46 protein-coding genes (1 of these 46 running past the window's edge) are annotated in these 57,671 nt (G+C 68.2%); 27 read left to right on the top strand and 19 right to left on the bottom strand.

Translation table 11 applies throughout. From position 1 onward, the window contains the following. Positions 1-184: 184 nt before the first annotated feature. Together recC and ACPT9U_RS03615 are read left to right on the top strand one after the other, a co-directional pair. Positions 185-3,712, top strand: coding sequence for an exodeoxyribonuclease V subunit gamma (recC, locus tag ACPT9U_RS03610; protein WP_435749912.1), 3,528 nt, complete (start codon positions 185-187; stop codon positions 3,710-3,712). Positions 3,713-3,720: 8 nt separating this feature from the next. Next, the gene (locus ACPT9U_RS03615) at positions 3,721-4,347 is read left to right on the top strand and encodes an IMPACT family protein (RefSeq protein WP_435749913.1); all 627 of its coding nucleotides are present in this window, start codon (positions 3,721-3,723) and stop codon (positions 4,345-4,347) included. Here the strand turns inward: ACPT9U_RS03615 and ACPT9U_RS03620 are convergent. Genes ACPT9U_RS03620 through ACPT9U_RS03635 form a run of 4 tightly spaced genes read right to left on the bottom strand, consistent with a single transcriptional unit; the run spans position 4,321 to position 7,494 of the window. Further along, complete coding sequence (locus ACPT9U_RS03620) at positions 4,321-5,100, bottom strand: LamB/YcsF family protein (RefSeq protein WP_435749914.1); 780 nt, start codon at positions 5,098-5,100, stop codon at positions 4,321-4,323. The genes ACPT9U_RS03615 and ACPT9U_RS03620 overlap by 27 nt on opposite strands. Positions 5,101-5,148: 48 nt before the next feature. After that, positions 5,149-6,204, bottom strand: coding sequence for a biotin-dependent carboxyltransferase family protein (locus ACPT9U_RS03625; protein WP_418363957.1), 1,056 nt, complete (start codon positions 6,202-6,204; stop codon positions 5,149-5,151). After that, positions 6,201-6,962, bottom strand: coding sequence for a 5-oxoprolinase subunit PxpB (gene pxpB / locus ACPT9U_RS03630; RefSeq protein ID WP_435749915.1), 762 nt, complete (start codon positions 6,960-6,962; stop codon positions 6,201-6,203). Before pxpB ends, ACPT9U_RS03625 begins: the two co-directional genes overlap by 4 nt. A 16-nt stretch (positions 6,963-6,978) precedes the next feature. Continuing rightward, on the bottom strand, positions 6,979-7,494 hold the full coding sequence (locus ACPT9U_RS03635) for a winged helix DNA-binding protein (RefSeq protein WP_418363955.1): 516 nt from the start codon (positions 7,492-7,494) through the stop codon (positions 6,979-6,981). 182 nt (positions 7,495-7,676) lie between these two features. On the opposite strand from ACPT9U_RS03635, the gene ACPT9U_RS03640 reads away from it, so the two are divergent. From ACPT9U_RS03640 to ACPT9U_RS03710, 15 genes are all read left to right on the top strand, one after another. Then, on the top strand, positions 7,677-8,666 hold the full coding sequence (locus ACPT9U_RS03640) for a TRAP transporter substrate-binding protein (RefSeq protein ID WP_418363954.1): 990 nt from the start codon (positions 7,677-7,679) through the stop codon (positions 8,664-8,666). A gap of 57 nt (positions 8,667-8,723) precedes the next feature. Beyond that, positions 8,724-9,245, top strand: a complete 522-nt coding sequence (locus ACPT9U_RS03645; protein WP_435749916.1) for a TRAP transporter small permease — start codon at positions 8,724-8,726, stop codon at positions 9,243-9,245. Between the two features lie 9 nt (positions 9,246-9,254). After that, positions 9,255-10,553 (top strand): TRAP transporter large permease, encoded by a 1,299-nt coding sequence (locus tag ACPT9U_RS03650; protein WP_418363952.1) that lies wholly within the window; start codon positions 9,255-9,257, stop codon positions 10,551-10,553. Positions 10,554-10,592: 39 nt separating this feature from the next. Beyond that, the gene (locus tag ACPT9U_RS03655) at positions 10,593-11,972 is read left to right on the top strand and encodes an L-serine ammonia-lyase (RefSeq protein ID WP_418363951.1); all 1,380 of its coding nucleotides are present in this window, start codon (positions 10,593-10,595) and stop codon (positions 11,970-11,972) included. 121 nt (positions 11,973-12,093) lie between these two features. Beyond that, positions 12,094-13,332 carry a serine/threonine transporter SstT gene (gene sstT / locus ACPT9U_RS03660; RefSeq protein ID WP_435749917.1) on the top strand — a complete coding sequence of 413 codons (1,239 nt, stop codon included), beginning with the start codon at positions 12,094-12,096 and terminating at the stop codon, positions 13,330-13,332. A gap of 7 nt (positions 13,333-13,339) precedes the next feature. Next, positions 13,340-14,377 (top strand): threonine aldolase family protein, encoded by a 1,038-nt coding sequence (locus tag ACPT9U_RS03665; protein WP_435749918.1) that lies wholly within the window; start codon positions 13,340-13,342, stop codon positions 14,375-14,377. A 34-nt stretch (positions 14,378-14,411) separates the two neighbouring features. After that, positions 14,412-18,365, top strand: a complete 3,954-nt coding sequence (gene recB / locus ACPT9U_RS03670) for an exodeoxyribonuclease V subunit beta (protein ID WP_435749920.1) — start codon at positions 14,412-14,414, stop codon at positions 18,363-18,365. Next, a complete protein-coding gene (gene recD / locus ACPT9U_RS03675; RefSeq protein WP_435749921.1) occupies positions 18,362-20,326 on the top strand; it encodes an exodeoxyribonuclease V subunit alpha in 1,965 nt (654 codons plus the stop codon). Before recB ends, recD begins: the two co-directional genes overlap by 4 nt. A 122-nt stretch (positions 20,327-20,448) precedes the next feature. Beyond that, a complete protein-coding gene (gene modA / locus ACPT9U_RS03680) occupies positions 20,449-21,246 on the top strand; it encodes a molybdate ABC transporter substrate-binding protein (RefSeq protein WP_435749923.1) in 798 nt (265 codons plus the stop codon). 2 nt (positions 21,247-21,248) lie between these two features. Next, positions 21,249-21,935, top strand: coding sequence for a molybdate ABC transporter permease subunit (gene modB / locus ACPT9U_RS03685; protein WP_435749924.1), 687 nt, complete (start codon positions 21,249-21,251; stop codon positions 21,933-21,935). Then, positions 21,935-23,014 carry a molybdenum ABC transporter ATP-binding protein gene (gene modC, locus ACPT9U_RS03690; protein WP_435749925.1) on the top strand — a complete coding sequence of 360 codons (1,080 nt, stop codon included), beginning with the start codon at positions 21,935-21,937 and terminating at the stop codon, positions 23,012-23,014. Before modB ends, modC begins: the two co-directional genes overlap by 1 nt. A gap of 126 nt (positions 23,015-23,140) precedes the next feature. After that, complete coding sequence (locus tag ACPT9U_RS03695; protein ID WP_435749926.1) at positions 23,141-24,040, top strand: TIGR00730 family Rossman fold protein; 900 nt, start codon at positions 23,141-23,143, stop codon at positions 24,038-24,040. 74 nt (positions 24,041-24,114) lie between these two features. Continuing rightward, a complete protein-coding gene (locus tag ACPT9U_RS03700; protein ID WP_418363942.1) occupies positions 24,115-24,759 on the top strand; it encodes an esterase/lipase family protein in 645 nt (214 codons plus the stop codon). A 247-nt stretch (positions 24,760-25,006) separates the two neighbouring features. Then, a complete protein-coding gene (locus ACPT9U_RS03705) occupies positions 25,007-26,704 on the top strand; it encodes a sensor domain-containing diguanylate cyclase (RefSeq protein WP_435749927.1) in 1,698 nt (565 codons plus the stop codon). A 79-nt stretch (positions 26,705-26,783) separates the two neighbouring features. Continuing rightward, complete coding sequence (locus tag ACPT9U_RS03710; RefSeq protein WP_435749928.1) at positions 26,784-28,985, top strand: ATP-dependent helicase; 2,202 nt, start codon at positions 26,784-26,786, stop codon at positions 28,983-28,985. 6 nt (positions 28,986-28,991) lie between these two features. On the opposite strand, the gene ACPT9U_RS03715 is transcribed toward ACPT9U_RS03710, so the two are convergent. Both ACPT9U_RS03715 and cysK read right to left on the bottom strand, forming a co-directional pair. Next, positions 28,992-29,360 (bottom strand): DUF488 domain-containing protein, encoded by a 369-nt coding sequence (locus ACPT9U_RS03715; protein WP_435749929.1) that lies wholly within the window; start codon positions 29,358-29,360, stop codon positions 28,992-28,994. 7 nt (positions 29,361-29,367) lie between these two features. Next, positions 29,368-30,345 (bottom strand): cysteine synthase A, encoded by a 978-nt coding sequence (gene cysK / locus ACPT9U_RS03720; protein ID WP_435749930.1) that lies wholly within the window; start codon positions 30,343-30,345, stop codon positions 29,368-29,370. 132 nt (positions 30,346-30,477) lie between these two features. Between cysK and ACPT9U_RS03725 the strand changes: the two genes are divergently transcribed. The 3 genes from ACPT9U_RS03725 to ACPT9U_RS03735 all read left to right on the top strand — a co-directional run bounded on the left by ACPT9U_RS03725 (position 30,478) and on the right by ACPT9U_RS03735 (position 33,983). After that, positions 30,478-31,743 carry an Eco57I restriction-modification methylase domain-containing protein gene (locus ACPT9U_RS03725; RefSeq protein ID WP_435749931.1) on the top strand — a complete coding sequence of 422 codons (1,266 nt, stop codon included), beginning with the start codon at positions 30,478-30,480 and terminating at the stop codon, positions 31,741-31,743. A 216-nt stretch (positions 31,744-31,959) separates the two neighbouring features. Further along, positions 31,960-32,268, top strand: a complete 309-nt coding sequence (locus ACPT9U_RS03730) for a DUF485 domain-containing protein (protein ID WP_435749932.1) — start codon at positions 31,960-31,962, stop codon at positions 32,266-32,268. Continuing rightward, complete coding sequence (locus ACPT9U_RS03735; protein WP_418363934.1) at positions 32,265-33,983, top strand: cation acetate symporter; 1,719 nt, start codon at positions 32,265-32,267, stop codon at positions 33,981-33,983. Before ACPT9U_RS03730 ends, ACPT9U_RS03735 begins: the two co-directional genes overlap by 4 nt. Positions 33,984-34,078: 95 nt before the next feature. Here the strand turns inward: ACPT9U_RS03735 and ACPT9U_RS03740 are convergent, their stop codons facing one another. Together ACPT9U_RS03740 and ACPT9U_RS03745 are read right to left on the bottom strand one after the other, a co-directional pair. After that, the gene (locus tag ACPT9U_RS03740) at positions 34,079-35,518 is read right to left on the bottom strand and encodes a sensor histidine kinase (RefSeq protein ID WP_435749933.1); all 1,440 of its coding nucleotides are present in this window, start codon (positions 35,516-35,518) and stop codon (positions 34,079-34,081) included. Next, positions 35,508-36,176 carry a response regulator transcription factor gene (locus ACPT9U_RS03745; RefSeq protein WP_435749934.1) on the bottom strand — a complete coding sequence of 223 codons (669 nt, stop codon included), beginning with the start codon at positions 36,174-36,176 and terminating at the stop codon, positions 35,508-35,510. The genes ACPT9U_RS03740 and ACPT9U_RS03745 overlap by 11 nt, the downstream gene beginning before the upstream one ends. Before the next feature lie 130 nt (positions 36,177-36,306). Here ACPT9U_RS03745 and ACPT9U_RS03750 point away from each other — a divergent pair, with 130 nt between their 5' ends. After that, complete coding sequence (locus ACPT9U_RS03750; protein ID WP_435749936.1) at positions 36,307-37,581, top strand: MgtC/SapB family protein; 1,275 nt, start codon at positions 36,307-36,309, stop codon at positions 37,579-37,581. Between the two features lie 17 nt (positions 37,582-37,598). On the opposite strand, the gene ACPT9U_RS03755 is transcribed toward ACPT9U_RS03750, so the two are convergent. From ACPT9U_RS03755 to putA, 11 genes are all read right to left on the bottom strand, one after another. Further along, positions 37,599-37,766, bottom strand: a complete 168-nt coding sequence (locus tag ACPT9U_RS03755; RefSeq protein WP_418363930.1) for a hypothetical protein — start codon at positions 37,764-37,766, stop codon at positions 37,599-37,601. Next, positions 37,763-38,968 carry a YeeE/YedE family protein gene (locus ACPT9U_RS03760; protein WP_418363929.1) on the bottom strand — a complete coding sequence of 402 codons (1,206 nt, stop codon included), beginning with the start codon at positions 38,966-38,968 and terminating at the stop codon, positions 37,763-37,765. The genes ACPT9U_RS03755 and ACPT9U_RS03760 overlap by 4 nt, the downstream gene beginning before the upstream one ends. A gap of 16 nt (positions 38,969-38,984) precedes the next feature. Beyond that, complete coding sequence (locus ACPT9U_RS03765; RefSeq protein WP_418363928.1) at positions 38,985-39,998, bottom strand: sulfurtransferase; 1,014 nt, start codon at positions 39,996-39,998, stop codon at positions 38,985-38,987. 221 nt (positions 39,999-40,219) lie between these two features. Next, positions 40,220-42,223, bottom strand: coding sequence for a methyl-accepting chemotaxis protein (locus ACPT9U_RS03770; protein WP_435749937.1), 2,004 nt, complete (start codon positions 42,221-42,223; stop codon positions 40,220-40,222). A 125-nt stretch (positions 42,224-42,348) separates the two neighbouring features. Beyond that, a complete protein-coding gene (locus ACPT9U_RS03775; protein WP_435749938.1) occupies positions 42,349-43,251 on the bottom strand; it encodes a DMT family transporter in 903 nt (300 codons plus the stop codon). A 39-nt stretch (positions 43,252-43,290) separates the two neighbouring features. Beyond that, positions 43,291-44,004, bottom strand: coding sequence for an ABC transporter ATP-binding protein (locus ACPT9U_RS03780; RefSeq protein ID WP_418364090.1), 714 nt, complete (start codon positions 44,002-44,004; stop codon positions 43,291-43,293). Continuing rightward, on the bottom strand, positions 44,004-44,891 hold the full coding sequence (locus ACPT9U_RS03785; protein ID WP_435749939.1) for an ABC transporter ATP-binding protein: 888 nt from the start codon (positions 44,889-44,891) through the stop codon (positions 44,004-44,006). Before ACPT9U_RS03785 ends, ACPT9U_RS03780 begins: the two co-directional genes overlap by 1 nt. Next, a complete protein-coding gene (gene livM, locus ACPT9U_RS03790; RefSeq protein ID WP_435749940.1) occupies positions 44,888-46,219 on the bottom strand; it encodes a high-affinity branched-chain amino acid ABC transporter permease LivM in 1,332 nt (443 codons plus the stop codon). Before livM ends, ACPT9U_RS03785 begins: the two co-directional genes overlap by 4 nt. Then, a complete protein-coding gene (locus tag ACPT9U_RS03795; RefSeq protein ID WP_418363923.1) occupies positions 46,219-47,133 on the bottom strand; it encodes an ABC transporter permease subunit in 915 nt (304 codons plus the stop codon). The genes livM and ACPT9U_RS03795 overlap by 1 nt, the downstream gene beginning before the upstream one ends. A gap of 144 nt (positions 47,134-47,277) precedes the next feature. Next, complete coding sequence (locus ACPT9U_RS03800) at positions 47,278-48,372, bottom strand: branched-chain amino acid ABC transporter substrate-binding protein (protein WP_418363922.1); 1,095 nt, start codon at positions 48,370-48,372, stop codon at positions 47,278-47,280. A gap of 197 nt (positions 48,373-48,569) precedes the next feature. Next, positions 48,570-52,289 (bottom strand): trifunctional transcriptional regulator/proline dehydrogenase/L-glutamate gamma-semialdehyde dehydrogenase, encoded by a 3,720-nt coding sequence (gene putA, locus ACPT9U_RS03805; RefSeq protein WP_435749941.1) that lies wholly within the window; start codon positions 52,287-52,289, stop codon positions 48,570-48,572. Between the two features lie 185 nt (positions 52,290-52,474). Here putA and ACPT9U_RS03810 point away from each other — a divergent pair, with 185 nt between their 5' ends. From ACPT9U_RS03810 to ACPT9U_RS03835, 6 genes are all read left to right on the top strand, one after another. Continuing rightward, positions 52,475-52,942, top strand: coding sequence for an Lrp/AsnC ligand binding domain-containing protein (locus ACPT9U_RS03810; protein ID WP_418363920.1), 468 nt, complete (start codon positions 52,475-52,477; stop codon positions 52,940-52,942). A gap of 107 nt (positions 52,943-53,049) precedes the next feature. Continuing rightward, on the top strand, positions 53,050-54,348 hold the full coding sequence (gene gshA, locus ACPT9U_RS03815; protein WP_435749942.1) for a glutamate--cysteine ligase: 1,299 nt from the start codon (positions 53,050-53,052) through the stop codon (positions 54,346-54,348). A 59-nt stretch (positions 54,349-54,407) separates the two neighbouring features. Beyond that, positions 54,408-55,364 (top strand): glutathione synthase, encoded by a 957-nt coding sequence (gene gshB, locus ACPT9U_RS03820; protein ID WP_435749943.1) that lies wholly within the window; start codon positions 54,408-54,410, stop codon positions 55,362-55,364. A 26-nt stretch (positions 55,365-55,390) separates the two neighbouring features. Next, on the top strand, positions 55,391-56,413 hold the full coding sequence (locus ACPT9U_RS03825) for an FAD:protein FMN transferase (RefSeq protein WP_435750024.1): 1,023 nt from the start codon (positions 55,391-55,393) through the stop codon (positions 56,411-56,413). Between the two features lie 25 nt (positions 56,414-56,438). Further along, entirely contained in the window at positions 56,439-57,143 is a 705-nt protein-coding gene (locus ACPT9U_RS03830) for a ZapG family protein (RefSeq protein WP_435749944.1), read from the top strand. 170 nt (positions 57,144-57,313) lie between these two features. After that, positions 57,314-57,671: the 5' end (the start) of a DUF6279 family lipoprotein gene (locus ACPT9U_RS03835; protein ID WP_435749945.1), read on the top strand. It continues 527 nt past the right edge of the window; the window shows 358 of its 885 coding nt (coding positions 1-358); its start codon is at positions 57,314-57,316; the stop codon falls past the right edge of the window.

Raw genomic sequence — 57,671 nt, forward strand, 5'->3', positions numbered from 1 at the left:
CTGTAGCAATTCCGTCCGTCTCATCGCCACCTCCTGGGTGAACAATGAAACCGGACAGATCACGTGCTACAAGTCCGGACAGTTTATGTGCTCCCTACAGGCGTGTGTCCTTGCGCCGGCAAAGCGCCGTCGATGCGCTATCCTCACCGCTTGCCCTGCGTGCGGCCTGTCGCTCTTCCCGACCATGTTTTCCGTCACCTTCTCGAACCGCTTCGAAGTCCTGCTCGACTGCCTGCTCGACCGCCTTGCCGACGAGCGCCCCGGCCCCTTCGGCGGGCGTGAGGTGGTGGTGCCGAATGCGGCCCTGCGGCGGCGGCTGGAGCTGGCTGTTGCGGATCGCGAAGGTGTGTGTGTCAACCTGCGCTGCGACTACCTGGCGCAATGGCTGTGGCGCCAGATCGGGCGCGTGCTGCCGGTGCCGGAGCGCTCGCCCTTTGCGCCGGCGCTGCTGGTGTGGCGCATCCTGGCCCTGCTCGACCTGAACCACGAGCGTGGCGCCTGGATCGCCGGGCACCCGCGCCTGCAGCACTATCTCGCTACGGCCGATGAGCGCGGGCGCTACGAGCTCGCTACGCGGATCGCTCGCGTGTTCGACCACTATCTGACCTATCGGCCGCATTGGCTCGCGTTGTGGGCGGAAGGGCGCGGCACGGCGCTGTCGCGCGATGCGGGCGAATCCGCGCGGGCCGACGAGGCCTGGCAGGCAGAGTTGTGGCGACGTTTGCGTGAGATGCTGGCGCTGCACAGCGAGCATCCGGCGACGGCCTTCCTGCGTGCCCTGGGAGCCCTGGCCCCTGATGCGCTCGCCGCGCGCGGCCTGCCGCGCACCGTGCATGTGTTCTGCCTGCCTGCGCTGCCGCCCCTCTATCTCGACATGCTGCGCGGGCTCGGACGCATGGTCGATGTGCGGCTGTACGTGCTCAACCCCTGCCAGGAATACTGGTTCGATATCGTGGATGCACGGCGGCTGTCCTGGCTCGCCGTGCGCCAGCAAGACATGTTCTTCGAAACCGGCAACCGCCTGCTGGCGGCCTGGGGCAAGCAGACGCGTGCGCAGATCGGCTTGCTGTTCGAAGGCGAGCATGAGGTTGAGGAGGAGGCCTTCTTCTCACCCCACCCGGGTCGTCATCTGCTTGCGCGGCTGCAGAACGCCATCCTCATGCTGCAGGAATTGCCGCCAGCGGGGGTGAAAGTGGCCGCAGGCGATCGTAGCGTCGAGGTGCATGTATGCCACGCCCGCACGCGCGAGCTGGAGGTGCTGCACGACCGCCTGCTGGGCCTGTTCAGGGCGCCTCCGGGCAGTGGTGAGCCCTTGCGGCCCGCGGACGTGCTTGTGCTGACCGCGGACCTGGAGCGCAGCGCACCGCTGATCGAGGCGGTGTTCGGCACCGCGCCGCCTGCCCGGCGGATCCCGTGGCGCATCACCGGCCTGGGCAGCACGCAGGACAACCTGGTGGCGCGGGTGCTCGACGGCGTGCTTGCGCTCGCCGCAAGCCGTTTTCCGGCGACGCGCGTCTTCGATCTGCTCCGCCAGCCTCCGGTGGCTGCCCGCCACGGGCTCGACGAGGCGGGGCTGGAGCAGGTGCACGACTGGCTGCGGGTGGCGGGTGTGCGCTGGGGGCTGGATGCGGCCTCGGTGCAGGCCGCGCTCGCTGAAGACGCTGCGCCACAGGGGGCAACACAGGGGGCGGAGCGCCGCTCCGCACGCGTCGCGGTAGCCGCCCCCCATACCCTGGAGGAGGGCCTGCACCGGCTCTTTCTCGCCTGGGCGGCGGGGGATGCGGCGCAGGCCGCGCCGTTCGGCGGGCGCATCGGCGCTGGTGTGCCTGAAGGACAGGCGGCGGAGGTGCTGGGCCGTTTCTGGCGCTTCATCGATACGTTGCGCACGATCTGCCGCCGTCTGGCGCAGGCGCAGGACGCGGCATCCTGGCAGGCACTGCTGAACGAGACCCTGAGTGGCTTCGTCGCCGATCTGCCTGCGTGGGCGGACGAACTGCGCGAGGTGCGCGCAGTCATTGCACAACTCGGCGCCGACATGGATGCGGGTATGGATGGCGCGCCGCTGTCGCTCGAGGTCGTGCGCGCTGCGCTCGCCGAGCGTCTGGATGACCCTGCGCGTGGCGGCGTGCCGGGCGGCGCGGTCACCTTCTCGGCGATGCCTTCGCTACGCGGCCTGCCCTACCGTGTGGTGTGCGTCATCGGGCTGGATCAGGGCGCGTTCCCGGGCAGCGAGCGTGCGGCGGAATTCGATCTGATGAGCTTGCATGCGCAGGCCGGTGACCGCCAGCGCCGGCTCGACGACCGCAACCTGTTCCTCGATGTGCTGCTGTCTGCGCGTGAAGTGCTGCATCTTTCCTACGTCGGTCGCAGCGTGCGAGATGGCGCGGGCCTGCCGCCCTCGGTGCTGGTGGACGAGCTGCTGGACATACTCGCCGAGGCAACGGCGTCCTGCGCGGGGGACCCGAACGCGCTCGCCGAGGCGCGCGGGCGGCTGATCGTGGAGCATCCGCTGCAGGCTTTCTCTTCGGAGTATTTCCTCTCCGGGACGCGCACGGACGAGCGCCTGGTGAGTTTCAACGAAGGGCATGCGCAGGCGCTCGCCGCCCGCCTCGCTGCAGCGCAGCGCCAGGCAGTAGGTGGCGCGGCTGCGGCAATGGCGGCAGACGGGGCCGCGCCCGCACGTCGGGCCGCCATGTTTGTGGCGGATGGGGCGGAGGAGGGCACGGAGGACGCGATGGAAGATCTGCCCGCGGACGCAGAGACCGGCCTGTGCGATACGCCCTTCTTCCCGGTGCCACTGCCCCCGCCCGGGCCTGCGTGGCGCACGCCCTCGCTGGATGCGCTGGCCCGCTTCTTCCGCAACCCCTGCCGCTACCTGCTGGGTGAACGGCTGGGTCTTGCGCTGCCGGAGGCCGCGGCGGAGCTGGAGGATGTGGAGTGCCTGCTCGCCGACCGGCCTGCACAATGGTCACTCGCCCGCCGCCTGCTGCCGGTGCTGCTCGACCCCGCTGCCGAGGTGGACGCGGCGGGCCTGCGCACGCTCGCACGGGCGGGCGGGGAGTTTCCGTCGGGTGTGCTCGGCGAGCGAGCATTGGATGCAGAGCTTGCTGCGATGCGCCGCTTCGCGATCCGACTGGCACAAGCGCGCAGTTGTCCTGCACTGCCGGCGCAGGCTCTGCATGTGGCGGTGACGGTGGCGGGTGAAGACTGGCGTGTGGAAGGCGTGTTCGCCGAACTGCGCCCCGACGGCTTGCTACGGCATCGTTTTGCCCCCCCCGCCGCGGCGGATTACGTCGAAGCCTGGCTGGCACACCTGCTGCTGTGCGCCAGTGCACCTGCCGCAATCACGCCGTGTACGCGCTTGCTGGCCCGGGATGCCGCCTTCGCGTTCACGCCGCTGCCGTCGGAGTCCGCGCGCGCGCACCTGGCGGCGCTGCTCGAGCACTACCGTGCAGGGCTGATGCAGCCGCTGCACTTCTTTCCCAAGTCTGCCTGGGCGTACGTGGAGGCCGGCGAGAGCGCGGCCAAGGCCGCTGCGCGCTGGCGTGGTGGCCAGCGTGCCGAGCATGGCGAGTCGAGCGACCCGGCCTACCGACTCGCGCTGCGTGGCGTGGCCCAGCCGCTGGACGATGCCTTTGAGGCGATCGCGAAGGCCGTGCTCGGCCCCCTGCGGGCGCATCTCGAGACCGGGCCCGAGCTTACGGCAGGATAGACACGGATATGCCTCTCAGCCTTGCCGGACCGGTTCACAGCGAGCTGGTCATCAAGAAGAGCCGCTTCATCGGCTGCGTGCAGCCGATGGCCGACCGTGCCGGTGCGCAGAAGGTGGTGGCGGACCTGTGGGCCCAGCACCCGGGGGCGCGCCACGTGTGCTGGGCCCTGCTCGCCGGTGGCCAGTCGGCGGCGGTCGATGACGGTGAACCGAGCGGCACCGCCGGGCGGCCGATGCTGGATGTGCTGCGCCATCAGGACCTGGAGGGCGTGCTCGCGACCGTGGTGCGTTACTTCGGCGGGGTGAAGCTGGGTGCGGGCGGCCTGGTGCGTGCCTATACCGACACGGTGGCGCAGGCGCTGCTGCAGGCCGAGAAGGTGCCCATCGTTCGCCTGGCGACCTTGCGCTGCAGGGTGCCCTATGCGCTGGAGGGCTTGTTGCGCCGCGAGCTCGAAGCTGCGGCCGCAACCCTGCTGACGGTGGCGCATGGCGAGGCGGTGGAGCTGTGCTTCAGCCTGCGCGAGGAGGACGCGGCGGCGCTTCGCGCCCGGCTGGCCGAGTCGGGACAGGGGCGGATCGAGTGGCTGAATGCGCCGGAGGAGGTCGGCTCAGCGCGAGGTGAGCATCTCGGGTAGGGTACAGACCGTCCACCCACGCGCCTCCAACTCGCTGCGCAGGTGCAGTGCGCTCTCCACCGCCCCCAGAGTGTCGCCATGCACGCAGATGCTGTCCATTGCTGTCGTCAACACCTTGCCGCTCTGGCTCACCACGCCGCCGGCCTCCAGCATGCGCAGCACGTGGGTGACGAGTAGGTCGTGGTCGTGGATGACCGCGCCAGGCTGTCGGCGCGGCACCAGCGTGCCTTTGTCGGTGTAGGCGCGGTCGGCGAAGATCTCGCCGGCCACGCGCAGCCCCGCGCGCTCGCCAGCGAACTGAAGCTCGGACAGCACCGGGGCGAGCAGGACCAGATCGCGGTCGATTGCCTTGACCGCCTGCGCCACCGCATCGGCCAGCGCCGCGTCTTCGCAGGCCTGGTTGTTGAGCGCGCCGTGCGGCTTGACGTGGGTGACGCGGCCGCCCTCCGCTGCGGCCATGCCCACGAGCGCGCCGACCTGGTAGATCACCATCGCTTCCAACTCGGCCGGGGTCATCTTCATGGGCCGGCGACCGAAGCCCTGCAGGTCGGGGTAGGCGGGGTGGGCGCCCAGGCTCACCCCGGCGGCGAGCGCGGTGCGCACCGTGTGGCGCATCACCACCGGGTCGCCGGCGTGGAAGCCGCAGGCGATGTTGGCCGAGCGCACCACCTGCAGCAGGGCTTCGTCCTCGCCCATGGTCCAGGCGCCGAAGGATTCGCCGAGGTCGGCGTTGAGGTTGATGGTCTTGTTCATGCAAAGGGCCTCTGGTCGGGCGTTGGGGGGCGGCCCCCACGGGGGGCTTCAATACAGCGGTCGGTACTCGGCGCCGAGCGCATGCACGACGCCACCGACCAGATTGCTCGTGTACAGCGCGACGAGGTCGATGCCGTCGGGCGGCAGGGGGCGGATCGTGGCGATCAGGGCCTGGGTCCCGGCCTCTGCGGCACGTGCGATCTGCGCGCCCTCGGCGGCAGTGACGGTGGTGAAGCGCAGCGTTTCGCCCGGCCGCAGTGCGGCGAGGCGGCCGAGGTCGGCGCTGATCACGGTCGCGATCTTGGGATAGCCGCCGGCGGTCTGTGCATCGGCGAGCAGCACGATCGGCTGACCGGCGCCGGGCACCTGGATCGAGCCGGGGACGGTGGCGTCGGAGACGATCTCGGCGGCACCGCTGTGTGCCAAAGGTGCGCCTTCGAGGCGCATTCCCATGCGATCGGCCTCGGCGGTCACGCGGTATTCGCTGTTGACCAAAGCGACGCAGGCCTCGGTGCGGAAATGATCGTCCTGCGGGCCGGGCACCAGGCGGATCGGGCTGTGGTCCGCTTCCGGGATCTGCGTGAGCACGTGATCGCTGCCCCAGGCGCCGGCTTCGGCCAGGGGCAGGCGCATGCCGGCGGCCAGTGCCCGCCCGTTGCCGTCCGCGCCGCCAAGGCTGGCGCGCACATAGGTGGCCGCGCTGCCGAGCACCATGGGAACCTGCAGGCCCGCGACCGCGACCATCGCGATGCGGCCCGCGTTCATCTTGCGGATGCGCAGGGTTTCGCCTTCGGCCAGCGTCACCGAGCGCCAGGGTGCGAGCGGGCGACGACCCTCCGCGCCTTCAAGCTCGAGGACGGCATCGCCTGCGATGGCGAGCTTGATCGCACCGCCGTGCGCGGCAAGCTGCAGCCCCCCGTCGAAGCACTCGATGACGGCTGCGTCGTCGGCATTGCCAGCCAGCGCGTTGGCGATCCGCATCAGGCGGCGGTCGAGCACGCCCGCCCAGGGCACGCCGATGCGGCGGAAGCCGTGGCGACCGCCGTCCTGGATCGAGGCGAAGGCACCGGGCGAGATGATCTCCAGTTGGATCCGAGGGGTCATGTGGCGTTCTCCACGGTGGAGGGGGCGGCGTGCAGCCATTGCAAGGGGTCAATCTCGCCGCTGCGCACGCCGGCTTCGATCGCGCGGTATTGGTCTGCGCTCACCGGCATGAAGCGCACGCGGTCTCCTGCGGCGAGCAGCGAGGGCGCGGCGCGGTGGGCGTCGAACAGCGGCACCGGGCAACGTCCGAGCAGGTGCCAGCCGCCAGGGCTCTCCCACGGGTAGATCGCGGTCAGGCCGGTGGCGATCGCCACGCTGCCGGCGGGTACGCGCACGCGTGGCTGGGTGCGCCGCGGCAGGCGCAGCTTTTCCGGCAGATCGCCCATGAAGGGAAAGCCAGGCAGGAAGCCGAGCATATAGACGAGGTACTCGGCGCCGCTGTGCAGCGCCACGACCTCGGCCTCGCCGATGCCGAGGGCGTGCGCCACCTCGCCGAGATCGGGTGCGGCCTCGCCCTCGTAGCATACTGGCAGGCGCCAGTGGCGACCGTCGGCCGGCACGCCATGTTCGGCGGCGGCGATCAGGGGCTGCAGCGTGGTGAGCAGGATGGCGCGCTCGGTGGTGAGCGGATCGAAGAACACCGTCAGCGAGCGGAAGGTGGGCATGGTTTCGATCACGCCCGGCAACTCGCCCGCGTCGAGCAAGTGCTGGATGGCGGTGTCGAGCGCGTTGACTGTGCCGAGCAGGGCCGGATCGATCACGGCGCCGAACTCGATCGTCAGTGCGGCGTCACCGGCGTCGAGGATGCGATGGCTCAAGTGCGTGCTCCTGGCGTCACAGTGAGGAAGTGGAGGCTGCGCGTGCCGCCTGGTCGTAGCGACCGGACAAGGTGCGCAGCAGACGGGCGAGCTCGCCGATCTGCGCGTTGTCCTCCGGGTTTCCGGTGAAGCCCGGCATCAGGCAGTCCTCCCGCACGTCGCGATAGGCCATGCAGACCTCGCGACCCTGCTCGGTGAGCGAAAAGAAGGCCTCCTTGCCGCGCTTGATGCTTTGCACCAGGCCCAGCCCGGCGAGCTTGCGCAGCGAGTAGGAGACGACGTGGGTGTCCTCGATGTTGAGCACGAAGGCGATGTCGCCGAGGCGCTTCTCGATGTCGCGGTGGGCGACGTGGTGCAGGACCAGTACGTCGGTGGGGGTCATGTCCTTTACCCCGGCGGCGGTCATGCACCGGATCATCCAGCGCGCAAAGGCATGCCAGGCGATGATCAGGCCGAACTCGAACTCGGAGAGCTCGGGTGATTTGGCCGACACCAGATGCTGGGACGAAACGATGCGATTGGCCTCGGTCATGGTGGTCTCCGGGGAAAAGACACGGGTTTGATGAATGAAACGTCGAAAAAACGTATACGTTTTGTTGACAAGATACCCATAAAATCTCTATCGTGCAATAACGGTGACTTATGAGAAGCAGGTCGCCGCCCCTCAAACCGCGTTACGGGGCTCTCGCCCTCCTTCAATCAGGAGCACATGCCATGACTCTCTCACGTCCTCTCTTCAAGGCGCTCACCATCTCCCTTCTCGGTCTGGGGCTGGCCGCAAGCGCCCACGCCCAGAGCACCTGGGACATGCCCACGCCTTACCCGGCCAGCAACTTCCACACCGAAAACATCCAGCAGTTCGCCAAGGAGGTCGATGAGGCCACCGGTGGCAAGCTCAAGATCACCGTGCATCCCAACGGCTCGCTGTACAAGGCCAACGAGATCAAGCGGGCAGTGCAGGGGGGGCAGGCGCAGATCGGTGAGGTGATCATCTCCGGCCTGGCCAACGAGGATGCGCTCTACGCGCTCGATACCGTGCCCTTCCTGGCCACCGGCTACGAGGACTCGAAGAAGCTGTGGCAGGCCTCCAAGGACGCGGTCGAGGCGCGCCTGGCGAAGAACGGCCTGAAGATCCTGTACTCGGTGGCCTGGCCGCCGCAGGGCCTGTATTCAAAGACCGAGCTCAACACGATCGGCGACCTCAAGGGCATGAAGATCCGCTCCTACAGCCCGACCGTGGCGCGCATGATCCAGCTCATGGGCGGTCAGCCAGTGACTGTGCAGGCAGCGGACCTCACCCAGGCGCTGTCGACCGGCGTGGTGGCGGCCAACCTGACCTCGTCGGCCACCGGCTACGACACCAAGAGCTGGGAGCAGCTCAGCCATTACTACGATATCCAGGCCTGGCTGCCGAAGAACATCGTGTTCGTGTCGCAGAAGGCCTTTGATGGCCTCGACGATGCCAGTCGCGAGGCGCTGCTCAAGGCGGCTGCGGCTGCCGAAGAGCGCGGCTGGAAAGTGTCGGAAGAGAAGACCGCCTGGTACATCGACCAGCTCACGGCCAACGGCATGAAGGTTCAGCCCGCGCCCGAGGCGCTGCAGGCCGAACTGCTCAAGATCGGTGAGCGCATGACCGCGGAGTGGGCCGAGAAGGCCGGCGCCGACGGGCAGGCCATTCTCGACGCCTATCGCAAGCTCAAGTAAGTCCTCGCTGTCCCACGGGGCCCGTGCATGCGGGCCCCGGCCTTTCCGGAGACCGCCATGAGAGCGTTGCTCGATTCACTGTACCGCTTGTCCGGTGCGCTTGCTGCTGTCGGCATGATCTTCACCCTGGTCATGGTCGCGGCCGGCGTGTTCACCCGGCCGTTCAATATCTACCTGCCGGGGACCGATGACTACGCGGGCTACGCAATGGCGGCCTGTGGTTTTCTGGCGCTCGCCTACACCTTCAAGCACGGTGAACACATCCGCGTCAGCCTGGTGATCGAGCGCCTCGGGCCGCGCATGCGCCGTGTCGCGGAGTGGTTCGCACACGGCGCCGGCGTGGTGGTCGCTTCCATGCTTGCCTGGTACGCAGTGCGCCTGGCCTGGCAGTCGCACGAATTCGACGAGATCTCGCAGGGCATTGACGCCACGCCGCTGTGGATTCCGCAGCTGTCGATGGCGGTCGGCGCGGTGATCCTGTTGGTCGCCGTGCTCGACGACTTCGTCCAGGTCAGCCTCGGCCGCGAGCCGCAGCGCCTGGCCAGGGCCGACGCCGAAGAAATGGCGCACATGGAATAAGGGGCCATCATGGAACTCACCGCTGCACTCGTTCTCGTTGGTCTGATGGTGCTGCTGCTCGCCGGCGGCCTGTGGATCGGCCTCGCCCTGATGGCGATCGGCATCCTCGGCATGCTCGGCTTCACCACACGCGCCGCCGGCGACGGCATGGCCGTCGCCATCTGGAGCCACGGCTCGAGCTGGACCCTGACCGCGCTACCGCTCTTCCTGTGGATGGGCGAGATCCTGTTCCGCACCAAGCTGTCGCAGGAGATGTTCAAGGGCCTGTCGCCCTGGCTCGAGCGCCTGCCCGGCCGCCTGCTGCACACCAACGTGATCGGCTGTACGCTGTTCGCCGCGGTGTCGGGCTCGTCTGCGGCCACCTGCGCCACCATCGGCAAGATCGCCATGCCCGAGCTGAGCCGCCGCGGCTATCCGGAGTCCATGGTGCTTGGCACCCTGGCCGGCGCCGGCACGCTCGGCCTGCTGATTCCGCCCTCGATCATCATGATCGTGTATGGCGTGGCGGCCGACGTGTCGATCTCCAAGCTCTTCATCGGCGGCGTGCTGCCGGGCATCCTGCTCGCGTCGCTGTTCATGGGCTGGGTGGTGATCTGGTCGCTGATGAATCGCGACAGGATCCCCCCGGCCGACCTCAAGAGCAGCTTCATGCAGAAACTCGCGGCGTCGAGGAACCTGATCCCGGTGGTGCTGCTGATCGCCGGCGTGCTCGGCTCGATCTACAGCGGCGTTGCCACCGCCACCGAGGCGGCGGCGATCGGCGTGATCGGCAGCCTGATCATCGCCGCGGCGCAGAAGTCGCTGACCCGCGAGAGCTTCATCGCCGGCCTCATGGGTGCCACGCGGCTGTACTGCATGATCGCGCTCATCCTCGCCGGCTCGGCGTTCCTGACCCTGGCGATGGGCTACATCGGCTTGCCGCGCCATCTGGCCGAGTGGATCGGCACGCTCAACCTCACGCCCGGCATGCTGCTGTTCGCGCTCGCGATCTTCTTCGTGCTGCTCGGCTGCTTCCTCGACGGCATCTCGATCATCGTGCTGACGATGGCGGTGCTGCTGCCGACGATCCAGGCCGCGGGCATCGATCCGTTGTGGTTCGGCGTGTTCGTGATCGTGGTGGTGGAGATGGCGCAGATCACCCCGCCGGTGGGCTTCAACCTGTTCGTGCTGCAGGCACTGTCGGGCAAGCAGATCACCACCATCGCGGTGTATGCGCTGCCCTATTTCCTGCTCATGGTGCTGGCGCTGATCCTGTTGTACACCTTCCCCGGATTGGTCACCTGGCTGCCGGGGCACATGATCGGCTGAGCGCGTCGAAGCAAGGCGCGTCTCATCGCGGAGGTTCGCATGTCCATCAGCGTTCTCGACCTGTTCAAGATCGGTGTCGGCCCGTCCAGTTCCCACACCGTCGGGCCAATGCGTGCGGCGCACGATTTCGCTGCCGTGCTGGCGCATCGCGGCTTGCTCGGCCGTGTGCGTCGGATCGAGGTGAGGCTCTACGGTTCGCTGTCGGCGACCGGCATCGGACACGGCACCGACCGGGCCGTGATTGCGGGCCTGATGGGTGCGCGGCCCGACGAGGTCGATCCGGATGGACTCGTCGAGGCGGTGGATGCAGTGCGCATCGACGGTGCGCTGCCGCTGCCGGGTGGCGTGGTGGTGCCTTTCGAATGGGGGCGAGACATGCGCCTGCTGCCGGTGAGTCTGCCTTACCACCCGAATGCGCTGCGCCTGACGGCCCAGGGTGAGGCGGGTGTGCTGTACGAGAACAGCTATTACTCGATCGGGGGCGGCTTCGTGATCGACGAGGCGCAGGCTCGCTCCGATACGCCGGGCGAGGCCGAGGTGCAAGTGCCTTATCCCTTCGATACCGGCGCCGAACTGCTCGCCCAGTGTCGGCGTCACGGTCTGCGCATCAGTGCCCTGGTGCTCGCCAATGAGGGTGCCTGGCGCAGCGAGGATGAGACGCGCGCTGCGTTGCAGCGCATCTGGGGCGTGATGCACGCCTGCGTCGAGCGTGGCATCGCCCATGAGGGCGTGCTGCCTGGCGGACTGAAGGTGCGCCGCCGAGCTCCTGCGCTGTATCGCAAGCTCAGCGAACAGAGCACCGGTCGCAACATGATCAGCGATTCGATGGCGGCGCTCGATTGGGTCAATCTCTATGCGCTTGCGGTCAACGAAGAAAACGCCGGTGGCGGTCGCGTCGTCACCGCGCCCACCAATGGTGCGGCCGGCATCATCCCGGCCGTGCTGCACTACTACATGAAGTTCATGCCGGGCGCTGGCGCGCGCGACGTGGAGAATTTCCTCCTCGCCGCGGCTGCGGTGGGTGTGCTGTGCAAGAAGAACGCTTCGATCTCGGGCGCCGAGGTCGGCTGTCAGGGCGAGGTCGGCTCGGCCTGCGCGATGGCTGCGGCGGGCCTGGCCGAGGTGCTCGGCGGCACCCCAGAGCAGGTGGAGAACGCCGCCGAAATAGGCCTCGAACACAACCTCGGCCTGACCTGCGACCCGGTCGGCGGTCTCGTGCAGGTGCCCTGCATCGAGCGCAATGCGATGGCCTCGATCAAGGCCATCAACGCTGCGCAGCTGGCCCTGCGCGGCGACGGCGCGCACGCGATCTCGCTCGATCAAGTGATCCGCACCATGCGCGACACCGGTCGTGACATGCTGGACAAGTACAAGGAAACCTCGCGCGGCGGCCTCGCCGTCAGCTTCCCCGAGTGCTGACGGCAAGCACTCGGGACGCTTGCCGGTTCTTTCCGGCCCGGCGCAGCCCACTCATGCCGCGTCCGCACCACGCCATATCCGGCATCCCTGACCACAACGTCATCCACGAGGAGCCCCCCCGATGACCACCGCCACCCCCGCGGCGCTGCAGCGCGTGCTGCGCACGAGCCTCATCTCCCAGATCGCCATTGGTCTGGTCCTCGGCGTCGCCCTGGCGCTGATTGCGCCCGCTGCGACCCCGTCGGTCGCACTGCTTGGCGACCTCTTCATCGCCGCGCTCAAGGCCGTCGCGCCGATTCTGGTGTTCGTACTGGTGGCTGCAGCCATCGCCAATCACAAGCACGGTCAGCCGACCCACATCCGTCCGGTGCTGATCCTTTACCTGCTCGGTACCTTCGCCGCGGCGCTGGTCGCGGTGCTCGCCAGCTTCGCCTTCCCCACCACGCTGGTGCTCGACGCGCCGGCCGCCACCGGCAACCCGCCGGGCGGCATCCTCATCGTGCTCAAGAACCTGCTGCTCAACGTGGTTGCCAACCCGGTCAGGGCGTTGATGGAGGCCAACTTCGTCGGCATCCTGGCGTGGGCGATCGGGCTGGGCATCGCGCTGCGTCACGCCGGTGAGGGTACGCGCAAGGTCGTCAACGACCTCGCCGACGCGGTGCCGAAGATCGTGCATGTCGTGATCCGCTTCGCCCCGCTGGGCATCTTCGGACTGGTCGCCGCAACCATGGGCGAGACCGGCATCGAAGCGCTGCTCGGCTACGGCCGGCTGCTGCTGGTGATCGTGGGCTGCATGCTGTTCGTCGCGCTCGTGGTCAATCCGCTGTTCGTGTTCTGGAAGCTGCGCACCAACCCCTATCCGCTGGTCTTCACCTGCCTGCGCGAGAGCGCCGTCACCGCCTTCTTCACCCGCAGTTCGGCGGCCAACATCCCGATCAATCTCGAGCTCTGCCGTCGCCTCGGCCTGCACGAGGACACCTTTGCGATCTCGATCCCGCTCGGCGCCACGATCAACATGGCCGGGGCGGCGATCACGATTTCGGTAATGACGCTCGCTGCGGCCCACACGCTGAACATCCCGGTCGACTTTGCCACCGCGCTGCTGCTGTGCATCGTTTCCTCCCTGGCTGCAGCCGGTGTGTCGGGCGTGGCGGGCGGGTCGCTGCTGCTGATCCCGATGGCGACGGCGCTGTTCGGCATCGACGCCGACGTGGCGATGCAGGTGGTGGCGATCGGCTTTGTCATCAGCGTGGTGCAGGACTCGGCCGAGACCGCGCTAAACTCCTCGACCGACGTCCTCTTCACCGCTGCCGCCAGCGCTGCAGCGACCGGCGAGCCCCTCAACCTGGACCGCGCCTGATCTCCCCATGCAGCCGAAGCAATATTTCGCCAGCGACAACTACGCCGGCGTCTGTCCGGAGGCCCTGGCAGCCTTCGTGGCGGCCAATGCTGGCCACGCCCCGGCCTACGGCGAGGACGAATGGACGCGCAAGGTCTCCGACCGCCTGCGTGAGCTGTTCGAGACCGACTGCGACGTCTACTTCGTCTTCAACGGCACGGCTGCCAATTCACTGGCGCTCGCCTCGCTGTGCCAGAGCTACCACAGCGTGGTGTGCCACGAGCTCGCCCATGTCGAGACCGACGAGTGCGGTGGGCCGGAGTTCTTCTCCAATGGCTCCAAGCTGCTGCCTGCGCGCGGCGAGCAAGGCAAGCTGACGCCGGAGGCTGTGCTCGAGGTGGTTTCGCGCCGCAGCGACATTCACTACCCGAAGCCGCGCGTGGTCACGCTGACGCAGAGCACCGAGGTCGGCACGGCGTACCGGCCGGACGAGGTGGCGGCGATCGCCGCGTGCGCGCGCGAACACGGTCTGCGCGTGCACATGGACGGCGCGCGCTTCGCCAATGCAGTGGCCTCGCTCGGCGTGATGCCGGCCGAGATCACCTGGAAGGTGGGCGTCGACGTGCTGTGCTTCGGCGGCACCAAGATGGGCTTGCCAGTGGGTGAGGCAGTGGTGTTCTTCGACCGCCGGCTGTCGGAGGACTTCGCGTACCGCTGCAAGCAGGCCGGGCAGCTCGCCTCGAAGATGCGCTTTCTGTCCGCGCCCTGGCTCGGCATCCTGGAGGACGATGTGTGGCTGAAGCACGCCCGCCACGCCAACGCCATGGCGCAGCGCCTCGCCGCGGGACTGGTCCGGATGCCGGGCGCCAGGCTGATGTTTCCGGTGCAGTCCAACGGCGTGTTCTGTGAGCTGCCTCTGACGGTGCTCGACGGCCTGCGCGCACGCGGCTGGCGCTTCTACACCTTCATCGGCGCCGGCGGGGTGCGCTTCATGTGCGGCTGGGATACGCTGCCCGCGAGCGTCGACGCGCTGCTTGCCGACGTGCAGGCGCTGTCGGTCCCGTAGCGGCTCGCGGCCAAGCTCCGTTACCATCCCCGCCATGTCTGCCGCGCCCGAACTCGACGTCTTCTCCTGCCCGCTCGACGGCATTCGTCTGGTAGAGGCCTCTGCCGGCACTGGCAAGACCTGGAACATCTGCGGGCTCTACCTGCGCCTGCTGATCGAGCGCGCGTTGCCGGTGGAGGCGCTGCTCGTCGTCACCTTCACCAAGGCCGCGACGGCGGAGCTGTCGGCACGCATCCGTGCGCGCATCGCCGAAACGCTCGGCGTGCTGGAGGGCGGAGCGGCGGGTGCAGACCCGTTCGTGCCCGGGCTGATCGATTCAGCGCGCGCGCGCGGTCTTGAGGACGCGCAGATGGTGGCGCGCCTTCGCCTGGCGCTGCAGACCTTCGATGAGGCGGCGATCTTCACCATCCATGGTTTCTGTCAGCGAGCGCTGGCCGATACGCCCTTCGCGGCGGGGTTGCCCTATGCGCTCGACCTCGTCGAGGACGACAGTGCACTGCGCATGGAGGCCGTGCAGGATTTCTGGCGGCGTGAAGTTGCCACCGGGGTGTCGCCGCTGCTGGCGGATCATCTGCTGCAGACCGGCGACACGCCCGAGGTGTGGGCGGACATCCTGCGGGAGCACATGGCGCGGCCGTGCGCGGTGGCGCTCTGGGACGAAGCGGTTTGCGCGCCTGCTGCTGCGGGGGCGGCTGGAGGGGACAGCACGCCGCGCGCAGGGCCGGAGGCGGCATCCGAAGCCGCTGCCGCGCAGCGTCTGCGCAGCGCCTATGCGGCGGCGTGCGCCCTGTCGACCGGCTTGCACGAAGCCTGTGCCGCGGTGACTGCGGCGCTCGCCGGCCTCAATGCCAACAGCTACAAACTGGAGGCGATCGACAAGGCCGCCCAGCAGTGGGCCACCTGGCTCGCAGCGGACAATGCACTTCACCCGCTGCCGGGCAGCAAGGACAGCAAGCTCGCGCTGCTGTGTGCCGACACGCTGGAGGTGCGCACGACTGCGGCCGGTCGCAAGAACGGCCTGGCCCCGCCGCGTCACGCTTTCTTCGATGCAGCCGCTGAGTTGCTCGCCGCACGCATCGAGGTGGATGCGGCGCTGTCCGTCGCCCGCCTGCGCCTGCTGCGTCGGTTCCTCGAACACACCACGGCCGCCTTGCGCCGGCGCAAGCGCGAGCGGCGGCAGATCGGTTTCGACGACATCTTGTGGAACGCCCATGTGGCACTGCACTCCGGTGCGCAGCCCTGGCTGGCGACGGCGCTGCATGTGCGTTACCCGGTGGCGCTGATCGACGAGTTCCAGGACACCGATCCGCTGCAGTTCGGCATTTTCGACCGCATCTACCACGCCGAAGGCCGCCACGGCACCCTGTTCCTGGTCGGCGACCCCAAGCAGGCGATCTATAGTTTCCGCAGCGCGGACCTGTTCACCTATCTTGCTGCGCGCGAGCGCACCGATACCTGCTACACGCTTCGTCATAACCAGCGCTCGGCGCCCGCGCTGATCGAGGCCTGCAACCGGCTCTTCAGTGCGAACCCGGCGGTGTTCATGATGGACGGGCTGGACTACGTGTGTGTTGGCGCCGGCAGCCGGCACCGTGCGCCCCTGCATGACGATGGCGCGCCCGATGCAGCGCCGGCGCTGCAGCTCTGGCGCATCCCGCGCGACGACACGCAGGACGAGGGCGAGGAAGGCGGCGGGAGCCGGCTGTCGCGTGCGCAGGCGTTGCAGCGGGCTGCGCTCGCCACGGCCGCCGAGATCGCGCGCTTGCTCGCTGCGGGCGCTGAGGGGCGTGTTCGCATCGGCGCCAAGCCGCTCGTGCCTGCCGACATCGCGGTGCTGGTGCGCAGCCACCGTCAGGGCGCGCGCATGCGTAGCGCGCTCGCCGCGTTCGGGGTGGGGAGCGTGGAGTTGTCGCAGGCCAGCGTGTATCACACCGACGACGCTGAAGAGCTCGAGCGTGTGCTGCTGGCGATCGCCGAGCCCTTGCGCGAGCGCCGCGTAAAGGCGGCGCTCGCGACCAAGACGATGGGACGCGATGCCGTTGCGATCGCCCGCCTCGCCGAGGACGAGTCCGCCTTGCTCGCCACCCTCGACGCCTTCACGCGCTGGCGCGAACTGTGGCTCACGCGCGGCTTCGGCGTGATGTTGCGGCAATGGATGAGCGACGAGGGCGTCGCCGCGCGCCTGCTCGCCCGCACGGACGGCGAGCGCCGGCTCACCAATCTGTTGCACCTGGCCGAACTGCTGCAGCAGGATGCGGGCAGCCTCACCCCCGAGGTGTTGTTGCGCCTGCTCGCCAGCCGGCGCGCCGACGGCGCCACGGGCGAGGCCGCCCAGTTGCGTCTCGAGTCCGACCGCAACCTGGTGCAGATCGTCACCATCCACCGTGCCAAAGGGCTGGAGTACGGCGTCGTGTTCTGCCCCTTCCTGTTCGACGGCTACGCGCGCAGTGGCGGCGGGGGGGGCATGCGTGCCTGGCATGACGATGCCGGCGCGCTGGTGCTCGATTATCGTGCGGCGACGTCCGATGATCGGGCGGTCAAGGCGCGCATGCGGCGCGAGCAGCAAGCGGAGGACCTGCGCCTGATCTATGTGGCGCTGACACGCGCGGTGCACCGCTGCTATCTGGTGGTGGGAAGCTATGCCCGTACGCACTTCGGCAAGGTCAGCCATGCCGAAGCGGGGCGCAGCCTGCTCAACTGGATGGTTGCCGGCGCTGGCATGAGCCCGGAGGTCTGGGCGGAACACAAGCCGACACCGGCTGGAACCGATGCGCACTGGCGTGCGTTGGCGACCTCCGCCACGCTCGAGGGGCGTTCGGTGATTCAGCTCTCGGACCTGCCCGAAGGCGAGGGGCCGGTGCTGGTCCCGCCGGAGACCGCCGGCCAGCGTCCGCACGCGCTCCGCCCGCCCGTACTGCCGTCTGCCTGGCGCATTGGCAGCTTCAGTGCGCTGCTGTCGGGCGCTGCGCATGAACGCGCGGCACAGGATCACGATGCGGAAGCGATCGGCGCGCCCGAACTCGCCCGCCTTGCGGCAGGGAGGGTGCCCGGCGTCGCTGCCGGCGTCGCGTCTCCGCCGACCACGGACCTGGCCGCGGAAGTCGATGCGGGCCGGACCGATCCGCAGGCCAGTGCCGCTGACCTGACCCCAGGCTCACACGGTCCCGACGACATCCTGCGCTTCCCGCGCGGCCCCGCCGCGGGCGACTGCATGCACGCCGTGTTCGAGTCGATCGACTTCACCGATCCGGCGGGTTGGGACGTCGCGATCGAAGCCGCGCTGGCCATGCACCCCCAGACGCTGGCCGCGGAAACATCGCCCTCCGACGCCACGGCCGTGCCCGGACGGGCGGCCGAGGCAATGCAGGCCAGGCTGCGCCGCATGCTGCGCGGGATGCTGGAGGATGTGCTCTCCACGCCCTTGCTCACCAGGGAGGATTCCGCCCAGCCTTTGCGCCTGGGCGAGCTACCGCCGGCGCGCAGGCTGGTCGAGCTCGGCTTTCATCTTCCCGCGCCGCGGCTCACTGCCGAGCAGCTCAATACCTGGCTGGCTGCTCAGGGCTACGGGGTGCCGCGGCTCGCCTTCGCCGGCCTGGAGGGCTACCTGAAGGGCTTCATCGACCTCGTTTTCGAACACGAGGGGCGCTATTACGTGCTGGACTGGAAATCGAACCACCTTGGCGACCAGCCCCAGGACTATGGGCCCGAGCGGCTGGAACTCGCGATGCAGGCGCATGGCTACCACCTGCAGCACCTGCTCTACAGCCTTGCGCTGCACCGCCATCTGGCGTGCAGCCTGCCGGGTTACGACCATGCACAGCATTTCGGCGGCGTGCTCTACCTGTTCGTGCGCGGAGTGCGTCCGCACTGGCGCATCGGCGGGCGCGCCGCGGGCGTGTTCCATCACCGTTGCCCGCCGGCGACGCTGCGGGCACTGGATGCGCTGCTCGCAGCAACTGCACACGAGACGGCTGGAGCGGCCGCATGAGGGATCTGGCCGAAGGTTTCGCCCGCCATCTTGTGGATTGGGCAACGACGCTGGAAGCCCCTGCGGACAGCGTGGCGGTGCTCGGTCCGCTGGCCCGCCGGCTCGCACTCGCGACCGCAGCCGGACATGTCTGCGTTCCGCTGGGTGCGCTGGCGGATACGCCTGCAGCGACGTGGTCCACCGGCGTGCAAGCGGCCCCCGACGAGGCGAGCGCGCCGCAAGACGCAGCGCAGCCGGACCTGCTCGGGCTGGAGGACGAGCCTGGGGTGTCGGGGCAGCTGGGCGCGGGGGAAGGCCTCCCCCTGCCCCGCTTGCGCGCCCGCCTGCTTGCCAGTGGTGTGGTGGTCGATGCGGCGCTGGCGACTCCCGGGCGTTCGGCGCATCCGTTGGTGCTCGATGCCGGCGATCGCCTCTATCTGCGCCGCCTGTTCGATCAGGAGCGCGCGCTCGCGCGTGCGCTGGTCGCGCGGGCACGTTCGGTTCCGGTCGGACCGGAGCCCGTGCCGGCATTGCTCGATAGCCTGTTTCCACCTCGCCCCGGAGCGGGGCACGACTGGCAACGGATCGCGGTGCTGCTCGCCTTGCGCGCTCGCCTCACCGTGATCAGCGGCGGCCCCGGAACGGGCAAGACAAGCACCGTCGCTGCGCTGCTCGCCTGTCTGCTGGAGGTGGAACCGGAACTGCGCATTGCGCTGGCCGCCCCGACCGGCAAGGCAGCGGCGCGCATGCTAGAGGCTCTGCGCCAGCGGGCGCAGACCCTGCCCGCAGCGCTCGCCGCCCGCCTGCCGGATGAGGCATTCACGGTGCACCGCCTGCTCGGGGTCACGCCGGAGGCCGGCCGCTTCCGCCATCATGCAGGCAATCCGCTGGCAGTGGATGTGCTGATCGTCGATGAAGCCTCGATGCTCGACCTTGCCCTCGCGAACCGCCTGGTCGATGCCCTGCCGGCCGCAGCGCGGCTCGTGCTGCTGGGAGACAAGGATCAGCTTGCCGCGGTGGAGGCGGGCGCGGTGTTCGCCGAGCTGTCGGCTGAACGGGTGTTCAGCCCTGCCCTGAGCACGCGGCTCGGGCTGGAGCCGGTGCCGGGCGAGGCGGAGCCGCACGTGTGCGCCTCCGCTGGCCTGAAGGACTGTGTGGTGTGGCTTACCGAGAGCCATCGCTTCCGTGCGGATTCAGGGATCGGCCGACTGGCAGCGGAGGTGCGCGAGGGCCAGGGCGCACGCGCGCTGGCTTGGTTGCGTGCCGGGCAGGATGTCTCGGTGGGCTGGATCGAAGAGGACGGTGCGCGCCCCGGCGCGAGGCTGCTCGCCGCCATCGAGGCCGGGTATGGCGCCTATTTCGATGTCCTGCACCGCACACCGCGGGACGTTGCCGCAGCCATGCGGGCTTTCGAAGACTTTCGCGTGCTGGTCGCGGTGCGCGAGGGTGCGCGTGGCCTGGCGGCGCTGAACGCGTACCTCGAAGGCCGGCTATGTGCGCGGCTTGCGCTGCCGCCAGCGCGCGGCGCTGCCGCACGCTGGTATCCGGGCCGCCCGGTGATCGTGCTGGCCAACGACTACACACTGGGACTGTTCAACGGCGACATCGGGCTGTGCCTGCCCGATGCGCAGGGTGCGCTGTGCGTGTTCTTCCCAGCGCCCGAAGGGGGGTTCCGCGCACTGCCGCCACTGCGCCTGCCCGCGCACGATACGGCCTTCGCGCTCACGGTGCACAAGAGCCAGGGGTCCGAGTTCGGGGAAGCGGTGCTGGTGCTGCCGCCTGCGCCTGCGCGCGTGCTCACGCGCGAGCTCATCTACACCGGTGTCACGCGCGCGTCGCGGCGGGTCACGGTTGCCGGCGCGGCCGGGGTTCTGATTGCCGGCTGCACGGCGCGCAGCGAGCGGGTGTCGGGGTTGCGCGAACGCATGCGGGAGTGTGTCCTGGGTGTGGAGCAGATGTCCGGGCAGTTGTTCAGCGGCTGAAATGGGGGCCGGATGCGTCACGCCTGATCTGGCGCTTCATGGCGACCTGCTTGCGGCAGGACGAAGGTGCTGGCAACGTGCTGGCCTGACCGGGCGGCTGCCCGGCGAGAGGGGAGGTTGCAATGGGGTTTGGGAATCGCTTGGGCTGGCGTGCGCTGACGGGCGCGTTTGCCTTGCTGGGGGCGCTGCTGGCTTTCGCGCCGGGTGCACGGGCGGCTGAGCGTGTCATGGTCGCGGCGGCGTCCGATCTGAAGTTCGCCCTGGACGAGATCGTGGCGGACTTCCGCCGTGCACATCCGGACGGCATGATCGAGGTGGTCTATGGTTCGTCGGGCAAGTTTGCCACCCAGATCCGTCAGGGCGGCCCCTTCGACCTGTATTTCTCTGCCGATATCGCCTACCCGCGCGCGCTCGAAGCCGATGGCCTCGCGCTGGGGCGCACGCGCCCCTATGCCCTCGGCCGCATCGTGTTGTGGAGCCGGACCCGCGATGCGCGCACGCTCACACTTCAGGATCTTGCCGACCCCGCCCTCGGCCGCATCGCCATTGCCAACCCGCGCCATGCCCCCTACGGCAAGCGCGCCGAGGAGGCGCTGCGCGCGGCTGGCGTGTGGGAGGCGGTGCAGTCGCGGCTGGTGCAGGGCGAGAACATCGCCCAGACCGCGCAGTTCGTGCAGACCGGCAACGCTGCTGTCGGCATCATCGCGTTGTCGCTCGCCCTCAATCCAGCGCTCGCCGCGCAGGGCGGCTACCACCTGATCGATGACGCCCTGCATGCGCCGCTGGAGCAGGGCTTCATCCTCACCCGCAGGGCGGAAGGCAATGCCCTGGCTGCAGCCTTCGCTGAATTCATCGGCAGCGAGCCGGCGCGTGCGGTGCTGCAGCGCTATGGTTTCGTACTGCCGGCTGCGGCGCAGTAAGCATGGCTGGCCTGGGCAGTGCCGACTGGTCTGCGGTCTGGCTCACGTTCAAGCTCGCCACGGTGAGCACCGTGATCCTGCTGCTGGTCGGCACGCCGATCGCCTGGTGGCTGGCACGCACGCGCTCGAAGTGGAAGGGCGTCGTCGGCGCGGTGGTGGCGCTGCCACTGGTGCTGCCGCCGACGGTGATCGGCTTCTATCTGCTCGTGGCAATGGGCCCCAATGGGCCGGTCGGGCACCTCACCGAGGCGATCGGCGTTGGCCTGCTGCCCTTCTCCTTCGCCGGCCTGGTGGTCGGCTCGGTGATCTATTCGCTGCCCTTTGTGGTGCAGCCGGTGCATAACGCCTTCGAGGCGATCGGGCGTCGCCCGCTCGAGGTGGCCGCCACCCTGCGTGCCGGGCCCTGGGACCGTTTCTTCAACGTCGCGTTGCCGCTTGCGCGCCCGGGATTCGTCACCGCCACCATCCTCGGCTTCGCCCACACGGTGGGCGAGTTCGGCGTGGTGCTGATGATCGGTGGCAACATCCCCGACCGCACAAGGGTGGTTTCGGTCGCGATCTACGATCACGTCGAGGCGCTGGAGTACGCCCAGGCGCACTGGCTGTCGGCAGGCATGCTGCTGTTCAGCTTCGTGGTGCTGCTCGCACTGTACGGACGGCGGCGCACGCACGGCGGCGGTTTCAACTGATGACCGGCATCGAGGCGCGCTTCGCGGTGAACTATGCCGGCTTTCGCCTGGAGGTGGACCTGCGCCTGCCCGGGCGCGGCGTCACCGCGCTGTTTGGCCACTCCGGCTCGGGCAAGACCACGCTCCTGCGCTGCGTCGCGGGGCTGGAGCCGGCAGCGCGTGGCCGCCTGGTGGTCAATGGCGAATGCTGGCAGGACGACGCCGGCGGGGTGTGCGTGCCCACGCACCGGCGCGCACTCGGCTACGTGTTCCAGGAGGCGAGCCTTTTTCCGCATCTCTCGGTGCGGCGCAACCTGGAGTTCGGCCTGCGCCGTATTCCTGCAGCGGCGCGGCGGGTGCGTCTGGATCATGCGGTGGCCCTGCTTGGGATCGAGACTCTGCTCGAGCGCATGCCCGAACGCCTCTCCGGCGGCGAGCGCCAGCGTGTGGGTATGGCGCGCGCGCTGCTCACCAGTCCGCGCATCCTGCTCATGGACGAGCCCCTGGCCGCGCTCGATCACAAGCGCAAGCAGGAGATCCTGCCCTACCTCGAGCGTTTGCACGACGAGCTCGACATTCCGGTGCTCTACGTCAGCCATTCGGCTGACGAGGTTGTGCGTCTGGCCGACCATGTGGTGATGCTCGGCGAGGGCAAGGTGATGGCCGCGGGTGAACTGCATGCCACCCTGGCCCGGCTCGATCTGCCGACCGCCTTCAGCGAGGACGCCGGGGTGGTGATCGACGGTACGGTGGCCGCGCATGACGACCACTACCACCTTACCCGCCTCGACTTTCCCGGCGGTGCAGTGTGGGTGCAGCGCCAGCAGGTGCCGCTTGGGCACGGGCTACGCTTCCGCATCCATGCGCGCGACATCAGTCTGGCAGATCATCAGGTCGCGGGCACCAGCATCCAGAACCTGCTGCCGGCGACGGTCGAGGAGGTCGTAGGTGCAGATACCCCCGCCCACGTGCTGGTGCGCATGGACGCGGGCGGCACCCCGCTGGTGGCGCGCATCACCCGTCGCGCCGCCGAGCAGCTCGTGCTGCGCCCCGGGCGGCGGATGTGGGCGCAGATCAAGTCGGTGGCCCTGCTGGGCTGAGGACGCCTGCATGCGGGTGTGCAGGAACGCGCCAGAGCGCCGTGCCAAGGAACCAAGGGGACTCCGTGCTCGCCCTCCGTCCTCTGCGGATGCGATGATGACGGCCCTTGCCACATGGACATGAAGATGACCGACCCATCGCGTATCCGCGCCCGCAACTTCCCTTCTGCCGGGGACGAGGCCCGTGCCGTCCAGCCGCACGGCCGCTATGACGGACCCGGCAGCGCCTTCCGCATGGCGTTCACCGACACCGATTTCCTGCTGCGCGAGGAGTTGCGCCCGGTACGGCTGCAGCTCGAACTGCTGAAGCCCGAGCTGATCCAGCAGGAGCAGGGTGTGGAATCCACCGTGGTCGTGTTTGGTAGCGCGCGCTTCAAGGCGCCGGACGTGGCCGACGCAATGCTGCGCGATGCGGTGGCCAGCGGGGACGAGGCCGCGATCCGGCGCGCGCAGCGCATGGTGGGCAACGCGCGCTGGTACGAGGAGGCGCGCCGCTTCGGTGAACTGGTCACGCGCGAGCCCGAGGCGTTGGGAGAACCGGTGATCGTCGCCACCGGCGGCGGCCCGGGGATCATGGAGGCGGGCAACCGCGGCGCCTACGAGGCTGGCGGGCGCAGCATGGGGATGAGCATCTTCCTGCCCTTCGAGGAGGCGCCCAACCCCTACATCACGCCCGAGTTGTGCTTCCAGTTCCACTACTTCGCCATCCGCAAGATGCACTTCCTGATGCGGGCGGTGGCACTGGTGAGCTTCCCGGGGGGCTTGGGTACGCTCGATGAGCTCTTCGAGGTGCTGACCCTGACCCAGACGCGCAAGATCCGCCGCCGGCCGATCATCCTGGTCGGGCGCGACTTCTGGCAGCGCCTGATCGACTTCGAGGTGTTGGTCGAGCATGGCGTGATCAGCCCCGAAGACCTGAACCTCTTCCACTACGCGGAGACGGCCGAGGAAGCCTGGGATGCGATCAAGGCGGCCTACAGTGGTGACAACCCCACGCTGACCGCGCGCCAGCTCCGGGGCAACTGAGCCGGCACGGCCCGCGTCGCATGCGCTTCCGGTTCCGCCTGTACCGCTCGTGATCGGACGCATGGAGCAGCGAGATGAATGACCGACCCTCCGAAATCGTCTTCATCCACGGTTTGTGGATGCATGGCTGCGTGTTCGGGCTGCACCGCCGCCGCGCCGCGCGGGCGGGCTGGCGCAGCCATGTGTATTCGTATCCTTCGCTGCGCGGGTCGTTGGATGCGGTCGCCGACGGGCTGGCCGATTTCGTGGCCGCGCACAACGGGCGACCCCTGCACCTGGTTGGCCACAGCCTCGGCGGTTGCGTTGTGCTGCATATGCTCGCCCGCCATCGCCCCGCCGGCATCGGGCGCGTGGTGCTGCTGGGTTCGCCCTGCTGCGGCTCCCGCCCTGCGCAGCGGGTGCTGCGCTTGCCGGTGCTGCACCACGCACTGGGGCGGGTGTTGCCGCAATGGCTGGCGCTGGCTCGGCCCGTACTCGATTCTGCGCTCGAGGTCGGCGTCCTGGCGGGCAACCGGCCCTATGGCCTTGGACGCATCGTGCCGGGACTGCCCTGGCCCAACGATGGCATGGTGGGCGTCGAGGAGACCCAATGGCCCGGTGCGCGTGCGCATCTCGTGCTCCCGGTCACGCACATGCAGATGCTGTGGTCGACGGACTGCCTCGTACAGACCTTGCACTTCCTGGAGGCGGGTTGCTTCCTGCATGAGGGTGGAGGGTGACTGGGGCGGGCGCGGCGCATCCGGTGTATGTGACGGCGGTCGTGAAGCATGCATGGTGTGAACAGGAACAAGGCTCTTAGAATAGGTCTTCGTTTTCCTGGAGGCTGAGAATGACGATCCCGCAGGCCGCGTGTTTCGGCAGGTTCCCTTGGGCGCGCCGCTCGTCTCCAGACTTGCCTGCCGTGGCGCGCGCAGCATGATCGCGTTCGCTTCACACGCGGGATGTCCGGCCCGGGGGGCAAGCCGCTTGGCTTGGACCTTCGGTCTGCTCCTGCTGTTGTGGAGCACCCTCGCGCGGGCGGCCGTGCCGCTCGATGTGCTCGGGGGAGGGCCGGTCGGGCGCCATGCCAGCCTGCTGCTGGAGCAGGCATCGGTGATGAGCGTGGAGGAAGCGCTGGCGGCGCAGCGCGAGGGGCGCTTCGTCGCGGCGGATGCTGCGGTGCCGAAGTTCGGGATCGGCGCAGCACCGGTGTGGCTGCATCTCGCGCTGGAGAACCGCAATGCGGTGGTGCAAGCGCGACAATTGTTCTTCGGGGCGCCCTGGACCGATCGGCTGGATGTCTTCATCTTGCGGGAAGGGCGGGTGGTCCTGCAGGTGGCGGCCGGCGATGGCGAGCGCGGCTTGCAGGCTCCAGTGGGCAGCGTGGGCTATCGGATCGAGCACGATTTTTCTCCGGGGGTGACGGAGATCCTTGTGCGTGCGGCCTCGGCCGACCCCCTAGTGCTGCCGCTGAGGCTGCTCGAGCCCGCCGAGGCACGGCAGATGCTGCGCGCACACGACTATGGCTATGGGCTGCTGTACGGCTACCTGTTGGCGCTTCTGGTCTACAACCTGATGCTCTTCCTGGGCCTGCGCGATCGCAGCCAGCTCGACTACGTGCTCTATGTGGGGAGTTTCGCGCTGCTCAGCATCGCCTATTCCGGGCACGGCCAGATCTGGCTGTGGCCGGAACAGCCCGTGGTGCAGCGCTACGTGATCCTGGCGATGATGGTGCTTTTCAGCTGCATGGGCCTGCGTTTCGCAAGTAGCTTTCTGGGGCTGGCGAGTAGCCTGCCAGGCCTGTACCGGCTCGCCCGCGCTCTTGTTTTCGGGGGGTCGTCGGCGATGGCCCTGTGCGTCGTGTTCGAACTGCAGGCGGCAGCGGGGGTGCTAGCCTTCGTGTTCACGCTGGCCTTTGCGGTGGCGATGGCCTGGATCGGCGTGGTCAGCGTCCGGCATGACCGCATCGCGGCGCCCTATTTCCTTGCCGGCGCGCTGATCGCGATGGCAGGCACGGCGACTACCACCCTGGCGGTATGGCAAGGCTTGCCTTATTCGCCGTGGGCCCTGCACGCGGCGGAGATCGGGATTGCCGTGGATGGCACGGTGTTGACGCTTGCGCTGGCCTATCGCATGCGCAGGCTGCGCGGTGAGCGCCTGCGTGCGGAGTATCTCGCTTCCACTGACCCGCTCACCGGACTGCGTAACCGCCGTGCTTTCGCTGTGGAGGCTGCCCAGGCCTGGCAGACGGCGCTGACGCGCGGATCGCCCCTGTCCGTGATCGTGCTTGATCTGGACCACTTCAAGGTGCTCAACGACCGCTTCGGGCATGCGGCAGGCGATGCGGCCCTGGTCGCGGTTGCGCGCACGCTCGAGCAGGGGTGCCGGGCAGCCGATCTCATCGCGCGCTGGGGCGGTGAGGAGTTCGTGGTGCTGCTGCCAGATACCGAGTTGGGGCAGGCCAGGGCAAGCGGTCTGCGTCTGCTGGAGGCCATTCGCACCGCCGAGGTGGTGCATGAGGGGCGGCACCTGCCGTTGAGTGCCAGCGTGGGCGTGGCAGAACGTGCGGAGCATCCCGACCTGGAAGCGCTGATCCGGGATGCGGACCGGTGGATGTACGAGGCCAAGCAGGCTGGGAGGGGGTGCGTGTGCTGCGATGGCGGCGCAAAGCCTGCACAGGCCTGAGCGCAGGGGCGGACGTGGGGCGCCGCGTGCATGGAAAGAGCGCTACCGAAGCAATGCAGGACTGAATACAATCACAGGCATGCTCGCTGCCCCCCGCTCTTCCGATCGAGTTTCTGCTGTCGGAAATCCTGACGATCCGCTCGCTGCGCTCAATGCGGCCCAGCGTGAAGCCGTTCTGCATGGTCTGGGTGGCGGGGCGGGTGGGGACCCTCCGCCGCCGCTGTTGGTGATTGCTGGCGCCGGCTCGGGCAAGACCAACACGCTGGCCCACCGTGTCGCGCACCTCATCGCCCACGGTGCCGATCCCGGCCGCATCCTGCTGCTCACCTTCTCGCGTCGCGCGGCTGACGAGATGGGGCGTCGGGTGCGGCGCATCCTGGCAGAGATGTCGGCTGGCCGGCCTGGCCCGGCGCAGGCCCAACTGAACTGGTCCGGCACCTTCCACGCCCTCGGCGCGCGCCTGTTGCGCGAGTACGCCGGGCGCATCGGAGTCGACCCCGGTTTCACCATCCACGACCGTGAAGATTCCGCCGACCTGATGAACCTGGCGCGCCACGAACTGGGCCTGTCGGCGACCAAACAGCGTTTTCCGCAGAAGGGCACCTGCCTGGCGATCTACTCGGCGGCGGTCAACACGCAGGCGCCGCTGGCCGAGGTGCTGCAGGCGAGCTTCCCGTGGTGCGCGGCGTGGGAGGATGCGCTCAAGCGCCTGTTCCGCGCCTACGTCGAAGCCAAGCAGGCGCAGCAGGTGCTCGATTACGACGACCTGCTGCTGTACTGGGCCCAGATGGTGGCCGAGCCCACGCTCGGAGCCGAGATCGGCGGCTTGTTCGACCATGTGCTGGTCGACGAATACCAGGACACCAACCTCCTGCAGGCGTCGATTCTGCTCGCGATGAAGCCCGATGGCCGCGGCCTGACCGTGGTCGGCGATGACGCACAGTCGATCTACGCCTTCCGCGGTGCCACCGTGCGCAACATCCTAGATTTTCCCGCCGCGTTCGACCCGCCGGCGAGAGTGGTGACGCTGGAGCAGAACTACCGCTCCACCAAGCCGATCCTGGAAGCCGCCAATGCGGTGATCGCGCTTGCCGCGGAGCGCTTCACCAAGAACCTGTGGTCCGATCGCGCATCCACCCAGCGCCCGCGCCTGGTGTCGGTCAAGGACGACGCCGACCAGGCGGCCTTCGTCGCCGACACCTTGCTGGCGCGGCGTGAGGAGGGGCTGAAGCTCAAGCAGCAGGCAGTGCTGTTCCGCGCCTCGGCGCACAGCGCGCGTCTGGAGATGGAGCTCACCCGGCGCAATGTCCCGTTCGTGAAGTTCGGCGGGCTCAAGTTCCTGGAGGCCGCTCACGTCAAGGATGTGCTTGCGCTGCTGCGCTGGGCTGAAAACCCGCGCGACCGCATCTCGGGCTTCCGCGCCATCCAGCTGCTCGCCGGCATCGGCCCCAGGACCGCTGGCCGGGTGCTCGACAACGTCTGCGCCGCGCCCGAGGGCTGCGCGCTGCTCGCCGAGCAGCCGGTGCCCGAGGCGGCACGCGCAGGCTGGCAGGCGTTTGCGGCCTTGATCGACCGCCTTGCAGGACGTGTCGACGCTGCCGACCCGGCCGCTGCCTCGGCGGCCTTGGCCGAGCCGCGCGCACACGACGCGGGCGGCAGGTTTGCCAGCGGCTGCCCCGCCTGGCCGGTCGACTTCGAACTCGCCTGCCGCTGGTACGAGGCCCAGATGCCGCGCCTGTACGACGACTTTGCGCTGCGTGTGCTCGACATCCAGCAGCTCGCCCGTATCGCCGCCACCAGCCCCAGCCGCCAGCGCTTCCTCACCGAGCTCACCCTCGATCCGCCCAGCGCCACCAGCGGTGAAGCCGGTATGCCGCTGCTCGACGAGGACTACCTGATCCTGTCGACGATGCATTCGGCCAAGGGGCAGGAGTGGAACGCGGTGAGCGTGCTCAACGTGGTAGACGGCTGCATCCCGTCCGACGTCGCCACCCGCAACAGCGCCGAGATCGAGGAGGAGCGCCGCCTGCTGTACGTGGCGATGACGCGGGCGAAGGACAGCCTCGACCTCATCGTGCCGCAGCGCTTCTACGTCACCCAGCAGATGGGCATGGGCGACCGGCACCTGTATGCCGGCCGCACGCGTTTCATCCCCAACCGCCTGCTGGGGCATTTCGAGCAGATGAGCTGGCCGCCTCCGCCGCCCGAGCTGCAGGGCTCGCCCGCGTCGCGTCAGGCGGCGATCGACCTCGCAGCGAAGATGCGGGACATGTGGCGCTGAAGGCTTTCAGCGTGCGCTGTCGTGCGCCTGCAGCCACAGGCGGAGGGCTTGGGCATTGTTGTGTTCCGCGTCGCGCGCGCCGTATAGGAGGGTGACGGTTGGCTGCGTGCTGATGAGCTGGCGCAGTTCGGCGAGTGCCACGCTGGTCGAGGGCGACTGTAGTTCCTCGGCATAGCGCTGGCAAAATGCATCCCAGCGCTCAGCGTCGTGGGCGAACCATCGACGCAGTTCGTTCGATGGTGCGAGCTCGCGCAGCCAGTGGTCGATTTGCGCCTCGTCACGCGCCAACCCGCGTGGCCAGAGGCGGTCGACGAGCACGCGGCAGCCGTCCCCGGCTGCGCTCGGGTCGTAGGCACGGCGCACGCGGATCGTCATGGCCTCGTCAGATCGCCAAGCCCTTCTCGTCGAACATTCCCTCGAACAGGATCGAGCTCAGATAGCGCTCGCCCGAATCCGGCAGGATCACCACGATGGTCTTGCCCGCGTTCTCTGGCCGCTGTGCCACGCGAACCGCAGCCGCAGTGGCCGCGCCGCAGGAGATGCCGGCGAGGATGCCTTCCTCGCGCGCCAGTCGTCGTGCGTAGAGCACCGCGTCCTCGTTCGTCACCTGCTCCACGCCATCGACCAGCGACAGATCCAGCACCTTGGGCACGAAGCCGGCGCCCAGGCCCTGGATCTTGTGCGGCGCGGGGGTGAGCGGCTGGCCGGCCAGGGTCTGGCTGATCACCGGACTGGCGGCGGGTTCCACTGCGATCGACTGGATCGCCTTGCCGCGCACGCGCTTGATGTAGCGCGAGATGCCGGTGATGGTGCCGCCGGTGCCGACGCCCGAGACCAGGATGTCGATCGCGCCGTCGGTGTCGTTCCAGATCTCCGGGCCGGTGGTGACCTCGTGGATCGCCGGATTGGCCGGGTTCTCGAACTGCTGCAGCAGCACGTAGCGATCCGGGTCGGTGGCGACGATCTCCTGCGCCTTCGCGATCGCCCCGTTCATGCCCTTGGCGCCTTCGGTCAGTACCAGCTTGGCGCCATAGGCCACCAGCAGCTTGCGGCGCTCGACGCTCATGGTCTCGGGCATCGTCAGCGTGAGCGGGATGCCGCGCGCTGCGCACACGAAGGCGAGCGCGATGCCGGTGTTGCCGCTGGTTGGCTCGACAATCTCCTTGCCCGGGCCGAGACGGCCGTGGGCTTCGGCATCCTTCACCATTGAGGTGCCGATGCGGCACTTCACCGAGAAGGCCGGGTTGCGGCCCTCGATCTTGGCGAGCACGGTGGCCTGGGCACCGTCGGTGACGCGGTTGAGACGGACGAGCGGGGTGTGGCCGATGGATTCGGTGTTGTCGGGGTACCAGTGGGACATGCGGGCTCCTTGTGGTGTGGAGTTGTCGTTCAACGCGGAGGGGCGCTTTCGCTGCGGCGCCGGTAGCGGAAGTATAGGCAAGTGCGTGGGTCCTCGCCCGGGGCGTCCGCTGGCTTGGTAACATCGCCGTCCATGCAGACACCCATTTCGCTCCCCGCCGCCCAGCTTGCCCTCGGCCTGCGCGATGTCGCCGGGCTTGGGCAGGTCTTCACGCCCGAGCCGGTGGTGCGCGCGATGCTCGCGCTGCGCCGCAACCACGGCCGCGTGCTGGAGCCCTCATGCGGCGATGGCGCCTTCCTCCGCCATCTCCCGAGGGCCGTGGGGCTCGAACTCGACCCCGACCACTGCCCGCCCGGCGCGCAGGCGATCGACTTCTTCGCCTACCCCGATCACGAGCAGTTCGACACCATCATCGGCAATCCGCCTTATGTGCGATGTCAGGACATTCCGGCTGCCACCCGGGCCCTGATTGCGCGGGGCGGCTACGGCGCGTGCCTGGACAAGCGCGCCAATCTCTACCTGTTCTTCATCGACAAGTGCCTGCGCCACCTCAAGCCCGGTGGCGAGCTGATCTTCATCACGCCGCGCGACTTCCTCAAGGCGACTTCGGCGGTGAAGCTCAACCGTCTGCTGTTCGAGGCGGGCTCGATCACCGACGCGATCGAGCTCGGCGACGCGCGCGTGTTCCCCGATGCCGTGCCGAACTGCCTGATATGGCGCTTTGAGAAGGGCTGTGCCGAGCGCAGCCTGAATCATTGCGAGATTGGCGCGGGCGATGATCTGGCTGCCGCGCTCGCCGCACCCGGCTGGGACACGCGCCACTTCATCGAATGCGCCGGCCACCTGATGTTCGCGCGTGGCGACTATCCGCTGCGGCTGTCGGACGTGGCCTTCGTCAAGGTGGGTGCGGTGTCCGGGGCGGACGAGCTCTACACCAGCCCGCTGCAGGGCAACCGCGAGTTCGTGTGCTCGCACACCGTCCGCACCGGCCAGACGCGGCGCATGATCTTTTCCGAGCCCGGCGAGCCGCCGCCCCAGGCGCTGCTGCCGCACCAGGCGCGCCTGTTGCAGCGCAAGGTGGCGAAGTTCGACGAGTCGAACTGGTGGATGTGGGGCCGGCTGCACTACCGCAGCACGCAGCCGCGGGTGTACGTGAATGGCAAGACGCGCGTTGCCAAGCCCTTCTTCGTGCATCCCTGCAGGGACTACGACGGTGCGGTGATGGCGGTCTTTCCGCGTCGCGCGGATGTCGACATCGAGGCCTTCCGCGATGCGCTCAACGCGGTCGATTGGGGCGATCTCGGTTTTGTCTGCGACGGCCGCTTCCTGTTTGCCCAGCGCAGCCTGGAGAACGCACCGCTGCCGGCGGAGTTCGTGCGCTTCCTGCCCGGGCCTTGAGCTTGCCCATGTGCAGGTCGGGCCGGAGCGGGCCGTTTCCCGGCGCTCGGCGTGTCTTCGTCGCTTGTCTGGGAGATGGCTTAAGCATTCTTTAAGGATTCGTTAAGTATATGTAAATAAAAGAGTTTTTTATGAGCGAGTAAGCAGAATGTAAGCCTCTCGGCCTACCTTGCCGGCAGCCGGACGAGCGTCCGGACCGCTACGGAGGAGGGAGAGATGAAGGACGACATGGCGATACGAATCGCCGCAAACCCCAAGTACCAGCGCCTGGTACGCACGCGCTCCAGCTTCGGCTGGATCCTCACCGCGATCATGATGGTGGTGTACTACGGCTACATCGCAGTCATCGCCTTCGACAAGGAGCTGCTCTCCGCGCGCCTGGGTGAAGGTGTGACCACGGTCGGCATTCCGGTCGGCCTCGGGGTGATCTTCTTCACCATCCTCATCACCGGCTTCTACGTGCGGCGCGCGAACTCCGAATTCGACCGCCTGACCCGCGAGATCGTCGAGGAGGTGGGCAAATGATCACGACCCTTCTGAAGCTCGCAGCTGCGTTTGCGTTCGCACTTGCGCCCGCAGTCGTGTTCGCTGCGGGCGGCGATCTCGGCCAGGCCGAGAAGCAGGCGACCAACTGGACGGCGATCATGATGTTCGGCTTGTTCGTCCTCGGCACGCTGTACATCACCAAGTGGGCGGCCTCCAAGACCAAGTCGGCGTCCGACTTCTACACTGCCGGCGGCGGCATCACCGGCTTCCAGAACGGGCTGGCGATTGCCGGCGACTACATGTCGGCGGCTTCCTTCCTCGGCATCTCGGCCGCGGTGATGATGAACGGCTACGACGGCCTGATCTACTCGATCGGCTTCCTGGTCGGCTGGCCGGTGATCACCTTCCTGATGGCCGAGCGCCTGCGCAACCTCGGCAAGTTCACCTTCGCCGACGTGGCGGCCTACCGCTTTCAGCAGACCCCGATCCGCGCCTTCGCGGCCTCGGGCACCCTGGTCGTGGTGGCCTTTTACCTGATCGCGCAGATGGTCGGTGCGGGCCAGCTGATCAAGCTGCTGTTCGGTCTGGAATACTGGATGGCAGTGGTCATCGTCGGTGCGCTGATGATGGTCTATGTGCTGTTCGGCGGCATGACCGCGACCACCTGGGTGCAGATCATCAAGGCCTGCCTGCTGCTTGCCGGCGCGAGCTTCATGGCCTTCATGGTGCTGCTCGCCTATGGCTTTTCCCCTGAGGCGATGTTTGCCGATGCGGTGCGCATCAAGGTGGAAACCGCGATCGCCGGCGGCAAGAGTGCGGAAGAAGCGGCCGCCATCGGCCAGGCGATCATGGGCCCGGGCTCCTTCATCAAGGATCCGGTCTCGGCGATCTCGTTCGGCATGGCGCTGATGTTCGGCACGGCGGGCCTGCCGCACGTGCTGATGCGCTTCTTCACCGTGCCGGATGCCAAGGAGGCGCGCAAGTCGGTGTTCTGGGCAACCACCTGGATCGGCTACTTCTACATTCTCACCTTCATCATCGGCTTCGGCGCGATCGTGCTGGTGTCGACCAATCCGGACTTCCTGGATGGCAAGGGTGGTCTGATCGGCGGTGGCAACATGGCTGCGATCCACCTTGCCAATGCGGTGGGCGGCAACATCTTCCTCGGCTTCATCTCCGCGGTGGCGTTCGCGACCATCCTTGCGGTGGTGGCCGGCCTGACCCTTTCGGGTGCCTCGGCGGTGTCGCACGACCTGTACGCCACGGTATTCAAGAAGGGCAACGCCGACTCGGCTTCCGAGCTGAAGGTCTCGCGCATCACCACGCTGGTGCTGGGCTTCATCGCGGTCATCCTGGGCATCGCGTTCGAGAAGCAGAACATCGCCTTCATGGTGTCGCTCGCCTTCGCGATTGCGGCCTCGGCCAACTTCCCGGTGCTGTTCATGTCGGTGTTGTGGAAGGATTGCACCACGCGCGGTGCGACCATCGGCGGTTTCCTCGGCCTGATCACCGCGGTGGCGCTGACCATCGTATCGCCCTCGGTGTGGGAGGCCACGCTCGGCAACCCGAAGGGTTCGGCGCTGTTCCCCTACGCGTCGCCGGCGCTGTTCTCGATGGCGGCAGGCTTCATCGGCATCTGGCTGTTCTCCATCCTCGACAACAGCGCGCGGGCCAAGGCTGACCGCGCCGGGTACCTCGCGCAGAAGGTGCGTTCGGAGACCGGCATCGGCGCCGCGGCAGCCTCGTCGCACTAAGCCGCAGGCTGGGTCGGTCGCTCTCGCGCGGGGGCGACCGGCCGGCGGATTCGACCGCGGGGCGGTGGGCGCAGGCTCGCCGCCCCGCGGTCTTTTCAGGGGGCGGGCCGCGGATGGAGCGGGAGCCGGACGCGCACGCAGGTGCCGCAGCCCTGGGGTCCGTCGTCGATGTCGATGCGGCCACCATGGCTATGGACGATCTCGCGCGCGATCGACAGACCCAGCCCGCTGCCGCTGGCTGCAGCGGTACCGGCATGGCGGTAGAAGCGCTCGAAAACCTGTTCGCGCACGACGGGCGGAATACCCGGTCCATCGTCACAGACCTCGATCAGTACCGATTCCCCTGTGCGCACGCAGCGCAGGCTGACGGTACCGTGCGTGCGCCCGTACTTCAGCGCATTGTCCATGAGGTTGGCGATCAGCTCCTGAAGCAAGGTAGGGTCTCCAGCGATGCGTAACGGTTCGCGCTCGATCCCAAGGTCGATCTGGCGTGCGTCGGCGCGCTCCACCCAGTCCTCGACCATCGCATCGATCAACGCGGCGAGATCGACCTCGGTGGCGTCGGCCATCAGGCGCTCTCCCGCCTCGGCGCGCGCGAGTGCGAGCAGCTGGTTGGCGAGCCGGGTGATGCGGGCAACCGAGTGCCGCAGGCGGGCGCGCGCTGCCGCGTCCGCTGGGCGTGACTCGAGCAGCTCGAGCTGAACCTGCAGGCCGGCGAGCGGGGTGCGCAGCTGGTGCGCGGCATCCTGCAGGAAGCTGCGCTGCTGTGCGTTGGCGGCACGCAGGCGGTCGAGCAGGCCATTGAGCGCGCCGATCACCTCGCGTACTTCCTGTGGCACGCCGGCCGGGTCGATGGGTGACAGGTCCGTGCCTGAGCGGGCGCGCAGCGAGCGCTCGAGGCGCGCGAGCGGCGCGAGGCCGCTGGGGATGCCGAAGCGTGCCGCCACGCCAGCGGCGATCAGCAGCAGCAGCGCCGCCCACGAAAACCCGGCGACCAGCCGGCCCATGGCCTCGTCGCGCTTGCCGAGGGTTTCCGCCACCGTGACGTAGAAACCGCCGGAGCCTTGGCTGCGGTACAGCCGGACCGCGCGGATGGGCTGACCGGCGTGGGTCAGGTCGCGAAAGACGGGGCGTGCGGCGGGTACGGTGGGTAGTATGGGGTAGGTGGGTTCCCTGCCGACCGGCGTGTAGGGGATCGGCAGGCTGGAGAGCGCGTCGAGGTCATCGAGCAGCGGCAGCCCGGCGTCGCCGCCGAGCACGCGCCCCTGCCGTTCGCGAACACGAAAGTAGATGCGGTCGACGGCGTCGGTGCGCACGGCAGCTTCCACCTCGGGTGCGAGGCGGAGCGCCAGGCCGTCGGGTGTCGCATGCACATGGGTGGCGATGGCCTGTGCGAGGTTGAGGAGGTTGGCGTCGTAGGCATTGCCGACCACCCATCTCGCGCTGCTGTAGGCGACCGCGCCTGCGGTGAGGAGGAGCACGAGGGTGGGTGCGGCGAGGCTGCTGAAGAGCGTGCGGCGAAGGCTAGTCTGCACCGGCGGGACGCTCCCTGGCGCGCTCCAGCCGGTAGCCGAAGCCGCGTACGGTGCGGATCAGCAGGCCCGCCGCTTCGAGGCGGGGGCGCAGGCGCGAGACGTAGACCTCCAGCGCGTTGCTGCTGCCTTCGCCCTGCAGCCGTTCTCTCGGCACGGTGCGTCCGTCTGCGCGCACCAGGGCTTCGAGCACCTCCCACTCCCGCCCGCTGAGGGCGAGCGGCTCGCCGGCCAACTCGGCCAGTCGGCCTTCGACGTCGAGCACCAGCGGGCCGAAGCCGACCGCCGGCGCTGCCGCGCTGCCACCACGCCGCTGGACGGCGCGCATGCGCGCACTCAGCTCGGCCAGCTCGAAGGGTTTGACCAGGTAGTCGTCGGCGCCCAGGTCGAGCCCGTAGATGCGGTCGTCGAGCGCATCGCGCGCGGTGATGAGGATCACCGGCATGCGCTGCCCGCGTTTGCGCATGCGGCGCACGAGCTCGTAGCCGTTCAGCCCGGGCAGGCCGACGTCGGCGAGGACGAAGTCGAAGGGCGCGGCCTGCAGGAGACGGTCGGCCGTCAGGCCGTCATGCTCGACGCTGACCTCGTCGCCTTGGCCGCGGAGGAACTCCGCGATGCCCTCGGCAAGGGTGGGGTCGTCCTCGATGAGCAGCAACTGCATGGCGTCCTCTTCGGCAGGGCAGGGGCGAGGGCGCAATGCTATCCCGCCGCGGCAACGGCTGCACCCACCGCGCTCCGGCGCGTATCATGGTCCGACCCAGATCGACCCGGCGGCGATCCGCCCGAGCGCCATGTCCGACCTCCTGACTGCCAACACCGACCAGATCGAGGCCTTCCTGATCGCAACCGGTATCGGTCTGCTGATCGGCCTCGAGCGCGAGCGCGTGCCCTCCTCACGCGCCGGCCTGCGCACCTTTGCACTGGTCGGTCTGTTGGGCGCGTTGATGACCATGCTCGGGGAAGCCTTCGGCAGCGGTCTGCCCTTCGTCGCCGGCCTGCTGATCGTGGGGGGCACCATCATCGCCGCCTATCTGCGCCATCCCGACCCCACCGATCCGGGCACCACCTCGGTTGCAGCGCTGGTGCTGTGCTACGGGCTGGGGGCGGCGACATGGCTCGGCCATGCGCAGCAGGCGGTGATGCTCGCCGTGGGGGCGACCGTACTGCTGTACTTCAAGGCGCAGTTGCGTGGCATGGCGACGCGTCTCGACAGCCGGGACTGGATCTCGATCCTGCAGTTTGGCGTGCTCTCGCTGGTGATCCTGCCCATTCTGCCGAACGAGGAGATGGGTCCCTATGGCGCGCTCAATCCGAAGCAGATCTGGTGGATGGTGGTGCTGATCGCCGGGGTAGGGCTCGCCGGCTATACCGCGCTGCAACTGGCCGGGGTGCGCTATGGGGCGGTCTTTGTGGGGGTGTTCGGAGGGCTGGCTTCGAGTACGGCGACCACGGTGCTCTATGCGCGCCAGGCGCGCGAGCTGCCAAGCATGAACGCGATGGCGGCGCTGGTGATCGTGATGGCCAACCTCGTCATGGTGTTGCGCGTCGGGGTCGTTGCCACGCTGGTTGCGCCCTCGGTGGCGGGGGCGCTGATGCGGATCATCGCTCCGGCGCTTCTGCTCGGCGGGCTGGCTGCGATCTGGCACTGGCGGCAGATGCTCGAGCGCAGCGAGCCGGTCGTGCCTTCCACGTCCAACCCTGCCGAACTCAAGACCGCACTCGGGTTTGGCGCGCTCTATGCCCTCGTGCTGCTGGCCGCTGCCGCATTGTCCGACTACGCGGGCAGCCGCGGCCTCTACGTGCTGGCCCTGATCTCGGGCCTGACCGACGTCGATGCGATCACCCTTTCCAGTCTGCGACTCTTCGCGCTGGAGCGCCTGGCGCTGGAGGTCACGGTGACGGCGATCGGCATCGCGATGCTTGCCAACCTTGGGTTCAAGCTGGGCATGGCGGCCGTGATCGGCGGCCCCGCGCTTGCGCGCAAGGCCGCCGTGGGCATGGGCGGGGTCGGGGTCGGCCTGCTCGGTGGGCTGCTGTGGCTGGCGGGCAGCAACGGGCTGCTCTGAGGTACGCGGGCGCGGGCTCAACGCCCGGAGCAGTGCCCGCCCGACGCGGCCATTCCACTGCCGAATGCGATCGGAGGGGGTTCAACCCGGACGCTGCTGCTGGTCGCTGTATCGACCATGAGCAGGCCCAGGGCCAGCAGCCAGAACAGGGCCATGCCGGCGCGAAAGAGCGTGGTCTTGTTCATGCGGACGCCTCCTGAGCACTGATGCTACGGCGAATGCGCACGCCCACGATCGATCCTGCGAAGGCGAGTGCGAACCATACCCAGCCGTGCAGGCTGGCCGACGCGATGCCCCCCAGATAGGCGCCGACGTTGCAGCCGAAAGCCATGCGTGCGCTGTAGCCCATGACGAGGCCGGCGAGGGCCGCCGCGGCGAAGCGCCGGCTGGACGGCAGGCTGAAGCTGGCCGCGCCGCGCCAGCGGGATGCGGCGATCGCGCCATAGATCAGGCCGATGTTCGTTACCGAGGTCACATCGGCAAGAATGGGCTCCACCAGACGCTGTGCATGCGGGGCCGCGCCCCAGAATGCGTCGCCGGAAGGGTCCCAGCCAAGCGCAGCCATGGCTTTCGCGCCCCACACCCCCATGCCATACACGATGCCCCAAGGCTGGCCGGCGACCACGAGATGCAGCAGGTAGAGTACCGCCAGCAAGAGCGCGCCCAGCCACCAGCGTCGCGCCCAGCGCGTGGGGCGAGCGGGTGAGCTTGCGGGCACGAAGCTCGCGGTACCTGCGCGCAGGATCTGTTCGGCAACGCTTGCGGGAGAGGTGGCAGAGGCAGGTGTGGCAGAGGCGGGTGCCGTCTTGCGTGCACCACGGCCAGCCCACCAGGCGACCGTGCCGCAGGCGATGGTGGTCAGCGCGAGCGCAGTGGGCCACCCGAATGCCAGCAGATCGACCGCTGGCAGGCCGCCCAGTTCGACCCATGCGGGCTGGTGGGACGCGCCGAGGAAGCTGCCGAAGGCAAAGGTGGGAAGCACCACGAAGGACAGCGGCGAACCCGAGCCGGCCTTGTAGAGCGTGCCGGAGCCGCAGCCGTCGGCCAGCTGCATGGCTGCTCCGAACAGGAAAGCCCCGAGCACCAGGCTGATGGTCAGCGGCGCCACCGCGCCGACGAGCTCACCACCGCTGCCGGCAATGAGCGGCAGGGTCAGTGCGGCTGCCAGGACCATGAGCAGCATCTGCGCCCACAGGCCCTGCGGGTCGCGGCGTTCGATGTAATCGCGCCAGCCGGTGGTGAAGCCGAAGCGCGCAGCTTGCAGCACGGCACCGAAACCGATGCCGAGCAGGGCGAGCAGCCCCTGGCGTACCCCGGCGGCCAGCGTCACCGCGAGCACGCCGGCAAGCCCCCCGGCGATCAGGAAGGAGCGGTTGATCCAACGCATCGAAACCTCCCCGCCCTTACTTGTCGAACGCGCGCTTGACGTCCTGCACCAGCGCCGTCACGCGCGAGGGCTGGTTCTCCATCGCCCGCTCCGACTGGCTCCACTCCACGACCGAGGCCGGATACAGCTTGACCGACTTGTTGCCGGCGATCTCGGACATCACGAACCAGTTGGTCGCCGCCCAGTGGCCGGTGTTGCAGAAGGAGACCGCCGGTGCAGCGTCCGCACCGGACAGGGCGACCAGCGCCTTGAGTTCGCTCGCGGGCTTGAGTGTGGTGCCCCCCTTGGGGAAGAACTGCGCATTGTCGAACGACTTGGCCCCGGGGAGGGTGCCGTACCGGGCGGCGGCATCTACCCGTGCCTCGCCGCTGAAGAAGCGTGCCGGGCGGGCGTCAACGAGCAGGGGGGTGTTCCCGGACTGCAGCGCCGCGGCGAGCTCGTCGCTGGTCACGATCTGCTCCTGGTCGTAACGATAGACGAACCGGGTGGGCGTCACCTGCGGAACTGCGCTTTCCAGCGCTCCGCCGGCAGCCTGCCAGGCCTTGGTGCCGCCGTCGAGAATGGACAGCCGGCTCAGGCCACCGACCTTGAGCGTCCAGTAGACGCGCGCGGCCGCGCCGAAGTCGGTGTGGTCGGCGCCCGCATGCGCGACGACCACATGTGTGTCGCGGTCGATGCCTGCGACCTGAAGCAATGCGGTCAAGGCATCTTCCGACTGCAGCTGGCCAGGGTTCTCCTTCGGCCCGCGGAACTTGCCGTAAGGCGTGTGGATGGCGCCGGGGATGTGGCCCGCAGCGTAGTCCTTGTCGGCGCGGATGTCGAGCACGCGGACCCCGGGGGCGCCGAGCAGGGCCTTCAGCGCTGCTGGTTGCAGGAGCGGGGCAGGCGCGGCGGCGAGCGACTCCGTCGTCGCGGCAGCCGTGTGGGCCGGGTGGGCGAGGTCCGGGTTGGCGAGGGCGGGGGCGGTGAGGGTGAGGCTGCCGCCGGTGAGTGCGAGTGCGAGCGCGAGGGGTGCGAGTTTCTTCAGCATGATCGGACCTTCCTTGAATGCGATTCGAAGCACGGGCCGCCGATGTGGGCAGGGCACGCGTTGACGGAGCGCAGACTACGGGAAAGCCTTAATGCGTTGAAGTGCTCTGATGTCTTTTAAAAAGAACTATTGGTTATTTGTTGCGGGTGGTCCAGCGATGAGAGGCCTGCGGCGAGATCCCCGATATCGTGCGGTGGATCTCGGCCACAGATTCACCCCGCTCAGGTGCGGAAGCGCTCGACCAGGCCAGAAAGCGCGGTGGCGACGCGGGTGAGTTCCTCTGCGGTTCTTGCACTTTCGTGCGCCGAGCCGCTGTTTTGCTCGGTCATCGCGGCAATGCGTTCGGCATTAGATGCGACCTGCTGGATGGCAAGATCCTGCTCGCGGATGGCGTCGGCCATGCCCTGCACGCTCTGCGCAACCTGCTCCGAACTGTCACCGATGCTGCGCAGGGCCGTCTCGGTACGTGATACGAGCTCCAGGCTACCGCTGACGTTCTCGCCCGCGGACTGCATCGAGGTGACCGTACCGCCGATATGCTGCTGGATCTCACCGATCAGGCCGCTGATCTCCTGGGTGGATGCGGCCGTGCGCTCGGCGAGCTTGCGCACCTCGTCCGCGACCACGGCGAAACCGCGGCCCTGCTCCCCAGCGCGCGCGGCCTCGATCGCGGCGTTGAGGGCGAGCAGGTTGGTCTGTTCGGCGATTTCGCGGATGGCGCTGACGATGCCGCCGATCTGCTTGGAGCTCGAGGCGAGGGACTCGACATCGTCCTGCGAGGCGCGCACCTGACCGGCGGCATCTTCGACGCGCTTGACCATCTCCTGCATGATGCCCAGCGCTGCCTTCGTTTCATCCGAGGCCTTGTCGACGAGTTCGGCCGCCACCGCGGCGCGCGATGCCGTCTCGCTGACGCTGCTCGAAACCTCGGTGGCAGCAGCGGCTACGGTTGCGGCAGCTTCGGCCTGGGAGCCTGCGCTGCGGCTGAGCTGTGCGCTCGAGGCCGAGATCGCCGTGGCTGCGGACGACACCCCTTGGCTGGAACTGCGGGCTTCGGACAGGATCTGGCGGAAGCTGTCGATGAGGCGATTGAAGGCCTGCGCGGTGCGCTGCACCTCGGCTACGCCGGCGACCGGGACGCGCCGGGTGAAGTCCTCATCGCTGGCGATCTGCTCCGCGATCTGCACGGCCTGGGTGAGCGGGCGGCTGATGCTGCGCCCGAGCAGGATCGAGATGAGCAAGGTGGCGGCGATGGCGATGACCGACAGGCCGATGGTGACGGACAGGGTCTGGGTGCTCTTCGCGACCAGTTGTTCGGCCATTGCGGCGATCTCATCACAGACCTGCTGCTCGAGCCGGTAGAGGCGGTCGATGTAGGCGGTACTGGTTGCGAACCACTCCGCACCCTGGATCCCGAATTCGCCGTAGGCCTGGCGCTCGCTCATTACGTTGCGCATGCGCGCGACGGCCTCGCGCTCGGGCGAGGCCTCGATCTCACGCAGGACCGCCTGGGCATCCGTGCCGGCCATCGAGTTGAAGATCTCGAAGAAGGCTTGCTGGCGGTAGATGCGCTCCTGAATGGCGCGATACTGCTCCGAGGTAACCCAGTCCGTGCCGAAGGCCTGAGTGCCGAGGGCGCGTTCCTGGCCGGCGGCTTCCTTCGCACGGATGAGCGCTTCGAGCGCCGAGGCGTGCTGCCCGATCATCGGGTCGGTGTTGAACTGTGCGGCCGTGCCCACGAGCTGGATCAGCGCGTTGATGACGCTGGTGTAGTAACGGGCGCTTTCGCCTGCGCCGATGCTCAACTGCTGCGCCTGCGTGCGCATCTCGGCGAGCTGCTGCAGATGCCCCTCGATGTCGGCGACGAGCTTCTCTGCCGCGGGGGTGTCGGCCGTGATCGTCTGCTGGTGTCGACTACGAAACTGTGCGACTGCCGTGTCTGTCACCTGCCGGAAGCCAGGCAGGGCATCACGCAACTGCTGCCCCGATGAGCTGATGAAGCCGCCAGTGGCACCGCGCTCGACCTGCAGGCGGTGGATCAGCTCGCTGGTCGCGGCGCTGAGCCTCGACAGGCGCTCGGTGGTTTCGGCTGAGTGCGAACGCTCCTGGGCCGACTGCCCCAGCAGGACGGCAAAGACGATGATGACGAGCAGCGGCAAGGCAACGATGATGCCGAGACGGCTGGCGATCGACCGGGACGGGCGGATGTGGGTAGCGGGTTCCATCTGCGTTCCTTGGTGCGGGCGGTGAGGTGCTGCGGGGCCTTCGGGCGGCGATTCAGCCGCCGGGCTCAGGTACGACAAGTTATCGTCACGGCGGTGCGAGACTTTAGCGTGGGTTTGCCAGGCGCTCAGCCCTTCTCGCCCTTTGCCGCCAGGTAGATCCCCACCAGCAGCAGGCTGAAACCGACGAACTGCAGCGGCGCAAAGCTTTCGCCGAAAATGAGGAAGGCCATCAGCGCGCTACCCACCGGTTCCCCGAGCGTGACCACCGCGACGAAGGTGGCGGACACGTAGCGTAGCGACCAGTTGTAGGCGGTGTGGCCGAGCAGTTGCGGGCCCACCGCCATTGCGAGCAGGACCAGCCAGGCGGTGCCCGACAGGGCGATGAGCTCCACCCCACCCACGCCGCTGGCGGCGAAGAGAAACAGCGCCGCAGCGCCATAGGCCAGCCAGATGTAGGCAGGCAACCCGAGCCCGGCGCGCAGCCGGCGCCCGATCAACAGGTAGGCGGAAAAACACCAGCTCCCGATCAGCGCCAGCAGGTTGCCCAGCATCGGGTTGCTGCCTGCGCCAGCGGTCTGGCTGTCGCTCCAGAAGATGAACAGGCTGCCGGCGAACGACAGCGCGATGCCGCCGATCATCATCCGCGTCGGGGTCTCGCGGAAGATCAGGAAGGAAGCCAGGCCGATCCAGAGCGGGTTGGTGGTGACGAGCGCGGTGCTGGAGGCGACCGAGGTGTATTCCAGCGAACTGATCCAGGTAGCGAAGTGCAGGGCGAGAAAGAAGCCCGCCACCAGCGCCATGCCGATCTGCCTGCGGGTGAGCCGTGCCAGTTCGTGGCGCGATTGCAGCAGGGCGATCGGGGTGATGATCAATGCCGCGAGCCCCAAGCGCCAGGTCGCCACGGTAAGGGAGCTGACACCCTCGGCCTGGGCGAGGCGGGCGAAGATGGCGCCGAAGGAGATTGCGGTGAGGCCGATGCCGAGGACGACGAAAGGCAGCCAGCGGGCGGGTTGGGAGGTGTCGGACATGGATTCGCGCGAAACGGGAGGGCTGCGGATGATCGCCGATCAGGCGTGCCCGCCCTCCAGGTAGGCTGCACGCACTTCCGTACTCGCCAGCAGTTCGGCCCCGGTGCCGGCGAGGGTGATCTCGCCGTGCTGCAGCACGTAGCCGCGGTCGGCTACGCGCAGGGCCTGGTTGGCGTTCTGCTCGACGAGCAGGATGGTCATGCCGTGGTCGCGGTTGAGTTCGCGGATGATCTGGAACACCTTGCGGATGTAGATCGGCGCCAGCCCGAGTGAAGGCTCGTCGAGCAGCAGCAGCTTGGGGCGGCTCATCAGCGCGCGGCCGATCGCGAGCATCTGCTGTTCCCCGCCCGACAAGGTGCCGGCGCGTTGCGTGCGTCGCTCCTCGAGAATGGGAAACATCGCAAACACGCGCGCGATGTCGGCATCGTAGTTCGCCGGGTCGGCATGCGCCGTTCCCATCTGCAGGTTCTCGATCACCGTCATGCGCGGAAAGATGCGCCGGCCTTCGGGCACCAGGGCGATGCCGCGACGGGCGATCTCGTGGGTATGGACGCGGGTGATGTCCTCGCCGTCGAACACGATGCGCCCCGCGCTGGCCTTGGGGTTGCCGAACAGGCTCATCATCAGCGTGGATTTTCCGGCGCCGTTGGCACCGATCAGGGTGACGATCTCCCCGACCTGAACCTCGATGTCGATACCGCGCAGTGCGTGGATATGTCCGTAATGGGCGTGCACGCCCTCCATCGTGAGCATCATGCCGGCTGCCCCCCCTTGCGTGTCTCGGTCATGCCTTCCTCGGCAAGTTTCTCGGCGATGCCCGCTTCGGCTTCTTCCTCGTCCTCGCCGAGGTAGGCCTTGATCACCTCCGGGTTGTTCCGGACCTCCTCGGGAGTGCCTTCGGCGATCTTGCGCCCGTAGCTGATCACGCCGATGTGGTCGGAGACGTTCATCACCACGCTCATGTCGTGCTCGATGAGCAGGATCGCGATGCCCAGTTCGCCGCACAGGTAGAGCAGCAGCTCGTTGAGTTCGGCCGATTCGCGCGGGTTGAGGCCGGCCGCCGGTTCGTCCAGGCACAGCAGAACCGGGTCGACGCACAGCGCACGTGCGATCTCGATGCGGCGCTGGATGCCGTAGGGCAGGTCGCCCGCGGCGTGGTCGGCGAGGTGGGTGAGCTTGAGCCGTTCGAGCCACATCGCCGCGCGCTCGATCGCCTGCCTCTCCGCCTGGCGGTAGCCGGGCAGCTTGAAGATTCCGGCGATGGAGAATCTCGAGGCGCGCTGCAGCACGTTGTGCTGGGCGACGATGAGGTTCTCCAGCACCGTCATTTTCGGGAACAGGCGGATGTTCTGGAAGGTGCGCACCACCTGGGCGTCGCGCGCGACCCGGTGGCTGGGCAGCTTCTCCAGCAGTATCTCGCCGCGCACGGGATGTGCCAGGCGCAGCGTGCCGGTGGTCGGCTTGTAGAAGCCGGTGAGGCAGTTGAACAGCGTGGTCTTGCCCGCGCCATTGGGGCCGATGATGCCGGTGATGCGGCCGGCCGGCACCTCGAGCGACAGATCGTCGATCGCGGTCAGACCGCCGAAGCGCATGGTCAGCTTGCGCACCGACAGCAGGGTGCCCTTGTCGTGTGCGCTCATCGTGCGCCCTCCTTGTCGCTGGCGGCGGCGCCCGCAGGCTGCAGGCGTACCGTGGGTTCGCGGTGCGACAGCAGGCCGCCGGGCTTCCACACCATGATCAGCACCATCGCAGCGCCGAACAGCAGCATGCGGTACTCGGAGAAGTTGCGCCCGAACTCGGGGATCAGCACCAGCAGCGTTGCCGCAAGCACCACGCCCATTTGCGAGCCCATGCCGCCCAGTACCACGATGGCGAGGATGATCGCCGACTCGGTGAAGGTGAAGCTCTCCGGCGAGATGAAGCCCTGGCGCGCGGCGAAAAAGACCCCGGCGAAGCCGCCCAGCATGGCGCCGATGGCGAAGGCCGAGAGCTTGATGTTGGTGGTGTTCATGCCCATGGCCTGGCAGGCGATCTCGTCCTCGCGGAGTGCCTCCCAGGCGCGGCCGACGGGCAGTTTGCGCAGCCGCGACACGAACGCGTGGGTGAGCAGGGCCAACACCAGGATCAGGTAGTAGAGGAAGATCAGCCGGTGCATGGCCGAGAACTCCAGGCCGAAGAAGCTGGCGAAGGTCTGTGTGCCTTCCGGTGCGCTGCGGGTGAACTCGAGGCCGAAGAAGCTTGGGCGCGGGATCGAGCTGATCCCGTTGGGGCCGCCGGAGAATTCGGTCCAGTTCACCAGGATCACACGGATGATCTCCCCGAAGCCCAGCGTGACGATGGCGAGATAGTCGCCACGCAGGCGCAGGATCGGATAGCCCAGGAGGATGCCGAAGCTGGCCGCGAGTGCGCCGGAGACGGGCAAGGCCTCCCAGAAGCCCCAGCCGTACTGGGTGGACAGCAGCGCGTAGGAATAGGCGCCCACCGCGTAGAAGGCGACGTAGCCCAGGTCGAGCAGGCCCGCGAGTCCCACGACCACGTTGAGGCCCCAGCCCAGCATCACGTAGATCAGCACCGTGGTGGCGGTGTCGACCACATAGCGGTTGTCGGAGTACATGATGGGCAGCGCGATCGAGGCGCCGAGCGCCACCCAGCCCAGGATGTTGACCACCTTCTGCGCGCCATGTGCACGTTGCGCGGCGGTGGTGGTGCTGGCCTGCTCGCGGGTGAGCTTGCGGTTGCGCATGTGGTCGATGCCCCAGCGCAGCAACAGGCGCCCCGCGAAGGCGGCGGTGACGAAGGCTGCGAGCAGGCCGAAGCGGGTGTCGACCGCCAGTCGCCCGCCCACGTCCACTGTGGTCAGGCCGATCAGCGGCACGCCGAGGATGAGACCCACGAAGGCTACCCAGCCGGCGTCGCGCAGACGCTCGGCGGGGGTCATGGCATGGCGGGCGAAGACGATGGTGCTCATCAGACCTTCTCCACTTCGGGCCGGCCGAGCAGGCCGGAGGGGCGCAACATCAGCACCAGGCACAGGATGCTGAAGGTGGCGACGTCCTTGTATTCCGCCCACAGGTAGGCGGCCCAGAAGGACTCGATGAGCCCGATCAGCAGCCCGCCCAGCATGGCCCCCGGCAGCGAGCCGATGCCGCCCAGCACTGCGGCGGTGAAGGCCTTGATGCCGGCGAGGAAGCCGATGAAGAAATCCACCACGCCGTAGTACACCGTCACCATCACCCCGGCGACCGCAGCCAGCGCCGCGCCGAGCATGAAGGTGTAGGAGATGGTGCGGTCCACATTGACCCCGAGCAGCCCCGCCATGGTGCGGTCCTGTTCGCAGGCGCGCTGCTGGCGGCCGAAGGGGGTCTGCGTGATCATCCACGTGAAGGCGGTCATCAGGATCACGGTCGTGACGATGATCAGCATCTGGCTCCAGCCGATCTGCACCGTGAAGGCGGGGTTGTCCCACAGCACGATGCCGCCCTCGAGCACCGGTGGGATCGGCTTGACGCGCGCACCCTGGGTGAGCTGCACGGTGTTCTGCAGGAAGATCGACATGCCGATCGCGGAAATGAGCGGCGCCAGCCGCGTCGAGCCGCGCAGCGGGCGGTACGCGGTGCGCTCGACCGCCCAGCCGTAGGCTGAGGTGAAGAAGATCGCCACGATCAGCACGAAGGTGAGTGCGAGCGGGATCGAGGTCACGTCGGCTGCGGCGAGGATGGTAAAGGCGGTGATCGCGATGAACGCGCTCACCATGAAGATGTCGCCATGGGCGAAGTTGATCATGCCGATGATGCCGTACACCATCGTGTAGCCGATGGCGATGAGGCCGTACATGGCGCCGAGCGTGAGCCCGTTGATCAGTTGCTGGAGTGCGTAGGCCACGATGTCTCCCGTGGAGGCACGATGGCGCCCGCGCCGGTGTGGCCGATGCGGGTGCCGGGTGCCGTCTTGTCGTTTGATTGCAGGGTCGCCTCCCGCCTCGTGGGCGGAGGGCGACCGATGCCCCGGACAGTCCGGGGCGGGTGATTACTGCGCGTAGTCGTACTGGCCGCCCTGCCAGCGATAGACCACGAAGCCCGGCGCCTTCTGGTCGCCCTTGGCGTCGAAGGACAGCTCGCCGATCACGGTGTTGAAGCTGCCGCCACGCATCGCCTTCTCGAGGTCGGCGTATTGGGTGCTCTTGGCTGCGGTGGCGGCCTGCTCGAAGAGCTGGAAGGCAGCGTAGGCGTAGAGCACATAGCCTTCGGGCTCGACCTTGGCGGCGCGGAACTTCTCCACCACGGGGGCAGCGTCGGCGTTCTTGCGCGGGTCGGGCGAGAAGGTGAACAGCACCTTGTCCGCAGCCGGGCCGGCGGCGGTGACGAGCTCGGAGTTGGTCATGGTGTCGCCGCCCATCACGGTCAGGTCGAGGCCGGCGGCCTGGGCCTGGCGCAGGATGAGCGCAACCTCGGTGTGGTAGCCGCCGTAGGCCATCACCTCGACGCCGGCCTGCTTGAGCTTGGTGACCAGGCCCGAGTAGTCCTTCTCGCCGGCAGTGATCGCCTCGCGCAACGTCGGCTTGAGACCCTTGGCTTCCATCGCCTTGGCCATCTCGTCGGCCAGGCCCTTGCCGTAGGCGCTCTTGTCGTCGACCACGGCGGCCTTCTTGCCGGCGAACTTCTCGGCGATGTAGCTGCCCGCCACCAGGCCCTGCTGGTCGTCACGGCCCATGATGCGGAAGATGTTGTTCAGCCCGCGCTCGGTGACCTGCGGGTTGGTCGACACCGTGGCCATCAGGATGTCGGCTTCGTTGTACACCTCGGAGGCGGGGATGGTCGAGCTCGAGCACCAGTGGCCGTGCATGAACACGATGTTCTTGTTGACCATGGTGTTCGCCACCGACACCGCCTGCTTGGGATCGCAGGCGTCGTCGCCCACCTCCAGCTTGAGCTTCTCGCCGAGCACACCGCCACGTGCGTTGATGTCGGCGATGGCCATTTCCGCGCCCTTGCGGATCTGGTCGCCGGCCGATGCGTACTGGCCGGTCATGGGGCCGGCGATCGCCACGGAAAGATCTGCGAGGGCGGCGGAGGAAAAGCCGCCCAGCGCGAGCACGGCGGTTGCGAGCAGGGTTTTCTTCATGAAACGTCTCCTTCTTGGCTGTGGTTATGGCCTTGGTTCGGGCATCGGGCTCGTGTGCGGAGCCGTTTGCGGCCGCCTAAGGTAAGCGAATTCTCCGAAATTACCATCCGTGCTGGCCCTAGCTGCGGGGGCTTCGCCGGAGATGAACTTCCCCTAGGGTGTAGCCCTGGGGGAAGGTTCTGCGGACCCGGGGGCGTTCAGGCCCCCATCGCCATCAGGCTGGCGTTACCGCCCGCGGCTGCGGTATTGATCGATAGCGTGCGCTCATGCACGAGGCGGGCGAGGTCGTAATCCGGGTTGGGCTGCAGCAACTGGACGATGGGCCCCTTGCGGGCGGCGATGCGCACACGCAGTGCGTCAGCCTCGGTCTCGGGGCCCTCGAACAGCACTGCACCAATGGCCTTTTCGGCCCAGCCTGCATCGAGGGTGATCCGGGCTTGCAATGCCTGGGGCAGTGCCTCGTACACGGCGCGAGCGGCCGCCTTGTCGTCCAGCAGCAGGTGATTGCCACTGGCGAGAGCGGCCATGACCTGATGCAGCACGCCGGTGCGGTGCCCGGCCACGCCGGCGATCGTGCCGCGCGCGGTGAAGCGCAGGCTGTCCTCCTCGCCCGTGGGGCCGGGCAGGGTCAGGCGCAGGCCGCTGAGGCTGCGCGCGCGGCAGGCATCGGCGCGGTCGCGCAGCACGGCCAGTTCGTCACCCTCCACCAGACTGCGGCCGTCGCCGTCCAGCCAACCGAGGAAGCGTTCGAGCGCCTGGTCGGCCGCGCGAGCCTCTTCGTCCTCGCCCACCGTGCATGCGCCATCGGTCAGCGCAGGGCCGGGCGTGCGGGCCAGCAGCCGGTGCAGGTAGAGCGGGCCGCCCGCCTTGGGTCCGGTGCCCGAAAGCCCTTCGCCGCCGAAGGGCTGTACGCCAACGACCGCACCGATGATGTTGCGGTTCACATACAGGTTGCCGACATGGGCGCGTGCGGCGACGCGCTCGACCGTCTCGTCGATGCGCGTGTGCACCCCCATGGTGAGGCCGTAGCCGCTGGCATTGATCGCGTCGATCAGCGTGTCGAGCTCGGCGGCGCGGTAGTGCAGCACGTGCAGGATGGGGCCGAACTGCTCGCGGCCGATTGCGGACAGCGCGTCGATCTCGATGATGGTCGGTGCGACGAAGGTGCCATGCGCGCACCCGGCAGGCAGGGGAAGGCGGGTGACGCGCGCGCCCTTCGCCTGCATCGCGGCAACGTGGGCCTCCAGGCCGGCACGGGCGTCGTCGTCGATGACCGGACCGACGTCCACGCGTACGTCCGCCGGGTCGCCCAGGGCCAGCTCGTCGAGTGCGCCGCGCAGCATGTGCAGCACGCCGTCGGCGATGTCGTCCTGCAGGCAGAGCACGCGCAGTGCCGAGCAGCGCTGGCCGGCAGAGTCGAAGGCGGAGGCGAGGACGTCGGCCACCACCTGCTCGGGCAGTGCGGTGGAGTCGACGATCATCGCGTTCTGTCCGCCGGTCTCGGCGATCAACGGGATATCGCCACCGCGCTCGGCAAGTGTGCGGTTGATCAGCGTTGCGACCTCGGTGGAGCCGGTGAACATCACCCCGCGCACGCGGGTGTCGGCCACCAGCGTGGCGCCGACCGCTTCGCCACGGCCGGGCAGCAGCTGCAGCGCTGCGGTCGGCACCCCGGCTTCGTGCAGCAGGCGCACCGCATGGGCCGCGATCAGCGGAGTCTGCTCGGCCGGCTTGGCCAGGACCGGGTTGCCGGCGGCAAGCGCGGCGGCGGCCTGGCCGGTAAAGATGGCGAGCGGGAAGTTCCACGGGCTGATGCATAGCACCGGGCCGAGCGGCACATGGCTGGCGGCATCGAAGCCGCGCGCCTGCTGGGCGTAGTAGCGCAGGAAGTCGACCGCCTCGCGCAGCTCGGCGACGGCATTGGTCCAGGATTTGCCGGCCTCGCGGATTGCGAGTGCGAGCAGGGTGTCGGTGTCCCGCTCGAACAAATCGGCGGCGCGCATCAGTGCATCGCAGCGCTCGGTTGCCGGGGTGGAGGCCCACTCGGCTGCCGCGGCGCTGGCGGCGGCCAGCGCCCGCTCGATGTCGTCGGCGCTTGCTTCGGCAGCATTGCCGACGGGGTCCTGGTGGTTGGCGGGGTTGTGTATCGGCAGTGCGGTAGCGGGGGTAATCTTGCCGGCGACCACCGGCCCACCTGTGAAGGCGCTTGTGCGCGAGGCGGCCAGTGCCATGGCGATCCGTGCGCGCACCGGCTCGCTGGCGAGGTCGACGCCGGCGGAGTTGGTGCGCTGTGCGCCGAACAGTTCGGCCGGCAGCGGGATCTTCGGATGCGGCGCGCCCGCAAGCGGCGCAGCCTGCTCAACCGGGTCAGCGATCAGCTCTTCGACTGGCACGCGCTCATCTACGATGCGATTGACGAAGCTGGTGTTGGCACCGTTTTCGAGCAGGCGGCGCACCAGGTAGGCGAGCAGGGTCTCGTGGCTGCCCACCGGCGCGTAGATGCGCACCATGCGGTGGCGGTCGGCACGACCGACGATCTGGTCGTAGAGCGGCTCGCCCATGCCGTGCAGGCACTGGAACTCGTAGTCACCCGGCTGCCAGGGGCGGCCGTCGGCGGCGGCGAGGTGGAAGATTGCTGCCAGCGAGTGTGCGTTGTGGGTGGCGAACTGCGGGTAGATCACGTCGCGCGCAGTGAGCAGCTTCTTCGCGCAGGCAAGGTAGGCGACGTCGGTGTAGACCTTGCGGGTATAGACGGGGTAGCCGCCAAGACCGTCGATCTGTGCGCGCTTGATCTCGGCGTCCCAGTATGCGCCCTTGACCAAGCGCACCATCATGCGCTGGCCGCTTCGGCGTGCGAGGTCGATGACGAAGTCGAGCACGAAGGGCGCCCGCTTCTGATAGGCCTGCACGACGAAGCCCAGACCGCTCCAGCCGGCGAGTGCATCGTCGGTGGCAAGCGCCTCGAGCAGGTCGAGCGAAAGATCGAGACGCTCGGCTTCCTCGGCGTCGATGTTGAGGCCGATGTCGTAGCCCCGTGCCTGCAGGCACAGGGTCTTGAGCCTGGGCAGCAGCTCGGCGAGCACACGCTCGCGCTGCGACCAGGTGTAGCGCGGGTGCAGGGCCGAGAGCTTGACCGAGATGCCGTTGCCATCGACCACGCCGCGGCCCTTCGAAGCCTGCCCGATGGCGTGGATGGCGCTTTCGTAGTCCTTGAAGTAGCGCTCGGCGTCTGCGGCGGTCATCGCGGCCTCGCCCAGCATGTCGAAGGAGTAGCGGTAGCCCTTCTTCTCATGCTCGCGGCCGCGCTTGAGGGCTTCGTCGATGTCGCGGCCGGTGACGAACTGCTCGCCCAGCATGCGCATCGCAAGGTCCATGCCTTTGCGGATCAGCGGCTCTCCACCGCGCGCCATCAGCCGGGTGAGCGCCGAAGACAGACCCTCCTCGCTGCTGGTCGACACCAGTCTGCCGGTGATCAGGAGGCCCCAGGTGGCGGCGTTGACGAACAGTGAGGGGCTGTTGCCGATGTGTGCGCGCCAGTCGCCGTCGGCGAGCTTGTCGCGGATCAGACGGTCGGCGGTCGCCTTGTCGGGCACGCGCAGCAGCGCTTCGGCCAGGCACATCAGTGCCACGCCTTCCTGGCTGGAAAGCGAGAACTCCTTCATCAGCGCATCCACGCCCGAGGAGCGGGTGCGGGTGGCGCGCAGGCCGCTCACCAGATCATGGGCGAGGCGGTGTACCCCGTCGCGCAGGGTATCGGGGATGCGGGCAGATTCGATCAGCCCGGGGATGCACTCCGGTTCCGGACTGCGCCAGGCTGCGTCGATCGCAAGGCGAAGCGCACTCCGCGGGCGCTCGGGCAGGGCCGCCGTGCTGGGGGCGATGGGGGCGGCACAAGGCTGGGTCTGGATCGGTGTCACGGCCGGGGCTCCGTCGGGGGCTTGCGAGGGGCTTGTGCAGGGAGGCTGCGAAGCGCGTCGCACATGTCTTCAATAGGCCGCATTCTTTGCGAAAAACTGGAGTTAATGGCTCCAAAATTTGCATTTATAAAGTCATAATTCCCGAATTGAACCCTACATGCAGGCAGAACGCCTGTTGCGCCGCAATGGATCGCATCGATCAGAAGATTCTCGCTGAACTCCAGGCCGATGCCCGCCTGTCCATCGTCGAGCTGTCACGCCGGGTCGGCCTGACCAAGACGCCCTGTGCCGAGCGGATCCGCCGCCTTGAGAAAGCCGGCGTTATTCGCGGCTATCATGCAGCGCTCGACCCTGCGGCGGTGGGGGCCGGCCACATCGTGGTGGTGCAGGTGCTGCTGACCAGCACGACCGAGCAGGATCTGCGCCGCTTCAACGAGGCCGTGCGGCGCATTCCCGAGATCGAGTCCTGCTTGATGATCGCGGGCGATTTCGACTATCTGCTGAAGGTGCGCACCCGTGATATCAACGAGTATCGCCGCGTGATGGGTGAGCAGATCTCGAGCTTGCCCTGCGTGAAGCAGACCCACACCTACGTGGTCATGGAGGCGGTGAAGGACGAGCATCGCCTACCGCTGCGTCCGCTTCTCGGGTGACCCGGTTTTTGCCCTCGATGCAATGGGCGCGCGTGCCCTTGGTGTAATATTTCGGCCAATCCATTCGCTGCCCCGCCCGGGTTTGCAGCGCTCTCAAGAGACACTTCATGGTTCCCCATCTCACCACTGCACTGACCGGCCCCCTGCTGGAGCTGGAGCGCCAGTTTCTGGACAACGCCACCGAGATCGAACGCTGGTTCCGGGACCAGTGGCAGGACCACATGCCGCCCTTCTACGGTTCCACCGACCTGCGCAACTCGGGCTTCAAGCTCGCGCCGGTCGACCTGAACCTGTTCCCCGGCGGCTTCAACAACCTCAACGACGCCTTCATGCCCTTGTGCGTGCAGGCGGCGCAGGCGGCGATCGAGCGCATCTGCCCCGATGCCAGCAAGCTGCTGCTGATCCCCGAGAACCACACCCGCAACCAGTTCTACCTGCAGAACGTGGCCAAGCTGGTGTCCATCCTGCGCCTCACCGGCCTCGATGTGCGCATCGGCAGCCTGCTGCCCGACATCGCCGAGCCGACCGTGCTGGAGCTGGCCAACGGTGCCACGCTGACGCTGGAGCCGCTGCGCCGCAGCGGCAGCCGCATCGGCCTGGACAACTTCGACCCCTGCGCGGTGCTGCTGAACAATGATCTGTCCGCCGGCATTCCCGCGGTGCTGACGGGGCTGGACGAACAGTGGCTGATCCCGCCACTGCACGCCGGCTGGCACTCGCGCCGCAAGTCCAAGCACGCCGAGTGCTACGACCGCGTCGCGCGCGAGTTCGCGACCGCGATCGGCATCGACCCCTGGCGCATCAACCCCGAGTTCGGCGTCTGCGGCCAGATCAACTTCCAGGAGCGTACCGGCGAGGAGTGCCTGGCGGCGCAGGTCGATTCGCTGCTCACCCGCATCCGCGCCAAGTACAAGGAATACGGCGTCACCGACGAGCCTTTCGTGGTGGTCAAGGCCGATGCCGGCACCTACGGCATGGGCGTGATGACGGTCAAGGACGCCTCCGAGGTGGTCGGCCTGAACCGTCGCCAGCGCAACAAGATGGCGGTGGTGAAGGAGGGGCTGGAGGTGCACGAGGTCATCATCCAGGAAGGCGTGCACACCTTCGAGACGGTGGAAGACGGCGTCGCCGAGCCGGTCGTCTACATGATGGATCACTACGTGGTGGGCGGCTTCTACCGCGTGCACACCGAGCGCGGCCGCGACGAGAACCTCAACGCGCCGGGCATGCACTTCAAGCCGCTGGCCTTCGACACCTGCTGCACCCTGCCCGACGCAGCGCAGGGCCCCGATGCGCCGCCCAACCGTTTCTACGCCTATGGCGTCGTCGCCCGCCTCGCGCTGCTCGCGGCCTCGGTCGAGATCGAGGAAACCGAACCCGTGACGGATGAGGCGTTGATGGCGTGAGTGGGACGGCGGCGCCTCGGGGCGCCCCGCTTCGGCAAACTGACGCAGGCAAGGACGGTATGAACCGCAAGCTCAAGCTCCTCTTCATCCTGGATCCGCTCGAGGGCCTCAAGGCCTACAAGGATTCCAGCATCGCGATGATGCGCGCCGCCGCGCGCCGTGGCCACGAGGTGTGGTCGCTACAGCGCGCGGGGCTCACCTGGCGCGAAGGCGTGGTGGTGGGCACGGGCTGCGTGCCGCTGGACGTCTGTGACGACGATGCCGCCTGGTACCGGGCGGGTGTGGCGCAGGCCGTGCCGCTATCGGCGTTCGACGCGGTGCTGATGCGTCAGGACCCGCCCTTCGACTTCGAGTACGTCACCGCCACCTGGCTGCTCGAGCGCGCGGCGCAGGCCGGTGTGCGGGTGTTCAATGAACCGCGTGCGGTGCGCGACCACTCCGAGAAGATCGCGATCACCGAGTTCCCGCAGTTCACCGCGACCACGCTGGTGGCGCGCGACCCGGTGGACATTCACGCCTTCATCGACGAACTCGGCGACGTCATCCTCAAGCCGCTCGACGGCATGGGGGGCAGCCAGATCTTCCGCGTGCGTGTGGATGACCCCAACCGCAACGTGATCGTCGAGACGCTGGCCCACGATGGCGCGCGCACGATCATGGCGCAGCGCTACCTGTCCCAGATCGCCGAGGGTGACAAGCGGGTGCTGATCATAGGCGGCCAGGTCGTGCCCTTTTCGCTGGCGCGCATCCCCCGGGCCGGTGAGACGCGCGGCAACCTGGCCGCGGGCGGGCGCGGCGTGGCGATGCCGCTCACGCCGCGTGAGCGTGAGATTGCCGAATACCTCGCCCCCATCCTGTGGCGGCGGGGTCTGCTCATCATCGGCCTGGACCTGATCGGCGGCTACCTCACCGAGATCAACGTCACCAGCCCGACCTGCATGGTCGAGATCCATGCCCAGCAAGGCTTCGATGTCGCCGGCCTGGTGATCGACACCCTGGAACAGGCGTGCGCCTGAGTCCCGATTTCCCGTTCCCGGCGGCGATGCGCGGGGTTGCGCTGCTGCTGGTTGCCGTACTGCTCGCAGCCTGCTCGCGCGCCGGGGTGTTCCGGCATGAGGCGTATGTCTTCGGCACGCGGGTCGACGTCGCGGTGTATGGCGACAGCCAGGAAGCGGCCGATGCGGCGGCCTATGCCGTGCTGCGCGAGTTCGACCGCCTTCACCGCGCCTACCATGCCTGGGAGCCGTCCGAGCTCACCGCGCTGAACGCTGCGCTGGCCCGTGGCGAAACGGCGGGCGTGTCTGACGAGCTGGCCGCAATGCTGGCTGATGCCCAGCACATCGCCGCCACCGGTGATGGGCTGTTCAATCCGGCGCTTGGCGCGCTGATCGCGCTCTGGGGGTTTCACACGGACACCTTCGTGCCACAGCGGCCCGACCCGGCGGCGCTCGAAGCCCTGCTGCAGACGCGTCCGTCCATGGACGACCTGCACATCGAGGGAAACCGCGTGAGCAGCCGCAACCCGGCGGTGCAGCTCGATCTGGGCGGATACGCCAAGGGCTACGCGCTCGATCGTGCCGCGGCCATCCTGCGCGAGAACGGGGTGAACAATGCGCTCATCAACATCGGCGGCAATGTCATGGCGCTGGGCCGCAAGGGCGACCAGCCGTGGCGCATCGGCGTCCAGCATCCGCGCATGCCCGCGCCCATCGCCACCCTGCCGTTGTACGATGGAGAAGCGGTAGGCACCTCCGGAGACTATCAGCGCTACTTCGAACTCGACGGCGAGCGCTTCTCGCATCTTCTGGATCCGCGCACCGGCCAGCCTGCGCATGGCACTCAGGCGCTCACCATCCTGATCTCTCCGCGCGAGGGCGCCGGCACGCTCTCCGATGCGCCGAGCAAGCCGGCCTACCTTGCCGGTGATGCGTGGCGAGAACATACACGCCGTTTCGGTATCGAACACGCGTTGCGCATCGCTGCCGATGGGCGGGTCGAGGTAACGCGTGCGCTCCGAGCGCGCCTGCAGTTCATGTCGCCCGTGGAGGCGACGGTCATCGATTGAAAAGCAAGGGAGAAAGAAGATGGACATGACACCGCAAACCGCCTGGTTGATCGCAATCTCTGCCGTCGTCATCGTCGGCATCGTCGCTTTCTTCATCGGTCGCAAGTCGGCCGGTACGAAGGAGCGTATCGATCAACTCGAAACCGAACTCCGGAGCAAGCAGGAAGAGGTCGAGGGCTATCGCAAGGAGGTCGAGGCGCACTTCGACAAGACCGCCACGCTGTTCGTGTCGATGGCTGGCGGCTACAAGGAGCTGTTTCAGCATCTGTCTTCCGGCTACGAGAAGCTGTCTACCGGGTCGGCGCGCGAGCTTTTCCAGCAGCGCGTGGATGCACTGCTGGTGGGTACGACCCATGGTGCGGACGAGCAGGCTGGCAAACTCATCGCAGGGGCTGCCGCCGGTGCGGCAGTTGCTGCGACTGCGGTCGAGGCTGAGTCTGTGGCAGCCGATGTCGGCGCTGAAGCTGCTGCTGCAACCGCGCAGGACAGCGAGGCCGAGAAGGGTGCCGCGGATGAAGGCGCTATGGCTGAAGGCGTCGCGGCGGGCGGGCAGTCTGCGCCCGAGGAGGCTTCGGCGACGGCTGCAGGGGAGGCTCCCAGCGACACGCCCGCCCAAGCTGCCGAGGATGCGGAGCGTGCTGCGGTGGAGCCGGTTGCCGGTGCTGCGGATCGCAGCACCAATGAGGCGGCCGGCGTCCAGGCCGCGGATGAGCGGCAGGACGCCCGCTAAGCCACTCGCGCCCGCCCGACCGTACAGGTTCACGCCCCGTCGCCGGCCCTGCGGGCCGGGTGCGGGAGGGAACGCGTCCGCAGGGGGAAATACGCCCGCGCATGCTGCACCGGCTGCGCCGCAAAGTATGGCGCCAGTGAACTTCCCCCGTGCGACAGCGTCTCTCCACCATGCCGAAGACGCTCCGTGCGCTACTTGTGATCCTGCTCGCCGTCCTCCTGCTCGGGGGATGCAGTCTGCGTTTTGCCTACGGCAAGCTGGACTGGCTGGTGCCGTGGTACGTGCGTGATTTCGTGACCCTGAACGCGGGGCAGCGGAGTGACCTCGACCGCCGCCTCGCCGTCCAGCTGACGTGGCACTGCCGCACCCAGCTTGCCGACTATGCCGCGGGTCTGCGAGATGCGCAGACCTTGTTCTCGAGCGACCGCGTCGACGCGGCGCAGCTCGAGGTCTTCCTCCGGCGTGGAGAGGCTTGGTGGCGGGCGGTGCTTGGCGCGCTGATGCCGGACGCCGGCGCCCTGCTTGCCG

This window comes from Thauera sp. AutoDN2 (assembly GCF_051280715.1).
Lineage (GTDB): Bacteria > Pseudomonadota > Gammaproteobacteria > Burkholderiales > Rhodocyclaceae > Thauera.

What these genes read in the sequence shown, in the direction of transcription:
- recB (WP_435749920.1), top strand. Translation starts at nt 14,412, where the DNA reads ATGTCTGCCGCGCCCGAACTCGACGTCTTCTCCTGCCCGCTCGACGGC.
- ACPT9U_RS03665 (WP_435749918.1), top strand. Translation starts at nt 13,340, where the DNA reads ATGCAGCCGAAGCAATATTTCGCCAGCGACAACTACGCCGGCGTCTGT.
- ACPT9U_RS03735 (WP_418363934.1), top strand. Translation starts at nt 32,265, where the DNA reads ATGATCACGACCCTTCTGAAGCTCGCAGCTGCGTTTGCGTTCGCACTT.
- ACPT9U_RS03635 (WP_418363955.1), bottom strand. Translation starts at nt 7,494, where the DNA reads ATGACCGAGGCCAATCGCATCGTTTCGTCCCAGCATCTGGTGTCGGCC.
- ACPT9U_RS03650 (WP_418363952.1), top strand. Translation starts at nt 9,255, where the DNA reads ATGGAACTCACCGCTGCACTCGTTCTCGTTGGTCTGATGGTGCTGCTG.
- gshA (WP_435749942.1), top strand. Translation starts at nt 53,050, where the DNA reads ATGGTTCCCCATCTCACCACTGCACTGACCGGCCCCCTGCTGGAGCTG.
- ACPT9U_RS03775 (WP_435749938.1), bottom strand. Translation starts at nt 43,251, where the DNA reads ATGTCCGACACCTCCCAACCCGCCCGCTGGCTGCCTTTCGTCGTCCTC.
- ACPT9U_RS03640 (WP_418363954.1), top strand. Translation starts at nt 7,677, where the DNA reads ATGACTCTCTCACGTCCTCTCTTCAAGGCGCTCACCATCTCCCTTCTC.
- cysK (WP_435749930.1), bottom strand. Translation starts at nt 30,345, where the DNA reads ATGTCCCACTGGTACCCCGACAACACCGAATCCATCGGCCACACCCCG.
- ACPT9U_RS03645 (WP_435749916.1), top strand. Translation starts at nt 8,724, where the DNA reads ATGAGAGCGTTGCTCGATTCACTGTACCGCTTGTCCGGTGCGCTTGCT.
- ACPT9U_RS03730 (WP_435749932.1), top strand. Translation starts at nt 31,960, where the DNA reads ATGAAGGACGACATGGCGATACGAATCGCCGCAAACCCCAAGTACCAG.
- ACPT9U_RS03760 (WP_418363929.1), bottom strand. Translation starts at nt 38,968, where the DNA reads ATGCGTTGGATCAACCGCTCCTTCCTGATCGCCGGGGGGCTTGCCGGC.
- ACPT9U_RS03755 (WP_418363930.1), bottom strand. Translation starts at nt 37,766, where the DNA reads ATGAACAAGACCACGCTCTTTCGCGCCGGCATGGCCCTGTTCTGGCTG.
- sstT (WP_435749917.1), top strand. Translation starts at nt 12,094, where the DNA reads ATGACCACCGCCACCCCCGCGGCGCTGCAGCGCGTGCTGCGCACGAGC.
- ACPT9U_RS03800 (WP_418363922.1), bottom strand. Translation starts at nt 48,372, where the DNA reads ATGAAGAAAACCCTGCTCGCAACCGCCGTGCTCGCGCTGGGCGGCTTT.
- ACPT9U_RS03725 (WP_435749931.1), top strand. Translation starts at nt 30,478, where the DNA reads ATGCAGACACCCATTTCGCTCCCCGCCGCCCAGCTTGCCCTCGGCCTG.
- ACPT9U_RS03750 (WP_435749936.1), top strand. Translation starts at nt 36,307, where the DNA reads ATGTCCGACCTCCTGACTGCCAACACCGACCAGATCGAGGCCTTCCTG.
- ACPT9U_RS03785 (WP_435749939.1), bottom strand. Translation starts at nt 44,891, where the DNA reads ATGAGCGCACACGACAAGGGCACCCTGCTGTCGGTGCGCAAGCTGACC.
- ACPT9U_RS03710 (WP_435749928.1), top strand. Translation starts at nt 26,784, where the DNA reads ATGCTCGCTGCCCCCCGCTCTTCCGATCGAGTTTCTGCTGTCGGAAAT.
- recD (WP_435749921.1), top strand. Translation starts at nt 18,362, where the DNA reads ATGAGGGATCTGGCCGAAGGTTTCGCCCGCCATCTTGTGGATTGGGCA.
- livM (WP_435749940.1), bottom strand. Translation starts at nt 46,219, where the DNA reads ATGAGCACCATCGTCTTCGCCCGCCATGCCATGACCCCCGCCGAGCGT.
- ACPT9U_RS03780 (WP_418364090.1), bottom strand. Translation starts at nt 44,004, where the DNA reads ATGCTCACGATGGAGGGCGTGCACGCCCATTACGGACATATCCACGCA.
- ACPT9U_RS03655 (WP_418363951.1), top strand. Translation starts at nt 10,593, where the DNA reads ATGTCCATCAGCGTTCTCGACCTGTTCAAGATCGGTGTCGGCCCGTCC.
- ACPT9U_RS03770 (WP_435749937.1), bottom strand. Translation starts at nt 42,223, where the DNA reads ATGGAACCCGCTACCCACATCCGCCCGTCCCGGTCGATCGCCAGCCGT.
- ACPT9U_RS03825 (WP_435750024.1), top strand. Translation starts at nt 55,391, where the DNA reads ATGCGCGGGGTTGCGCTGCTGCTGGTTGCCGTACTGCTCGCAGCCTGC.
- gshB (WP_435749943.1), top strand. Translation starts at nt 54,408, where the DNA reads ATGAACCGCAAGCTCAAGCTCCTCTTCATCCTGGATCCGCTCGAGGGC.
- ACPT9U_RS03620 (WP_435749914.1), bottom strand. Translation starts at nt 5,100, where the DNA reads ATGAACAAGACCATCAACCTCAACGCCGACCTCGGCGAATCCTTCGGC.
- modA (WP_435749923.1), top strand. Translation starts at nt 20,449, where the DNA reads ATGGGGTTTGGGAATCGCTTGGGCTGGCGTGCGCTGACGGGCGCGTTT.
- ACPT9U_RS03810 (WP_418363920.1), top strand. Translation starts at nt 52,475, where the DNA reads ATGGATCGCATCGATCAGAAGATTCTCGCTGAACTCCAGGCCGATGCC.
- ACPT9U_RS03745 (WP_435749934.1), bottom strand. Translation starts at nt 36,176, where the DNA reads ATGCAGTTGCTGCTCATCGAGGACGACCCCACCCTTGCCGAGGGCATC.
- ACPT9U_RS03715 (WP_435749929.1), bottom strand. Translation starts at nt 29,360, where the DNA reads ATGACGATCCGCGTGCGCCGTGCCTACGACCCGAGCGCAGCCGGGGAC.
- modC (WP_435749925.1), top strand. Translation starts at nt 21,935, where the DNA reads ATGACCGGCATCGAGGCGCGCTTCGCGGTGAACTATGCCGGCTTTCGC.
- recC (WP_435749912.1), top strand. Translation starts at nt 185, where the DNA reads ATGTTTTCCGTCACCTTCTCGAACCGCTTCGAAGTCCTGCTCGACTGC.
- ACPT9U_RS03700 (WP_418363942.1), top strand. Translation starts at nt 24,115, where the DNA reads ATGAATGACCGACCCTCCGAAATCGTCTTCATCCACGGTTTGTGGATG.
- modB (WP_435749924.1), top strand. Translation starts at nt 21,249, where the DNA reads ATGGCTGGCCTGGGCAGTGCCGACTGGTCTGCGGTCTGGCTCACGTTC.
- ACPT9U_RS03765 (WP_418363928.1), bottom strand. Translation starts at nt 39,998, where the DNA reads ATGCTGAAGAAACTCGCACCCCTCGCGCTCGCACTCGCACTCACCGGC.
- ACPT9U_RS03830 (WP_435749944.1), top strand. Translation starts at nt 56,439, where the DNA reads ATGACACCGCAAACCGCCTGGTTGATCGCAATCTCTGCCGTCGTCATC.
- ACPT9U_RS03625 (WP_418363957.1), bottom strand. Translation starts at nt 6,204, where the DNA reads ATGACCCCTCGGATCCAACTGGAGATCATCTCGCCCGGTGCCTTCGCC.
- ACPT9U_RS03615 (WP_435749913.1), top strand. Translation starts at nt 3,721, where the DNA reads ATGCCTCTCAGCCTTGCCGGACCGGTTCACAGCGAGCTGGTCATCAAG.
- ACPT9U_RS03695 (WP_435749926.1), top strand. Translation starts at nt 23,141, where the DNA reads ATGACCGACCCATCGCGTATCCGCGCCCGCAACTTCCCTTCTGCCGGG.